Below are 51,287 nucleotides of genomic sequence, written 5' to 3' on the forward strand. Positions count from 1 at the left end.
TATTTTCACTTTAGCTGAATAAGCGGTCACAAACCAGCGCTTTGACGCATTTTATTTTCACTTTAGCTGAATAAGCGGCCTCAAACCAGCGCTTTGACGCATCTTATTTTCATTTTGGCCGAAGAAGCGGTATCTGTCACCGGCTTTGATACGGCTTGTTTTCATATAAATTAAATTTTCCATGAAAGGAGGTCATACAATGGACTTTGCACAATTCAAGCAGGAAGTGATTGAATACAGCAAAACAATTGGCATTGATAAAATCGGTTTTACGACAGCGGGCACATTTGATGAAATGAAAAATAGGCTGATTCGCCAGCAGGAGCTTCAATATCAGTCAGGATTTGAAGAGCCTGATATTGAGAAGAGGGTGAATCCCGGCCTGCTAATGGACAAGCCCCGGTCTATTATTTCCATTGCGGTTGCTTATCCTTCCAAAATGAAGGTAAGGGTTGTCAGCAAAAGAGGTGAAAGAAGGGGGATTTTCTGCCGGGCTTCATGGGGGAAGGATTATCATCATATCCTGAGGGAACGTCTTCAGAAGCTTGAGGAATTCATTCAGTCAAGAATTCCTGAGGCGATATGCAAATCCATGGTGGATACAGGTGAGCTGGTAGATCGGGCCGTTGCCCAGCGTGCCGGAATCGGCTGGAGCGGAAAAAACTGTTCCATCATCACACCGGAATTCGGATCGTATGTTTATCTTGGAGAAATGATAACAAATCTGCCTTTTGAGCCTGATAAGCCAATGGAAGACAAATGCGGAAGCTGCAATAAATGTGTTGAGGTCTGCCCGACAGGGGCTTTAATTCAGGGAGGTCAGCTTGATGCACAGAAATGCATTGCCTTTTTGACACAGACAAAGGGTTTTCTCGCAGAGCCGTATAGAGAAAAACTGGGGAATAGGCTTTATGGCTGCGACACCTGTCAAACTGTATGTCCTGAAAATAAAGGCAAGGATTTTCATCTGCATGATGAAATGGAGCCGGATCCGGAAGTGGCAAAGCCGCTTTTAAGGCCGCTTCTTTTTATCAGCAACCGTGAATTCAAAGAAAAATATGGCCCGGTCTCAGGTTCCTGGAGAGGGAAAAAGCCGATCCAGCGAAATGCCATCATCGCCCTGGCTCACTACAAAGATGAGACAGCGGCAGAAGACCTGATTAAAGTTATGAAAGAGGATCCGAGGCCGGTAATACGGGGAACGGCCGCATGGGCGCTCGGGAAAATAGGCGGGGAAAAATCACTCCTTGCACTAAAACAGGCATTGCAGCAGGAGAAAGACGGAGAAGTCATTGCTGAAATAGAAAAAGGTTTGAGTTTTTTTGAACAATGAGGGGGAGAAATCCCCCCTTTTTTTATAGCTTTTTTTCTGTATGACCGCAGAAGCTGGTCAGCTCGGCTGATTTACTGCAGGATTGCGCGAAAAATTAAGCAAAGTCCTTTGCTTCCTCTCATATGTATTGAATAGGAGAGGAGTGAGGTGCGTGAGGGACCAGCTTCATGAGCTGTTAAAGAAAAGAGTGCAGCAGTGCGTTTCCCATTCAAGAAGTTCAATTCATACATGCCCTAAGATTGAGAAAAAGAAAGAATCTCTTTCCGGCCGCTCCGGTGAGATTGTGAAAGCACAGGCAACCGGAAATGTGATCAGGGTCGGCGAGGAGAAGGAAGATGTGACTCCGGTCGAATATAGAGTTCACTTCAAATATCTAATTAAACAAAAAGGCATATTTTATTTGGAAGAAGAGATTGAAGAGCGGATAGCCGACTTCTATAAAGGAGTATTTGTTGAAGACCGGGAGAAAAATCCTTTTAAAGATAGTAAAAAAGAAGAAGTATCTTCAGACCGGGTATTTGAAGAAGAAGAAAGGTATGAGTATGAATATGACCGCATGAAGGCTGTACAGTATGCAGAAAAATGGTGGAACACTTATAATCCGGCCTATAAGAAATTTGATGTGGATTGCACCAATTATATTTCCCAGTGCCTTCATGCAGGCGGCGGCCCAATGAGGGGATACCCCAACCGCGGTAAAGGCTGGTGGATGAGAAGCGGGAATTGGAGCTACAGCTGGACAGTAGCGAATTCAATGCGGTGGTATTTGCCCAGTTCAAATTCAGGGTTGAGGGCTGAGGAAGTCTCCAGTGCGGATCAGCTCTTAATAGGAGATGTTATTTGCTACGATTTTCAGGGAGACGGGCGCTTTGACCATACAACAATCGTGACGGGCAAAGATGCATCAGGAATGCCCCTCGTCAATGCCCACACCTATAACAGCCGAATGCGCTATTGGGCTTACGAAGATTCAACAGCTTATACACCAAATATTAAATATAAATTTTTGACAATTACCGATGATCAGTAATTTGTATGGTGATTTCAACGTGATATAATAACACATGCAGATTTAATTTAGAGGTGAAAAAAGTGGGATTGCATGTAGTATTATATCAGCCGGAAATTCCGGCCAACACAGGCAATATAGCCCGTACCTGCGCGGCTACTGATACGACATTGCATCTGATCCGGCCGCTCGGCTTTTCAACAGATGATAAAATGCTGAAGCGGGCTGGCCTGGATTACTGGCAATTTGTAAAAATTGTTTATCATGATTCATTGGATGATTTCTTTAAAAGCACTGAACAAGGTGAATACTTCTATTTAACGAAGGATGGCACCAAGCCATATTCCACTTTTGACTATAGCAAAGTCGAGAAGGATTATTATTTTATTTTCGGCAAGGAAACGACCGGTCTTCCCAATGATGTTATTGAAAGAAACAAAGAGCGCTTGTTAAAGGTACCAATCAACAATAATATCCGTTCGCTTAACTTATCCAACACAGCTGCCATTCTTGTCTATGAAGCACTGCGCCAGCAGGAATACTTACATTTATCATAGGAAAACACAGGGCCTGAAAGATTATCAGGCCTTTTTCTTTGGAGAAAACTTTCTTCTCTGGGTAAAATGAAAAAGTACATATGGAAAGGATGAGATGTGATGAATGAAGTTACCAACTTGCTGATGGACCATCGTTCCGTCCGGAATTTTGAGGACAGGCCTCTGTCTAAAGAGCAGATTGAAACAATTGTACTATCTGCTCAAGCTGCTTCCACTTCAAGTTTTGTCCAGGCCTATTCAATAATCGGAGTGACAGATAAAGAAAAGAAAGCGAAACTTGCTGAAATGGCAGGCAATCAGAATTATGTAGCTGATAATGGCCATTTTTTCGTGTTTTGTGCTGATCTGCATCGTCATGAAGTCATCGGACAAATGGAAAATAAAAATGTAATCCCATCAATCGAAAGCACAGAGAAGTTTATGGTGGCTGTCATTGATGCTGCTTTGGCTGCGCAGAATGCTGCCATTGCTGCAGAATCGCTGGGACTTGGACTCTGCTATATTGGCGGAATAAGAAATAATCTGGAGGGAGTGGCTGAGCTATTAAAAACACCAGATCGTGTGATTCCTTTGTTTGGACTGGCTGTTGGCTACCCTTCCAAAAAGAACGACAAAAAACCGCGGCTCCCTTTTCAGCACATTTATCATGAAAATGAGTATAATCAGGATGAAACAGCATACCGCCAAGAGCTGGAAGTGTATAATAAAATCATTTCCGAGTATTATGATGAGCGTACAGGCGGCAAGCGGAAGGACACTTGGACCAGTCAAATTGCCGGCATGCTCGAAAAGCAGACACGCATGTATATGAAGGATTTTGTTCAGAAAAACAAGATGGATTTAAGCTAGGAGAATATTGAAATAAGAAAAAAGCTGCTGAATAGATCAGCAGCTTATTTTTTGCTTACGCCTGGCTTGTCATCATAGCCGGCAGTGAAAATAGCAGCAAGGAAAGCAACCATTACACCGATAATAATAATTGTACCCATGTATATGTAATCCTCCTTTAGCGGTATCTCAATAGGCAAGCATGTAAATATAAGCTTATTATAGCCCAAAAATGTATAACTGTGAATGAAAAGTATGGAGTTTTTTTTACAGTTAGATTCCTGCAGCAAAGTATTCCTAATAATTAATCCCCGTAAAAAGTACAAACCAAACTCTTAATAGTTTACGCATGTTCGATTGCCGGTGCGCATAGAGTATATTAATCGTCTCTGATAATGCGACAGGGGGAGGTCCTTATGGATATTCTAAAAAAAATTGAGATGTACAGACACGAGGAAGAAAAGCTTAAATGGGAAGGGACTTTTGGAGAGTATTTAGAAATTGTCAAAGAGAAGCCATGGGTTGCCCAGTCAGCACATTCGCGGGTATATAATATGATTAAGGATGCCGGTGTCGAAGAAGTGAAAGGGCAAAAACGATACCAATTTTTCAGCAATCAGCTCTTTGGATTAGAAGAAGCATTGGAAAGGCTGGTAGAAGAGTATTTTCACCCTGCTGCCAAACGCCTTGATGTCCGTAAAAGGATCCTTTTATTAATGGGTCCTGTCAGCGGCGGTAAATCAACATTAGTGACAATGCTAAAGAGAGGCTTGGAGCAATATTCCCACGCTGAAAGGGGCGCGGTCTATGCTATTAAGGGCTGCCCAATGCATGAAGATCCGCTTCATTTAATTCCGCATCACCTCCGCAAGGATTTTTATGATGAGTATGGAATAAGAATTGAAGGAAACCTATCGCCATTGAATAGTATGCGTCTTGAACAGGAGTATGGCGGCCGCATAGAAGATGTTTTAATTGAACGAATCATTTTCTCCGAAGACCGCAGGGTGGGGATTGGAACTTTCAGCCCTTCAGATCCGAAATCCCAGGATATTGCTGATCTGACTGGAAGCATTGACTTTTCAACTATTGCTGAATATGGTTCAGAATCCGATCCTCGTGCCTACCGTTTCGACGGGGAACTGAATAAAGCAAACCGCGGTATGATGGAATTCCAGGAAATGCTGAAGTGTGACGAGAAGTTTTTATGGCATTTATTATCCCTGACTCAGGAAGGCAACTTTAAAGCCGGACGCTTTGCCCTGATTTCGGCAGATGAGCTAATTGTCGCTCACACGAATGAAACAGAGTATCGTTCATTCATTTCCAATAAAAAGAATGAAGCTTTGCATTCCAGGATAATCGTTATGCCAATCCCATATAATTTAAAGGTTTCAGAGGAAGAGAAGATTTACGATAAAATGATCCGTGAAAGCGATGTTTCCAATGTGCACATTGCACCGCATACTTTAAGAGTGGCAGCGATGTTTACGATTTTAACCCGCATGAAGGATCCGAAAAAAGGCGATATTGATTTAGTTAAGAAAATGCGTTTGTATGATGGAGAGAGTGTTGAAGGCTATAATAGAGCAGATGTGGAAGAATTGAAAAAAGAGCATGCAGATGAGGGCATGAGCGGCATTGACCCGCGTTATGTCATCAACAGGATCTCTTCGACAATCATCCGCAAAAATATCACAAGCATCAATGCGCTGGATGTATTGCGATCGCTAAAAGAAGGATTGGATCAGCATCCATCCATTACTCCAGAGCTTAAGGAAAGATATCTGAACTTTATTTCTCTGGCCCGCAAAGAGTATGATGATATCGCTAAGAAAGAAGTCCAAAAGGCATTTGTTTACTCCTATGAAGAATCTGCGAAAACGCTTATGGAAAACTATCTTGATAATGTTGAAGCATACTGCAATAAAGCGAAACTGCGCGACCCATTAACCGGTGAGGAAATCAGTCCGGATGAAAAGCTGATGCGCTCAATCGAAGAGCAGATTGGCATCTCCGAAAATGCGAAGAAAGCATTCAGGGAGGAAATCCTCATCCGCATCTCCGCTTATGCCAGGAAAGGCAAGCGCTTTGATTATAATTCGCATGACCGTCTGCGCGAAGCCATTCAGAAGAAACTCTTTGCCGACCTGAAGGATGTCGTGAAAATCACAACATCTTCAAAAACGCCGGATGAGCAGCAGCTGAAGAAGGTGAATGAGGTAGTAGCACGTCTGATCGACGAACATGGATATAACTCCACATCAGCAAACGAACTGCTCCGCTATGTGGGAAGCTTGCTGAATCGATAAATGGAGGGCCTGGCAGTATTGCTGCCAGGCTTATTTTTTAGTATGTAATTAATAGATTTAATACATATAAAAAAAGAGGCTTCGAAAAGCCTCTTCATCCATTTTTGTCGATTTTTAATGCGGGTTCTTTCTTTTTTTTCTGGCATTCCGGACAGATTGGCTTATTTTCAAGGTAAACGGTCCGCTCAAATATCGATAATTCACCGCACCAGCTGCAGCAAAGGATTTCACTCATAAAATCCCCCCCTTTTGTATAATCCTATTTACACTTGGCCATAATTATGCCTGCAGAATCAGTATAAAAGTTTAGATTAGCCCGTTTAGGGGTATATATACAGCAGAGGTGATATTCATGAAAAAGAAAGAATTAGATAAGGATTATACACCGAGAAACAGCTCAATGGCAGAAAATATTGAGGAAATGGAAAACCTGGGCAAGCAGATGGAAAATCTCCGGACCAATAAAGAATTAAAAGAGGATTACGATAAATATCCGGATCCTATTCAGAATAAAAACAAGGACAAGAACCTTCGCTAACCGCGGAGGTTTATTTTGTATAAAAAATGGGCTTGTCCAAAAGATGCTTCGAATGTCTTATTGTCAAAATTATTTGTAAATTATTTTGTCTTCCCGCATATGATAGAGTAATAAACATTTCTTTGTATTGGTGCATGAATATCAAAATCACTGCCGGGAAATGAATCTATGAAATGAAGGCAGACTGCTGAAATGGGGATGTTTCATCTTTTTTGACACTCGCGATATTGTATGTTGGAAAGCTGTAATGTGTGAAATTTAATTTAAAAGGAGGGGTTAACATGACGAATGTCAATAACCATCAGTTTGTGATTTCCCAAGAAGATTGGTCCCTCCATCGCAAAGGCTATGATGACCAGCAGCGTCATCAGGATAAAGTCCAGGAAGCAATCCGCAACAATTTGCCTGATTTAATAACGGAAGAAAACATTGTAATGTCGAATGGGCGGGAAGTGGTAAAGATTCCGATTCGCTCATTGGATGAATACAAAATCCGTTATAACTATGATAAAAACAAACATGTCGGCCAAGGCGATGGAGATAGCCAGATTGGAGATGTAGTGGCCCGTGACGGATCCGGCAGCAAGAAAGGACCCGGAAAGGGGCAAGGAGCAGGCGACCAGGCAGGCGAGGATTATTTTGAAGCAGAAGTATCACTGATGGAAATTGAAGAAGCTTTATTTAAACAATTGGAATTACCTAATTTAAAGAGAAAAGAACAGGATGAAAATGTGATAGAGGATATTGAATTTAATGACATCAGAAAGACAGGGTTAATGGGCAATATTGATAAGAAAAGGACCATGATGTCGGCATTTAAGCGCAACGCAATGAAGGGAAAGGCAGCGTTCCACCCGATTTATAAGGAAGATTTGAAGTTTAAGACCTGGAACGAAATTGTAAAGCCTGATTCAAAGGCTGTCGTGCTTGCGATGATGGATACGAGCGGATCGATGGGGATATGGGAAAAGTATATGGCCAGAAGCTTTTTCTTCTGGATGACGCGGTTCCTGAGAACCAAATATGAGACAGTTGAAATTGAATTTATTGCCCACCATACAGAAGCAAAAGTGGTTTCAGAAGAGGACTTTTTTTCAAAAGGAGAAAGCGGTGGAACGATTTGTTCATCTGCCTACCGAAAAGCACTTGAGCTGATAGATGCCAAGTACGATCCGCGTAAATTTAATATTTACCCTTTCCACTTCTCAGACGGTGATAACCTGACCTCTGATAATGCCCGCTGTGTCAAGCTGGTGGAAGACCTGATGAAGGTGTCCAATATGTTTGGATACGGTGAGGTCAACCAGTACAACCGCCACTCGACCCTGATGTCCGCCTATAAAAATATCAAAAATGATGATTTCCGATATTTTATTCTTAAGCAAAAAGCAGATGTATTCCATGCGATGAAAAGCTTTTTCAAACAGGAAGAGGATAAGAAGAAATATGCCTAAAGAGAGGGAAACCTCTCTTTTTGTTTCAGCAAAAAGCCCCCATTTTCAGGGGGCTGCTGCTATTTAAGCCTGTCCTTTGTAAGCACTTCTTCCCGATTTACTTCACCACTGGTTTTCACCTCTGCTGAAGTATGTGAATGCTGTACACGACTGGAATTATCGTTGACACAGCATGTATCAGCGGATTTATCTGCCAGTGTTTTGATATCCGATTCATGGACAACCTCCCGGGCTGAAGCACTCTCCATATATCCTTCAGAGTTTTCGGCAGTGATTCTCTGGTTGTCCTGAGTGGAGTTTGGATATTTCCCATAATAGTCAGCGATTAAAACATACTTTCCGTCAAAAACCATGCCTGCGTATTGATCCAGGTCATGTTCATCAAACCGTGTACCATCTTTTTTATCGGGATCAATTCCTGAACTTGTGGCAGGGTCTTCTCCCATGAAAAGAGCTTTAACAGAATCAAGAAAGCGCTGATTGCCCAGCTCCTGGGAACCGACTATTCGCAAGTTCACTCCGTAATTGTCTGCAAAGCTCTCAAGATTTGCGCCATCCTTTGAGACGATCACGAGATTTTCCTTCTGATATCCATTTGACCCTGCACCTTCAATGGCTTCTTTAAGCTCTTGCTGTGTATCGTATCCGCCTATTAATATATTCTTCTTCATATTTTTCACTCCCAGTGTATTATGATATTTTTTTATTTTCCCTGATTTGCAGGCGGAGAAACGTTCTTTTACTTTTGAAGTCAGGATGCAATAGCATATAGTCCGTATTTGGCACAAGCCATAAAAATTAATAAAACTCAAAGAATACAGTATGATAAAGAGATAATAACTGAATTGAATTGCTGCTGGAGGTGGGCAGATATGGAGATTGAGAAACTGACTAAAAGGTTAAGGAACAGAACCCCAATCATTTTGGGGAGTGAGCGATTTTCGAAGTTCGCTATTTTGCTTCCGCTGGTTGAAATCAATAATGAGGTACATGTCCTATTTGAAGTACGTTCACTAAAAATGAGAAGGCAGCCTGGGGAGGTATGTTTCCCCGGCGGAAGGATAGATCCGGAAGATAGGGATGAAGAGCATACGGCCATCCGTGAAACCTCTGAGGAACTCGGTGTGGGCGATGACAGCATCACAAATGTTTCCCCGCTGGATTACATGATTTCCTTCGGTCAAATTATTTACCCTTATGCAGGCATTATCCAAAACCCAGACAAGATTGTGCCGAACCCTGATGAAGTAGAAGAGGTTTTTACTGTGCCTCTGTCATTTCTGAAAAAAGTAAAACCGGAAACGTATCACGTGAATTTTAAGGTAGAGCCAGAAGAAAATTTCCCTTTTGATTTGATTGCCGGAGGTGAAAATTACAATTGGCAGACAAGAAGAGCGGAAGAGGTATTTTACTATTTCCAGGATAAGGTCATCTGGGGGCTGACTGCCAGAATTCTTAAGCATTTTCTTGAGATCATAACGGAAGATTTCAATGAAAGTGAAAGCGTCTGAAGAAAATAATTTTTCAAAAAAGGTTGACGCAGACCTGATAAATGTTTATGATTCATATAAATTGAATACTTAGAAACTTCTTATCAAGAGAGGCGGAGGGACTGACCCTATGAAGCCTCGGCAACCAGCATTCATGCACGGTGCCAAATTCAGAGGAATACATTTTCCGAAGATAAGAAGGCGGAATGAACGGAATATTAATTCAAACCCCTTCTTGTCTGTAATGGACGGAAGGGGTTTTTTGTTTTTACGGCGGCTTTATAAATTTTATCAAGGGGGAATAAATAATGTCAGCGATAACGATCGGGCTATTGGGGTTTGGAACTGTAGGAAAAGGAGTGTATGAAACAATCAGAAAGCATCAGGAAAGGCTTCAGGCGATACTTGGGAAAGAAGTGAAGGTTTCAGCTATCCTGGTCAAAAATGTGAATAAACATTCTTTGCCTGATGAAGAGGTGCTTTTAACAGATGACTTTCAGGATATTATTGAGCTTCCAAAGCTTGATGTCGTAATTGATGCCATTGTTGGCAGGGAGCCGGGCTATACGTATCTGCGCCAGGCCATATCGAGAGGATGCCACGTCATTACAGCGAATAAAGAGATGTTTGCATTTCATGGAAGTGAGCTTGCGAGGCTGGCAAAAGAAAAGAATGTATCACTGGGATTTGAAGCAACAGTCGGCGGCGGAATCCCCATCATTCAGACCATCAGGCAGCTGCTGAATGCCAACAGGATCGAACGGATTGAAGGAATTTTAAATGGCACATCCAATTTCATTTTGACAAGTATGCGCGAGGAGAACGTATCATTTGAAGAAGCATTGAAAATCGCTCAGGAAAAAGGCTATGCAGAAGCCGATCCTAAAAACGATATCGAAGGATATGACGCCTTTTACAAAGCAGTTGTTCTGAGCGAGCTTGTATTCGGGAAAGCGCCGGAACAGGAATACTCTGTAAGAGAAGGCATTACTGATATTACGATTGAACAAATCCGTTTGGCTGATTCGCTGGGGCTGAAATTTAAACATATAGCATCAATTCAGAAGGAAAAAGATTCTGTCCGCTGTACAGTAAAGCCGGTCCTGACAGGAGAATCTCATCCTTTATACAGAGTAGAAGGCGTGCAGAATGCCGTTTCAATCGATGCGGATATTGTCGGAAATATCAGTTTGCAGGGACCTGGAGCAGGCATGTTCCCGACAGCGAGTGCGATTATTGAAGATCTGATTCATGTGGGCAAAGCCGATTTACCTTCAGTATTTGAGGAAGCTGGATCGGAAGAAAATGTTCCTGAACAGCCGCTCTGGGTTATATTGGGTGATGCTGAAGGATATGAATTCCCTGAGGGAGTTGAAATCGCCAGCAAAGTGTCAGAACAGGCCCTGATCGTTAAGGGAGCTGCAGAAGCTGTGTCATTATTAGACAAATCCGGTTTGAAGGCTTATCAAGTGCTTGGAGATTATGCAGTCACGGCAGGGAAGTATAAGCAGGTACAGCCGGTCTAAAAAACAGAAGGGGCAAGCCTTTGAGCTGCCCCTCCTGAAGTATGTTTAGAGATGGTGGATACTAAGCCTGCTGTTTATTAAATAAAGGATTATTTAATCCGGAATACAGGTCTTTAACATGAACTGTTACTATCTTAGCGCCAATCTGGACATGGACCATATTATCAAAAACAGCTGTTACCAGGCCGTTTAATGAAACATTCGCACCAATATTTAGATCTTTGCCGGGAGATTTAACATTTTTCTTGTTTGCCATCGTAACACCATCCCATTCCAATTTATTGAAACTTATACATAGAATATTGCCTTTTTATAGTAAAATAAACGCTTTAATAAAAAAAGTCCAGTAAAATAGCTTGTTTTTTTATCGACAAATTGCAATGAAATTAGACACTTATCTAAAAACAGCAGATGGTACGTTGAACTGCCTCCATAGGAAGAGGATGAAAAGAATGGACAGTCCCCATGCGGCAGCTGGCCGCTTGTGGTGCACCCAAAGGATGGTAAACATAACAGCATTGAAAAGAATCGACCATTTTAAACTCCAGCCATTATCGTACTTTATCAAATTTAATTTGATGTCAACAACCTCATTTACAGTATAGAGAAGGACCCAGCCTAAAATATAAAGCAGTTTCTTAATAAGTTTGCCACCAGGAAATCTGTATAAATAGATCAAAATGGTTACCGGATACTTTACAGCCATTATGGAAAAACTGACATGGGTATTTGTAAGATTCACCTTCTCATCGACCCCCTGTGGATCATATGTCCACATCGGATAAAAGTCTGAGAGCAGATATAAATATAAAAAGTCCCCTAATATGTAAAAAAGGATGGTGGGATAATACATTTTCCAATTTCTCCAGTCACCCCACTTCCATAGAGCGAAAATCCACAAAAAAGCATAAAGAGCATTCATCCATTCACCTCTTCCCAGAGCGCACAGTTATTCCTATCCTATCCAATTTAAGAAAAAATAAAAAAACTAAGCAGGTTAAGACAAATAAATAACCGGAAAACCCAATCAGAAGGGGGCTTTCCGGTTGCTTTTTTACATAGCTGTTATTTTCTGTTCCGTGATACATAAGGACTATCCGCCATCCAGAATCTCCAGGGATAATCCCGTGCTTCACCGGAATTATCAATGCCTATTCGTTTTCCCCGTTTGATTTCCCCGGGAGGGATTCCTTTAGCAATCATTAGAGGAGGGCTGGTAAAATGGCGGCCATAATCATCTATTGTTATATCAAGGGCTTTAGTTAATTTACCGGGACCATTAGTGAGGTTTTTAAGATCTTCCATCTTACGTCTTTTCTTCATTAACTCAAGTCCTTCGACAGGTTCAATCCCTCTGATCAATACAGCTTCCGGCTTTTCTTTTGGGCCGCTTACCACATTAACAAGGCAATGGGTATGCATCACATAAGTGTAGACAAAACCGGGTTCATTGAACATGATCTCGGTCCTTTTTGTTCTCCTGTTTCCAAAGCTGTGTGCTGCTCTGTCTTCCGGGCCCATATAAGCTTCTGTCTCAACAATATAGCCTGATGCCATTCCTTCTTCAGTTTCTTTGATCAATAAGCAGCCCAGAAGTGCTTCAGCCAGCTGAAGCGTCGGCTGCCGGTAAAAACTTTCTGGAAGAGGAGCATATTGTGTTATTTCCTTCATAGTCAATCTCTCCAATAGTATTTTATGAGGTTCAGTCTTATGTTTTTACCCTGTGCTATTTTTTCATAACCATACCCAGTATAATAGCAAAAGGAATACAAGACAGGATGTGTGGATTAATGAATAAAAATATCGGTTTTATCGGATGCGGAAAAATGGCTCAGGCAATAATCGGGGGTATATTAAAATCTGATCTGGTGAATGCAAGGCAGATTATTGCTTCAGCGAAAACGGAGAAGACGCTTGTTGACGTTAAAAGCAGGTGGGATATACAAACACGCTTTTCTAATAGTGAGGCAGCTGAGGTAGCAGATATACTGTTTCTGGCTATTAAGCCTGATGCGCATGCTGCGGTTATTGAAGAAATTAAAGATAGCATTACTTCCCATACAATTATCATAACGATTGCAGCAGGCATAAGTCTTTCTTTTATGGAAAAGTCATTTGGCAGAAAGATTAAAGCAGTCCGTTCCATGCCTAATACCCCATCATTGGTAGGTGAAGGCATGTGTGTTCTTTCAGCGAATGAATCGCTATCTCCTGAGGAGATGGAAGATGTAATCAAAATATTTTCATGTATTGGCAGAGCAGCGGTTATGGAAGAAAAGATGATGGACGCAATTCCGGCTATCAGCGGTTCTTCGCCCGCTTATGCCTATATCTTCATTGAAGCATTGGCAGATGGAGGTGTAAAAGCCGGATTGCCCCGTGATCAGTCTTATGAGCTTGCAGCACAGGCTATTTTGGGGGCAGCCAGGATGGTGCTGGAAACAGGCAAGCATCCTGCGGAATTGAAGGATGAGGTCTGTACTCCAGGAGGTGCAACAATAGAAGCTGTTGCCGAACTGGAGAGAAAAGGGTTCCGTTCAGCGGTCCTGAGTGCGATGGAACAATGCTTTGAAAAGACAAAGGCACTTTCCCGGAAAAATAATTAGCCAAGAATTATCTATCTGGACCCGGCACTTTTTATACTGCCGGGTTTTTCAATGGTTTTAGGCACAAATAAAAAGAAAAACAAGAACATTCCACAGCTAAATGGAATATATAATAAGAAAATTTAAATTTTAATTCCGACTTGACTCATAGGAATACATGTATTATAGTAAGTCATTATGATAACATCTTTTGGGGAGGATTCAGTCCGATGAGTACAGGACTTTTAGTTTTAAATATTATCGTAATGCTGCTTCTTTTAGGCGCATTATTCTTTATGCAGAAAAAGCATATCTCATTCTCAAAGCGTGTGTTTACAGCGCTTGGTTTAGGGATCCTGTTTGGCTTCGCACTTCAGCTGATATATGGACCGGGTGCTGAGGTTATTGCCAAATCAGCAGACTGGTTTAATTTAGTTGGCGGAGGTTATGTGAAGTTCCTGCAAATGATCGTCATGCCGCTTGTCTTCATTTCGATTTTAGGTGCTTTTACTAAACTGAAATTAACAAATAATATTGGAAAAATAAGTGTCCTTATCCTTGGACTGCTTGTAGGTACCACTGCAGTTGCTGCTGCTGTCGGAATTGCAACAGCTGTCGGTTTTGACCTGGAGGCTGTCCAAATCAGCGGAGGGGATGCTGAGACTGCCCGCGGCCAACAGCTTGAAGAAACCTATCAGGGCATTGAAGGAAGAACGTTCCCGCAGCAAATGCTTGATTTGCTTCCGGCCAACCCATTCCTTGATTTTACAGGGGCAAGACCAACATCTACGATTTCAGTCGTTATCTTTGCAGCCTTTTTAGGGATCGCTTATCTTGGTGTGAGAAGGAAATCACCAGAGCAGGCTGAACTCTTTGCGAAAATTGTGGATGCATTCTATGCAATCATCATGCGAGTTGTTACATTAATTTTACGCTTGACACCATATGGAGTTTTGGCAATCATGACGAAAACAGTCGCCATGAGTGATTTTGACTCCATTTTGAATTTAGGAAAATTTGTTATTGCTTCTTATGTGGCACTAGCCATTATGTTCCTGATTCACCTGCTGCTTTTAACATTAAGCGGATTAAATCCAATCACATACTTGAAAAAAGCATTCCCGGTATTGACCTTTGCTTTTACGTCAAGAACAAGTGCGGGTGCATTGCCTTTGAATATTAAAACGCAAAAGTCACTCGGTGTTCCTGAAGGAATTGCCAACTTTGCAGGATCATTCGGCCTTTCCATTGGCCAAAATGGATGTGCGGGAATCTATCCGGCCATGCTTGCTGTAATGATTGCTCCGACTGTGGGCATTAACCCGCTGTCACCGGGATTTATCTTTACTCTCATTCTCATTGTAGCGATCAGCTCCTTTGGTGTGGCAGGGGTCGGCGGCGGTGCGACATTCGCAGCGATCCTGGTACTATCTGCCCTTGATCTGCCTATTGCACTGGCTGGTTTGCTGATCTCCATTGAGCCGCTAATCGACATGGGACGCACAGCCCTTAACGTCAGCGGATCTATGACTTCCGGTATCCTAACGAGCCGAATCACAGGTGAAATGGATGGAAACCTTTATAACGATATAAATGAAAAAATTGAAGCAGAAGCATAAGAAAAATCGACAGGTGCCTGGCACCTGTCGATTTTTTTCATTTGACCGTCTTTTTTATAACCGTTAAGGACGTCATGGCGCCCACGAATAGTATGGTTATAAACGAGTACAGGAATTTTTCAATACCGACTATCTTTAATCCGCTTAAAATAACCAATCCATCAATTGCGAATATCAAAGCGCCGATATTAATAGGAAGGAGCTTTGTCATCAGCTGTGCCAGCAGGTCTGTACCCCCTGTGCTGGTTTCATAACGGAGCATAAGGCCGATCCCAAAACCCACCAGGCATCCCCCTAAAATGGAGCTGGGCAATATGGAAAGCTCAAAATTCCCCCGTATTTCCGAGAGCAAATCAATAATAAAGGATGAAATCAGAAGGCCATGCAGGCTATAGAAGAAGTATTTTTTCTCGTAAAACCAGGCAAGTACATATAATGGAATGCTCAGGACAATCATGCTCAATCCAGTGGGAAATTCGTAGTAATAATGAAGGATCAGCCCTATGCCAATAATGCCCCCGTCAAGTAAATGGTGGGGGACAAGGAAGCCGTTAATGCCAATGCCTAATAATAAACTTCCTATTAAAGTTACAAGCAGCTTTTCAAACATAAGCCCATCACCCTAACTTGTCCATTCTTTACTTCTAGAATATGAAGGTTCAGGGATGAAATAGAAGCGGTTCCATGCAAAAAAAAGCTTGTCCGGATTGGACAAGCTTTTGATCTTATTCAGCTGGCGCTTCCGGTTAGTGAGGCAGGAACGCAAGCTGGTAAAAGAATAATACTGCAAATAAATATACAAGGGGATGAACGTCTCTCCATTTCCCTTTTACCACTTTCATAAGCGGATAAGCGATAAATCCAAGTGCAATACCTGTAGCAATACTGGATGTCAGCGGCATGCTTAAGATAATCAGGAATGCAGGGAATGCTTCATCAAGTTCATTCCATTTAATATGAGAAATACTGCCCATCATCAGACTTCCAACGATAATCAGGGCAGGTGCAGTAATGGCAGCAAGACCTGATACCGCACTGACAAGAGGTCCGAAGAAAGCTGAAAGCAGGAACAAACCTGCAACAGTCAAGGTTGTTAATCCTGTTCTTCCGCCGACTGATACACCTGTTGAAGATTCAATATAGGCTGAAGTCGGACTTGTACCGAACATGGCACCGATAGAAGTAGCGATGGAATCCGACAAAAGGGCCTCACGTGCTCTGGGCATCGTTTTGCCTTTCATTAATCCGGCCTGCTGGGCAACACCAATCATCGTTCCGGTTGTATCAAAAATCGTTACAAGCAGGAAGGAGAAAACAACGGCGTATAAACTGTGCTGGATAACATCTCCGATTGCTTCGAATGGATTTAAAATGATGATCCCATCCGGAAGCGAAGGCAATGAAACAAATCCCTGGTCAAAAGAAAGCTGTCCTGTAAAGAAGGCAATCAGGGCAGTGATAATCATGCCGAAAAATAAAGCCCCGTTAATCCCGAGCGTCATGAGAATTAATGTTACAGCAAGGCCGACAAGAGCAAGAATGGATTGAGGAGAATGCAAGTCTCCGAGTGCAACAAGATTTGTTGGGTGGCTTGTAATCAGCCCGGTTAAGCGCAACCCGATAAAGGCGATAAACAACCCGATTCCGGCAGTAATTCCGTGCTTTAAATTATCCGGTATTGCAATAATCAGCTTTTCCCGGAAAGGGGTAAGTGACAATATAATAAAGATAATACCAGCAATAAATACTGCTGAGAATGCAGTCATGTAATCTATATTTCCGTGGGTGCCGACAACAGAGTAAGCAAAATAGGCGTTCAGGCCCATTCCCGGTGCGATGGCAATTGGATAATTGGCGAACAGTGCCATCCATAGAGTACCTGCGACAGTTGCAATAATGGTTGCAGAAAAGACTTGCTCAAAAGGTACACCTGCATCAGATAAGATGACAGGGTTTACGACCACAATATAAACCATTGTTAAGAAAGTTGTGATGCCTGCCAAGACCTCAGTCTTTACGTTTGTTTGATTTTCTTTTAATTTGAACATAAAAAGTCCCCCATAAACTATAACTTCTTTCAGGTTATATGTGTTATTGATAAATACGAACGTTTAGAAAGCACAAATTATATAATATTCGTTTTTAATGTAAATTTCAAGACCTTATTGTTATTATTCTATATATTGGCTGTTTCATCCTAATATATAGAAAAAAGCTACTCTAATGCAATTTTGCTTCCCCCTGAAATAAAAAAGTGTTGATTCTCAATAGAGGATGCTTATAAACTAAGGTCAAACGACAACGAAATGGGGTTGGCCTATGTTTGCAAATCTTAAAACCATGAATCTTAGTCAGCAGGCCGAATATTTAACAAAGGCCCTTGTGCAGATGGAGAGCTATAACCATTCAGATGGAGAAGGGCATAAAGCTGAATTTCTAAAGGAAGTAATCTGTTCGTATCCATCTTTTCAGGATAATGATCATTTAGTATGGACCCAGGAAATCCCCGGAGATGAATTGGGACGCAAGAATGTGTTTGCCTTCCTCAAGGGGAGGGAGATGAGCAAAAAGACCATTATATATCTGGCCCATTTGGACACGGTCGGCACAGAGGATTTTGGTCCCATTCAGGGCATGGCCCATAATCCAGATAAACTTCAGGAGTTTTTTAAACAATACGACTCTGATCCGGAAGTGCAGGAAGATGCCCGGTCCAATGAGTGGCTTTTTGGAAGAGGGGCATTGGATATGCAGAGCGGAATTGCTGTCCATCTGGCCAATCTCCTGTATTTCTCGGAAAATCCCGGTGAGCTGGAAGGCAATTTGCTGGTTATGTTCAACGCTGATGAGGAGGGTGAGCATAAAGGAAGCAGAGCAGCGCTTTCCGAATTGCTGAGACTGAAAGAAAAGATGGGCCTGGAATATATGACTGCCATAAATAATGATTTTATCTCGCCATTGTATGACGGAGATACCACTAAGTATATCTACACGGGTACAGCAGGCAAGATTTTGCCGTGTTTCTCCATTTTCGGAAGGGAGACCCACGCTGGTGAAAGTCTTGCAGGAATTGATCCTACATTAATTGCTGCAGAGCTGACTGCGCGCATCAGCCAGAATTTTCAGCTGACTGAGAAGCTGGAAGGAGAACTGGTGCTTCCGCCAAGCTGTTTATATATGAGGGATGATAAAAAACGATATGACGTTCAGACGGCAGTGGGCTGCAGGGTTTATTTCAATTATTTTTTCTATGAGAAACCTCTGAAGCAGCTATCGAAAGAACTGAAAATGATTGCAGAAGATGCGGCCATCGCTGTTGAGCACCGCCTGGAAGGTGCCTATAAGGATTTTCGGACCGTCAATAAGCTGCCGGAAAGACAGCTGGACTGGGGAACAGAAGTGACGGCTTTAGATGAGTTTCTTGTCTATCTTGAAGAAAAGGGCATCGATACTGTAAGTGTTATGGAAGAAGCAAGGAATAAGAGCTCACTTCATGAAACTGATGCCAGAATGATTGCTTTTGATATTGTAGAAGCTCTTCACAAATCAGACCCTGAGAAAAAACCCAGATTGATTCTTTTTTATGGAACACCCTTTCTTCCTGCCAACACGATTGATGTGACTGCAGAAAGAGGCATCTTTTTAAAAAGTTGTCTGGAGGAAGTGCTTGCTGAAGAGGCTAAGAAAACAGCCGAAACATTCAAAGTCCGCAAATATTTCCCTTATTTATCAGATGGAAGCTTTTTATCTTTTGATGGCTCGGATGAGGACATACAATCTCTTAAAAAGAATTTTCCCGCATTGAACAACCTGTTTCCGATTCCATTAAAGGCGATGAGGGATTTGAATATACCTGTAATTAACCTTGGTGTTTATGGCAAAGCTGGCCACAAGTGGACTGAGCGGGTCTATAAACCCTATACATTTGACATTTTGCCTGAGGTTATCCGAAAGCTTACAAAAAGAATACTTGAAAAGCAGGTAAATTAAATCTCTCGCCTTTCGAGGCAGAAGTAACTTTAACTGGAAAAAAGCGTCTAATGTAAGGAGAGAATTTCGGGAGGTGACAAAATGATAAAGGCTGTAATTTTTGATTTTGATGGAACCATTGTAGACACAGAATCTTTGTGGTATAAGGTCTTTAAGCAAATTCTGTTTGAAGATTACGGATTTGATCTTGGGCTGGAGGATTTTGCGAAGGGCATTGGCACTACAGATGATATTCTTTTTAATTACATTGATGATAAATTAGGTATTAAAGTTAATCGCAAATCTATACAGGAAAAAACAGAAAGAGCGTTCCAGAGCCAAAGGGATATTTTAATTCTTAGAGAAGGGGTTCAGGAACTGATAGGAAAATGCAGTGAAAAAGGCCTAAAGCTTGGAGTTGCATCCAGCTCAGGAAGAGAGTGGGTTAAGCATTATTTAAAACACTTTGGAATCGAGTCTCTATTTCAAACGGTCAAAACAAAAGAAGATGTTGAAAAGGTAAAACCTGATCCTGCTCTTTACATAAAGGCACTTGAAGAAATGGGCGTTGAACCGGAAGAAAGTTTGGCCATCGAAGATTCTGTAAATGGATCAATTGCTGCTGTTCAGGCAGGAATGCACTGTGTGGCCGTTCCTAATGATGTAACCCATTTTCTTTCCTTTCATGAGAAGGTTAATCGGTACAAGGCTTTTTCTGAAATACCCATTGATGAACTGATAATGGGGCAAAGCAGCAGATAAAAAAAGGAGCAGGCTAAGCCCGCTCCTTTTAAAATTAAAAAATCGCATTCAAGATGAGGTAAACAATACCCGCTAATGTTGCTGATATCGGCAATGTGATTACCCATGTAATAAGCATTCTCTGTGCAGTTCCCCATTTAACACCTTTAAGTCTGTGGGCAGATCCTACACCCAGGATAGAAGAGGAGATAACATGAGTAGTACTGACTGGCAAATGAATATATGTAGCGCCGAAGATGATCATTGCACCTGTTAAGTCAGCAGCCACTCCATTAATCGGGCGGATCTTCATGATTTTTCCGCCGACTGTCTTAATGATTTTCCAGCCGCCGATGGAAGTCCCGAGACCCATTGCTAATGCACAGGAAAACTGTACCCAAAATGGTATATCAGTTGAAGTGACATAGTTGTTTGCTATAAGTGCCATTGTAATAATACCCATGGCTTTCTGTGCGTCATTTGTTCCATGTGTATAAGATTGCAGAGCTGCTGTGAAAATCTGGAACAGCCTGAAGTTCCGATTTGTTTTAGTCAGGTTGTTGTTTTTGAAAACAATCTTAAAGATGCTGTAAACAATAAAACCGGCTGCAAATGCAATTAACGGCGAAAAGATAAGTGCTTGAAGGATTTTTAAAAACCCCTGATAGTTTAAAGCTGAAAATCCTGCTGCGGCAATCGCAGCACCGGCAATTGATCCTATGATTGCATGGGAAGAGCTGCTTGGGATGCCATAATACCAAGTCAGCAGATTCCAGAATATCGCAGCAACTAAAGCAGCCAGAATGACAAGAGAACCATTCTGCAAAGTGAAAGGGTCCACTATATCCTTTGTTATGGTTTTGGCAACCCCAGTAAATGTCATGGCACCAACAAAGTTCATGACGGCAGCCAATAGGATGGCATGCCTTGGTTTAAGAGCCTTCGTGGAGACAGAGGTAGCTATTGCGTTTGCCGTATCATGAAATCCATTGATAAAATCAAATGCCAGAGCTCCAATGACAATTAAGATTGTAATAATAAATACTGCATCCATTGTGATCGCCCCTTAAGCATTTTTCATGATGATGGTTTCAAGCGTATTGGCGACATTCTGGCAGCTGTCCGCAATATCTTCAAGTGTTTCATAAATTTCTTTATACTGAATGATGCGAATAGGATCTTTTTCAGTAGCAAACAGATGCTTGATTGACTGACGGCGGACTCCATCACACTTGGATTCGTAATCTTTGATTTTGATTGCATGATCTCTTATTTGCAGTAATTTCTTAGTTGAAAGAAGTTCAACAGATTTTTCAATTTCAATTGCACAGTTCTTAATCGCATCCACGAACTTCAGCATAAATTCATCAGCCTGTGTCATGGAATACATTTCAAATAAATCAGCACATTCCTCAAATCCATCCAGCACATCATCCATGCTCATGGCGAGGTGAAGAATATCTTCTCTTTCAATCGGCGTAATAAAAGCGTTATTTAACTCCTTAATGACTTCATGTACATAGGAATCGCCTTTTGTTTCATAGTCCTTCATCGTTTTTGAAAAGGTTTTTAAATCACTGACATTGTTGATCTTATAGTCGGCAAAATAAATTGCACTATCCTTTAGATTCATGGAAATATTGCTTAACAGCGTGTTAAACTTGTCCTTTTTCTTAAAAACCATTTTTTTACCCCCAATATTTTAGGAAAACTTCAATCAAACGTAATTATTTTATACGAAATCGACAAAATATGATAGTTTTTTTTATTACAGTAATATTCCCTAGTTTAATAAGAATAAACGAAGTGACTATTTTCAGCTGAAAAAAAACACCGCCAAATTTGGCGGTGTCTTAATTATGGGGAAATGACAATCTACCCTTTCAGCCTTCCAATAAAATCATGCAAGTTTTCAAGTGAAATCAAATTTTCATTGCATTTCCGGCTGTCCTGGCAAATGTAATTCCCTTTTTTGGTATAGGTGCCTAACTGAGAACCTTTAATTTCAGTTAAGAACATGCCTGTTTCTTCCAGTTTGTTGCAGATGGCACAGATTCCTTTTTTGCCAAGCGGTTTAAATGTTCCATATATGCCAGTCAGCTTGCCATCCAGCAGGCTGATCATATATTTCCTGTTTGTACCTTTGTCGTCCCATCCCAAGTAACTTATTTCCCTGAAATCGATATTTTCAGGTGCTGGCATTTTTAGTTTTTTTGCCTTGGGAAACAGTTTTTTGATCGATTGTTCAGTTATAGACGGAAAGGGTATTACATATTCCTTAATATGCGCTAGGAAGGCATCAGCCTGATCTCTTTCTTTTATATCACTGACTGAGGAAAGAAGCTGGTTTTGTTCCTCACTCAGCTCTGCAAAAAGGCCCATTACCTTTTCTGCAGAAAGAGACTTCAGTGCATTCAGCACCCCTGTATCATTGACAGATGCATGGCCATTAATCAGCACTTGGGTCTGATATTTAATAAAATTATATTGATCATTCCTGATAAAAGGTTCCATTATACACACTCCTATACCTTCAGCACCTCTGTATATCAACTTCACTTTATAAGAATTACATAAAGATGTAAATGTATAAAATGATTTGGAAACGAACTTGGCATATGAAAAAGCACTGAACAAAGTTCAGTGCGAAAAATTCATTTTTTATAAACTATTTTTTTAATTGTCTCAGCGGAAAGAAAATATTCCTCCGCCAATTGGGTGATGGTGTTGCCGTTCTGAAAGGCGACTTTTATAGAATGGTTCCGATCATCCAGAGCTTTTCTTGCTCCAGAGCGGGAACCCCATTTTCGGTAGTCCTTTTCCGGTTTGGGGATATAAATAGCCTCACCCTGAACGTATTTTTGAATCTCTGCGATCAGATTCTCCGGTAAAACAGCATGTGCTTTTACATAACTCATTTCTGCCAGCTCCTTATTTATTTTGATAATAAAAAATGAATAAGGTGCAAAGCCGATATCAGAAATGGTTTTAGCTGAATGGGCGATAATTTAGTCCATTACCGCCTCATGCAAAGTATCGCCACCAATATCAGGCTTTGCATGAGACGCTGCATTATCAGGCATTGCAGCTGCAATGGCCATTCCCATCACCTCCTAAAATGAATGTATTTTTTCATATTATAAATTAAAATGATTGCTGATGTATATATCTGTTCAATTCGACAAATTTGGGGCGGTGCCTGTCACCACTTGATTATTGCAGACTTTTCTGATAATATATTTTTCTGCCCACGCGTACGCTCATATGTATTTCTCCATTGCGGCTGAAAAATATTTGAAAGGAGAAACATATGTCATCTGATTTTGAACACCCCGATTTTCAAAAGGAAGTCCAGCGGCTTGAATTCACGAAACGTTATGTTGATGTCGTGATTAAAACATCCGAATCCAGCAAAGACAAATTTCAGGAAAATATGAAAGAAGCTTTCGAGGACGTTGACTGGCTTGAATCCAGTTTAAGTTACTCTTCGCTCCTGACTAATGCCCGTTTTTTTGAAATGTCCAAAGATGAATTAATGCAGCTGAAAAAAGCCCGGAAAAAGCCTTACTTTGCCAGAATTGATTTCTTACGGCAGGATTTAAACCAAGAAGAGATACTGTACATAGGCAAAACTTCATTGTATTCAAGGGAAAATCAGGAGCAGATTATAGTTGACTGGCGTTCTCCGATAGCCAATTTATACTATGAAGGCAGGCTGGGAGAAGTTCAATACCATTCCTATGAAGAAAGCTTTACGGGACATTTATCGTTGAAAAGGCAATATATGATTGAAGATGGGATTCTGGATGAAATACGGGATATTGACCTCACGACCACAGACGAATTGCTTCAGGAATCACTTTCAAAAAGCTCAAGCAACCGCCTTACTGAAATTATTTCAACCATACAGGAAGAACAGAACAAAATAATACGTGCTGATTTGAATAAGCCCATCATTGTTCAAGGGGCGGCAGGCAGCGGCAAGACAACCATTGCTTTGCATAGAATAAGTTATTTCATTTACCAGTACAAAGAAAATTTTGCCCCTGAACAGCTGATGATACTGGCACCGAGCAGGCTTTTCATTGATTATATTTCAGAGGCGCTCCCTGAACTTGGGGTAGAGAGAGTCCGTCAGACAACCTACCAGGAATATGTCCTGGCATGTCTTGGCGAAAACCTGAAATTGGCGGAAGACAATAAATTAGTGAATCTGCTTGAAGACCATGGCAGTGAGGAAGTAAAACTTGCAGCCTGGGCATCATCCATTAAAGGTTCACCGGTATTTCAAACCATTCTCACTAATTACCTCAGAGAAATATATAATAGCTTCTGCCCGAGTGATGATTTTATGGTAGATAAGTTCAGGCTTTTTGGCCGCAAGAAATTCTTCCAGCTTTTTTTAGAGGACTACAATTATCTCCCTCTTTACCGCAGGCTGGAAAAATTGAAGGCTGTGCTTCAAAACAATCTTGCAAAGAAAAAGAAAAATATCATTAAGAAAATCGAAACGTATTATGACGAAAGAATCGAAAGGGCCCTCTATAGAGGCAGGGACCCTGAGAAAAGAAGACAATATGTTTCAGATGCTCTTGATAAAAAAGCATCCAGACTGGAAGAACTAAAGAGAAGCTTCAGGACAGCTGTGCCTAAATACATGAAGCAATTCCCGAAAAAAAGCCTGGTCCGGTATTACAAAGACCTATTCGAAGACCCTGTACGTCTTTCAAGATTATCAGGCGGAAAATTGCCTGTTGACGATGCACATAAACTTTGTGAATATTGCCGGGAGCTGTTCAGAAAAAAAGTTTATGAGAGGGAAGACTTAGCTTTAATGCTTTATCTGCAGGAAAGCTTATTTGGCATTCCCAAAGAGCTGAAGGCGAAAAATATTGTCATTGATGAAGCCCAGGACTACAGCTTTATGGAGCTTCTCTCATTAAAAAAGTCACTTGATACAGATATGTTTACACTAGTGGGGGACCTTGCCCAGGGAATTCACTCCTACAGGGGGCTCATAAGCTGGCAGGAGGTCCTGGATTTTATTTTTCCCCGTGCAACATATACAGAGCTTCAGAAAAGCTATCGTACTACAGTGGAAATTATGGAAAAAGCAAATGAATTACTTAAACTTCTTCCTTACTCATTCCCCGAGGTGGAGCCGGTCGTCCGCCATGGCAGAAATCCTGAGTTTATCAGGAGGGAAGATGGAAGCGAACTGGTAAAACAGCTTGAGAAACAGGTCATTTCATTGAAAGAAGAAGAGTATAAAACATTTGCGGTGATCGGGAAAACGATGAAAGACTGTCAGCTCATTCACAGCCTTTTTGAAAAGCATGCCAGGCTCCCTTTTAAACTGCTGCAGGAACAGGAAAGCATACCGAAGGATGAAATCGTTATCGTGCCATCTTACTTGGCCAAGGGACTTGAATTTGATGCTGTTATGATTCTGTCCATGGAAGAGGAGTTTTCCAGAAATTCTGAACTGGACATTAAATTGCTTTATGTCGCTATGACACGGCCTCTTCACCGATTATATTTTTATGGATTGAAACAAGGCAATTTCATAGTAGTTTAAAACTTCAGCAGCTGATTTGTCAGCTGCTTATTCTTTTTTGAAAAATGATTCTGTCCCTTGTTTAGGACAAAATTTCACCGGGAAAATCATTTTTACATGAGAAAAACTGGTAAAGAATGCGGAAATATAAAATCCCGGCATCTGCCGTTTATATAGATGGGCGATTGCATTTCTAAGGCAATCGCTTTTGTTTTGGAGTGTAAACAGTAGGTCTCCTTTTCCTGGAAATGATAAAATGAAATAAAACAAGTAAGGAGATGATTCCATCTTATGAAGGATATCAGTGGCACTTTAACCTTAAATAATGGAGTTGAAATGCCTCAATTCGGGCTCGGAGTATATAAAGTCGAAAAGGGATTGCAGATTGAAAACACAGTAAAAGATGCCATTAACATAGGATACAGGCTGATTGATACTGCGGCTTTTTATGAAAATGAAGAGGGTGTAGGCAAGGCAATAAAAGAAAGCGGAGTGCCCAGAGAAGAGATGTTCATTACGACAAAAGTATGGAATACGGATCAGGGATATGATCAGACCCTTAATGCTTTTGATAATAGTTTAAAAAAGATGGGATTGGATTACATAGATTTATACCTTATCCATTGGCCTGTTAAGGAGAAATACCTCGAAACCTGGAAGGCGCTTGAAAAGCTTTATAAGGATGGCAAGGCAAGAGCCATAGGGGTGAGCAATTTTCAAATTCATCATTTAAAGGACATTCTGAAGAATTCTTCTGAAAAGCCTGCAGTCAATCAGGTTGAGCTTCACCCTCTTCTTTCTCAGAAAGAATTGAGGGAATTTTGCAGTGAACACAATATAAAAGTACAGGCCTGGTCTCCAATTGCCAGGGGAAGAGTGCTCGAGGACAGTGACATAAAGGAAATTGCAAAAAGGCACAACAAATCAGCAGCCCAGATTATTCTAAGATGGCATCTCCAAAACGGCATAATGGTCATTCCTAAATCTGTGAAAAAAGATAGACTAAGGGAAAATGCAGATATATTTGATTTTGAATTAACTGAAGATGAAATGAGACAAATGAATGCATTAAATAATAACCATCGCTTTGGAGCAGATCCGGACAACTTTGATTTCTAAAATCATATAGCAAAAAACATCCTGACGGGTGTTTTTTTATTTTATAAAATTTTTCCAATAGAATAGTTTTTAAATTTTTGGTTTTAGATAATGAATCCTGGGTAATTTAATTGTACAAGCAGATAAGATCACCAAAAGCTGCGCAGCTGAATGAAATTCTTTATCTGATCAAAAGCTAAATTAAATTAAAACGAGGAGTGATTTTCAATGTTGAGCTTTTTATGGGCATTAATTATAGGTGGTATCATTGGTTGGTTAGCAGGTATGATTTTGGGAAGAGATATTCCAGGCGGAATTATCGGTAACATCATCGCTGGTTTCATTGGTGCATGGTTAGGTTCATTAATTCTTGGTGATTGGGGTCCAGTCGTAGCTGACTTTGCTATTATTCCTGCTTTAATTGGTGCTATCGTGCTTGTATTCATCGTAGGCTTCATCATGAAGGCTATGCGTAAATCTCATGACTAATTGAATTAATCAAAAGAAGTCCCGTTTGGGGCTTCTTTTTTTGCATCAATCCCTCTGCTTTTTAGCAGAAAACTAAAGCTGCCTTAAGATAGGGCAGCTCTAAGTTAAAAACGATATGGATCAATTCCCTTGAAGATCCCGGGATCATCCAGGAAAGGCGCATGACAGACTATAGCCTCCTCTAAGAATGGGTGCGGAATCTCAAGCTTTACTGCGTGCAGTGCCTGCCGTGCAAAAACAGGTTTTCCGCCATATAATGTATCCCCCGCAAGAGAATGTCCAATATGGCTTAGATGAACACGGATCTGATGTGTTCTGCCTGTATCCAAACGGCACTTAATAAGTGAAAGATTTTGTTTAGGATAGTACTCAATTAATTCATAGTTTGTTGAAGCAGGCTGACCGCCGGGGGATACCCTTCTCCTGGTTGGATGATGCCTGTCCCGCCCAATTGGTTCCCTTATGGTCCCTCTATTCTTTGACATTTTGCCATGGACTAAAGCTAAATATGTGCGCTTAATTCTTCTTTCTTCCAGCTCTTTATCCAGAATTGCACCAGCTAATGCATGTTTCGCAAATAAAATGGCTCCGGTTGTGTCACGATCCAGGCGATGTATATGTTTTATGCCTCTATACTCCCCCTGCATTTGTATATGAAAAGCTGCAGCGTTTGCGAGGGTATTCGTTTGATCCGGTAAGTTAGGATGCGTGTCCATACCGGCCGGTTTATTCAAAACAAGCATATGGTCATCTTCAAAAAGAACATCAATCTCATAATATGATGGGATAACGCCTGGATCTTCATCCTCGAAAAATTGAAATTTTAATTTGTCTCCTGCATTCACAGGTTTTGTCCAATTGGCAGGTTCATCATTGGATAATACCTGTTTTTTCATTCTCATATTGTGTGTTTGTTTCTTTGGTGCTCCCCATAATGTCCTGACAATATATTCGATTGAATATCCCTCCCAGTGGGCAGGTACTTCTATTTCACACCATTCACCAAACCTTTGTAGTTTTACCATAAATTACTCCTTATCCTGATTGAATAATCTGACCTTTATTACATATAAATTAATGACAATAATATTTTAGCCTTTAAAGACAGCTGATAAAAGGAATAGTGGTCCTCAAAAATTATTGTAATATTTAAAATCACCTTTTTTTTTGCTGAAAATGGGGTTATTATAGATCTTTAGAACTAATTATTTAGCATTATACCTGTGCCATCTATTTCCGGAGGAGGAATAAATACCAACAAATCCCTGCTCCATGGGTATAATTACCACCCTAAAGGGCTTTTAGAATATGATATTCTTATGTATATATTACGAACTGATTACAAGGATTACAAAGGTGGGTTATCAGTGAAGGTTGTATTTGCATCAACTCCTGATCAGGAACTAAAAATTCAAGAATTAATAGGAAAATTCTATTCAAATGTGTTTCCTCTTTATTTCACAGACGATGATATAAGAGAATTTGAACAGCAGAAGATTTTACATACTTCTACCAGACACTTTGAATACTTTGGAACATTAAAGGAGGCTTACCAGGTTATAGCAGGGCTGCAGACGCTCATGGCTATCCTGGAATCCCGCCCAATCAGCGGCAAATATGAAACGATATTCTTCAAAAATGTTCAAATACTTCAAGAATTCGGCTTATCATTTCCGTTTGATTACAGTCATTTTTGCGGAGAGAGAATGCCCCGGAATGATTTATTCAGTGTTTATGCTAAAGCCGCAAATGAAATGCTTGTATGAAAAAACGCCTGCTGCAGCAGGCGTTTTTGGGTTATTTGGAATTCTCATTAAACCACTGTTCAAAAACTTCTTTTTCCTGTGAACCGGTAATTCTGTTAACCTCTTTGCCGTCCTTGTATTGAACGATTGTTGGAGTTTCCTCTATTCCGTAATTGTCCCAGCCGTCTTCAAATTCAAGCAGGTTGAATTGCACCAGATCAATTCCCATATCTTCTGTAAGCGGAGCCACCACTGGAGTAGTCTTTTGGCAATGAGGGCATGTCGGGCTATAAAAATAAACCGTTACATTTTCTTTTTCATCTAACTTTCTGTCCAATTCTTCGGGAAGGATCAGGTTTTGATAATTCGGGTCTTCAAGCTGTTTGACTGTTTCAGGATGAAGTGAATCCTTTTCATATGGATTTTTCTCAGACACTTTTTCTTCGTTTTGCATTTTAGTTAACATGCCAACTGCTGCAAATAATGCAACGATAATGGCAAGAAATATAATGACCTTTTTCATTATTCTGCTGCCTCCTTCGTTTTCTTCCAGACAAGATAACTGCAAATAAAAATAATAATAAAAGCTGTTAATGCTAAAAATGGAATTGTAACAAATCCCAGCCAATTAATATACTGCCCCGTACAGGGAACTCTCCCGCATGCTGCTGCATGATCAGCCATAAATGAAATCTTTTGAATGGAGTAGTGGTAGATGGAAATGCCGGCTCCAACAGCAGATAACACCATTGTATATAAGCTGATGCGATAATCCTTCTTAACCACACCCAAGCCTAGTATGACAGCAAAGGGATACATGACAATCCTCTGATACCAGCAAAGCTCGCATGGTTCATATTGCCTGATTTCCGAAAAATAAAGGCTGCCGAACATAGCAAGAATCGAAGCTGCCCAGGCAATAAACAGCAAATTCTCCCGCCGGTCTGTTTGTGTTTTCTCCATAATAATCTCCTTATTAATATGTACTCTAAAATTATAAAGCTATTGGACATCCCTTGTAAATCAACATGTGCAGACAATCAGCAGAAATAGGGCTTTTGTGGCAAAGATATTAACGGGTTACAAATAAAAAGAAGACATTTAACACCTTTATAGAAATATATACAAAGGAAAAGAAGCAAGATAATTAAGAGGGAATTTACTTAAGAAGTTACGAATGCAGCAAAAAAGGGAAAAGATTTGTATATCACTGGAGAGGCTAAGGGCTTTTAGCTCCCATGATAATTATTATTTCCGAAGGAGTGCACCACCATTGACAAAGCTTGATTTAACGAAATTTGAGAAGAAAATGATTATCAGGAATACCCGGCATACAGATATAGATCATATCATTGCTCTTCAGGAGTTATGTTTTCCCGGCATGGTTCCCTGGAAGAAGGATCAGCTTGAAAGCCATCTGGAAATTTTCCCTGAAGGCCAGTTTGTTGCAGAATATGATGGGGAAATCATTGGGTCCTGTTCAAGCCTTATTATAAATTTTGATGAGTATGATGACCGTCATTCCTGGGATGATGTGACAGACAAAGGATACATAACGAACCATAATCCGGAAGGCTATAACCTTTATGGAATAGAAGTAATGGTTCATCCTGATTACCGCAGAATGAAAATCGGCCATCGCCTGTATGAAGAAAGGAAGGAGCTTGTCAGGTCTTTAAATTTAAAAAGCATCATCATAGGCGGACGAATTCCAAACTATCATAAATACTCCAATGAAATGAACCCGCGAGAATATGTTAACGAGGTGTCGCTTCATAAAATCTATGACCCGGTTTTATCATTTCAGCTCCTGAATGGATTTACCCTGATGAGGATTAATCCCAACTATTTGCCTGACGATGTGCAGTCAAATAAATATGCAACCCTGATGGAATGGAATAATGTCGACTACAGACCAATGAGCAAACGCTTTTATAAAACGAGCTACCCGCTACGTATATGCGTGGTTCAATATTTAATGCGGCAGATAAAATCCTTCGATGAATTTGCCCACCAGGTGGAATATTTTACAGATGTAGCTTCTGACTCAGGGTCCGACTTTGCGGTTTTTCCCGAGTTATTTACTACCCAGCTGATGTCCTTTTTGGAAGAACGTTCACCAAGCCTAGCGGTCAGAAAGCTGACAGAATACACTGAGCAATACATCGAGTTATTTACGGATTTGGCAGTCAGGTATAATATCAATATTATTGGCGGCTCTCATTTTGTTAAAGAAGATGATGATGAGATATATAATATTGCTTACCTTTTCCGCCGGGATGGAACGATTGAAAAGCAATATAAGCTCCATATTACGCCAAATGAGCGCAAATGGTGGGGAATCAGCCGCGGAGATGAAGTAAAGGTATTTGATACGGACTGCGGAAAAATAGCCATTCAAATCTGCTATGACATCGAATTTCCTGAGCTGGCGAGAATTGCGACTGAGAAAGGGGCAAAAATAATATTTACCCCTTTCTGTACCGAAGATCGCCAGGGATATTTAAGGGTACGTTATTGTGCTCAGGCGCGCGCTGTTGAAAATCAAATATACACGGTTATTTCAGGTACGGTCGGCAATCTTCCGCAAACAGAGAATATGGATATTCAGTATGCACAATCTGCCATTTTTGCCCCATCCGATTTTGAGTTTGCGAGGGATGGCATAGTGGGGGAAACTAATCCGAATATCGAAATGGTCCTGATAGGTGATGTTGATCTGGAAATCCTCCGCCGCCAGAGGCAGGATGGCACAGTGCGCCAGCTAAAAGACCGCCGGCATGATATTTACAGCATTAAATATAAAAAGTAATATATAGTTGCAGCTTGAGCGCCTTTCACCTGGCGCTCAAATGCTTTTTCATGGAAGAATACATAATCTCAGGGTGGAATTTTGTCAAAATAACTCGGATATTATTAAAAGGAATATCCATCTGAAACTCGAAAAGGATATGCAGAAGCTTTTTTTAGGAGGTTATACAATGGAATGGAAAACAGCAGCAGAACGATGGATAAACCATGAGGATCTGGACAATGAATTATTAGAACAGCTAAAAGGTCTGCAGGGAAATGAAAAGCTCCTTGAAGAAGCATTTTATAAGGGACTGGAATTCGGAACAGGAGGCATGCGCGGGGAAATTGGCCCGGGAACAAACCGCATGAATATCTATACTGTCCGGAAGGCATCTGCAGGATTAGCGGCATACATAGAGGAAAAAGGATTGGAAGCAAAAAATAGGGGAGTGGCTATTGCTTATGATTCACGCCGGATGTCTCCGGAATTTGCAATGGAAGCGGCTAAAACACTTGCCAGCAGGGGGATACAGACGTATGTATTTGACGAGCTTCGTCCAACTCCCGAACTTTCATTCGCAGTCCGGTACCTGCATGCGTATGCAGGTATAGTCATTACAGCCAGCCATAATCCTCCGGAATACAATGGTTATAAGGTGTATGGATCTGATGGGGCTCAGCTGACTCCCGCGGAAGCTGACATTGTTATAAGCAAAGTAAATGAATTAGAAAACGAGTTGCTGATAGAAGTAATGGATGAAGATGTGTTAAAGGAAAAAGGGCTTATTACCATGATCGGCAAAACAGTTGATCAGGCCTATCAGAAGCAGCTCCTTACCATTTCCGAAAATCCCGGTGCCGCGAACGAAGCGGATGTGCGTGTAGTATTTACGCCTCTTCATGGTACGGCCAACAAGCCTGTCAGAGAGGCATTGGCAGCGCTGGGCTATGTAAATGTGCATGTGGTAAAGGAACAGGAGCTCCCGGATCCTGAGTTCTCAACAGTAAAGAGCCCTAATCCAGAGGAAAAAGATGCTTTTGAGCTGGCAATGAGAGATGGAAGAGAAACCAATGCAGATTTATTAATTGCTACAGACCCGGACGCCGATCGGCTTGGAATCGCTGCGAAGAACAAAGAAGGTGAGTATGTTCTTTTGACAGGGAATCAGACAGGGGCGCTGCTGCTTCACTACATACTTTCTCAGAAAAAAGAAAAGAATACATTGCCTGACAATGGCATCATGCTAAAAACGATCGTTACATCTGAATTTGGCCGCAGGGTTGCCTCTTCTTTTGGAGTAGAAACCATTGATGTTTTAACTGGCTTCAAATTCATTGCAGAAAAAATCAAGGAATATGAAGAGTCGGGTGAATACAGCTTCCTGTTCGGATATGAGGAAAGCTATGGATATCTTATCGGCGACTTTGCAAGGGACAAGGACGCTATCCAGGCAGCCCTGCTTGCGACAGAAATGGCTGCTTATTATAAAAAGAAAGGCATGTCCCTATATGAAGCATTGCTCAGCTTATTTGATGAGTTTGGCTATTTCCTTGAAGGATTAAATTCAATGACACTCAAAGGAATTGAAGGAGCTGAAAAAATCCAGCAGACACTGGCATCTTTCCGTGCTAATCCGATAAAGGAACTTGAAGGCATGAAAGTTCAGGCTGTAGAAGATTACTTAACAGGAATCAGAACGGAAGCAGATGGAACAGAGGAGAATATCGGCCTGCCAAAGTCCAATGTTATTAAGTATTTCTTCGAAGAAGGTAACTGGATCTGCCTAAGGCCATCAGGTACAGAACCGAAAATTAAATTTTACTTTGGAATCAATGACTCTTCATTAGCCGGCAGCAAGGAGAAACTGGAATCCGTTCAAAAAGCATTTATGGGCATCGTCGAAGAAAGAATGGGTATTTCACTATCAAAATAAATTTCACACCCAGAAGTGTCAAAAGAAAGGAAGATTCGATGTTAAAGGGACAAACGGCAATTGTAACAGGTGCATCCAGAGGGATCGGCAAGGAAATCGCTGTTAAGCTGGCTCAGCAGGGCATGAAGCTAACCCTGATTGGAAGTTCAGAGGAAATACATCAATCTGCAGAAGACCTCAATAAAATGGGATTTTCAGATGTAATGCCCATTCAGGCGGATATCTCAAATGAAGCACAAGTAAAGGCAGCAGTTGAAAAAACTCTTCAGACATACGTGCAGCTTGACCTTCTTGTGAACAATGCAGGTATGGGCTTTTTTAAACAGGTTGATGAAACGACACTGGAAGAGTGGAAAAAAGTCTTTGAAGTCAATGTGCAGGGAGTTTTTCTCGGAAGCAGGGCAGTACTGCCGCATATGAAAGAGCGGAAATCAGGTACAATCATTACCATTTCTTCAGATGTAGCCAGGTATACTATCCCGAATGGATCAGCCTATACGGCAACAAAATATGCAGTTCAAGGCTTCTCGGGATCTTTAGCTCAGGAAGTCAGAGAATACGGTATCCGCGTCGGAACGATAAATCCTGGAATGGTTGATACGTTCTTTGCAGAATCCAAGCAGGGACTCGAAGAGAAAAAAGATTGGCTGAAAGTCGAAGATATCGCAAATGCTGTTGTTTACATGGCATCAGCACCGAAACACATGATGATAGACGAAATCGTTCTTCATCCATTTGTTCAAAATTATCCAATAGCATAAAGTGAAACTTCAATCAGTGGGGGTTTTCCTTATCCCCACTGATTGTTAGTTGAACCAATCGGGCCTTTACGGGCAGTTTGAACCCCACCTATCATCCTCCTTTGATTCCTCTAAGTCTTGAAGTGGGGGTCTTACTGCCCGTTAGACTGCGATAGAAAATCTGCACCGAAGAGAATTGCTCTTCGGTGTTTTTAATGATGGGCTTCTTGGGTCTACATCTTTAGTCGCAGGCTGCTTCCTCCCAAATGCCAAGGAAGTAAGGGAAAATAAGTTATATAATATAAGTACATATATGACAAGGACCAAGGGGGATTTGGGTGTTGGGGAAAAAAAGACAATCAGAAATCGGAATATTAAAAGAAATAGCAGAGCTATTGAATGAGGGAACAGAAATAGATTCGCTTCTTAAAGAGGTGCTGCAAAAATTGCTTCACATCACGGGTCTGGAAACGGGCTGGGTATTTTTGATCGACAGCCAGGGGGACTTCCGCCTGGCAGCAGAAGAGAAACTGCCCCCTGCCCTTTCCGCGGATAACTGCAGGCCGATGTGCAAGGGAGATTGCTGGTGTATTGACCGCTATAATGACGGCAGATTAAACAAAGCTTCAAATATAATTGAATGCAAAAGAATAGAAGATGCGATTGCAGAGCAAAGAAAGGAAACCAACGGGCTAACCCATCATGCCTCCGTACCGCTGAGAGCGGGAGAGGAAAAGTTTGGTGTTCTTAATATTGGCTCACCTGCTAAAACCCATTTTTCACCGGAAGAATTGGCTTTGCTGGAATCTGTTGCTTTCCAAATCGGAACGGCTATAAAACGGATCAAGCTGACACAGCTCGAACATGAGACGGCACTTGCTGCGGAAAGAAACCGGCTGGCAAGGGACCTGCATGATTCTGTCAACCAGCTTTTGTTCTCTTTAAGCTTGACGGCGAGAGGAGGAGCGGAAATGACTGATAACACGGAAATGAAAGAAACCTTTTCCTACATGCAGGATCTCGCTCAGGAAGCCTTAAGCGAGATGAGAGCGCTTATCTGGCAGCTCAAACCGCGCGGACTGGAAAATGGAATTATATGTGCTATGCAGACTTACAGTCAAATGCTTGGCCTAAAGCTAAACTCAAAAGTTAAGGGTGTAATCTGCCTCCCGGGGAAAGTTGAAGAAACACTTTGGAGAATTGGCCAGGAAGCTCTGGCTAATTGCAAGAAACACTCCGGTGGATCAACAGCTGATGTAGTACTGACTGTGGATGAAAGAACAGTTACCATGGTGATTTCCGATTGCGGCAGAGGGTTTCACTACCGTGAAAACGACATCCCTTCTCTCGGCCTCAAAAGCATGAAGAAAAGGACGGAAGCACTGAATGGTTTATTCAAATTAATAACAGAGCCAAATAAAGGAACGAATATTGAAGTTGTCATTCCTTTGGAAAAGGGAGGGAAATAAATGGCCATCAAGGTTTTAATAGCGGATGATCATCATGTTGTTAGAAGGGGACTTGTATTTTTTCTCAAAACTCAGCCGGAAATCGAAATTATCGGGGAGGCAAAAAACGGCCTTGAAGCTGTTGAGATGATGCAAACACACAAGCCTGATGTTGTATTAATGGACCTGGATATGCCTGTAATGAATGGGATTGAAGCCACAAGGCAGATTAAACTGAATTATCCTGATGTAAAAATCATGATACTCACAAGTTTTTCAGACCAGGATCATGTAATACCCGCCATTGAGGCAGGAGCATCAGGATATCAGCTGAAGGATATTGAGCCGGATATTCTTGTTCAGGCAATAACCCAGCTGATGAAAGGGGAGCATCAGCTTCATCCAAAAGCCACCTCCCATTTGCTTACACATTTAACGAATAAAAACAATACGGAAAGACAGCCGCTTGAAGAGCTGACAAAGAGAGAGCTCGAAGTACTGAGAGAGATCGCAAAAGGAAAAAGCAATAAAGAAATAGCTTCATCTCTTTTTATCACAGAAAAGACAGTCAAAACCCATGTTTCCAACCTGCTTTCCAAGTTAGAGCTCGCAGACAGGACACAGGCAGCACTTTATGCCGTGCGTCATGGGATTGCCGAGACAAAATAAAAACTCATCCAAAAGTCTGAGGAAATATTTACTGAATTAGTACTAAAACAAGCTTTATAAAACTCAGCCATCCTGACGATGTGTAAAAGCGCATGTTTCTATATACTAAATAATATAGGATCTTAAAGGAGAGTTTATAATGAAGCTTACAATTATTAATGGAAGTCCGCGAATGAAGGGACGCACGGGAATAGCCTCCCGTTATATTGCAAGAAAATATAATGCTGAACTGATCGACTTAAGCCTTGGAGAAATTCCTTTATACAATGGAACAGAAGAACAATATGGGCTGCCTGCTGTTAAAAAACTGCGCCAGCAGATTGCTGACTCTGATGGAGTTATTCTGGCATCCCCTGAGTACCACAGTGCCATGAGCGGAGCATTAAAGAATGCGCTGGATTTCCTGGGGAGTGAGCAATTTGCCCATAAGCCAGTCGGCCTGCTGGTTGTGGCAGGCGGCGGAAAAGGCGGCATTAATGCACTGAATAATTTAAGAATTGCCGGCAGAGGCGTATATGCCAATGTTATACCTAAACAGCTTGTTCTGGACCCGCATTGTTTTGATTATGAAAATGATGGCCTTTTTGAGGAACCAGCCAAACTGGTAGAGGGTTTAATGAAGGAACTTCAGGTATATATGAAGGCATATGGTCAAATTAAGCAGGAATTAAAACAATAAAAAACAAAAACACGGACCAAAAAATCCGTGTTTTATTATTGGTGGAATTCTTTTGTCAGGTTAGTTCATAAAATACAGTGTTTGGCAGCTGTTTTTCCGATAATTCATTGGCGTGGTCAATATATCTAAGCAGTGAGTATAAATGTTTCTCAATGACAGAATAGTCTTTTTCGAAATTGTAGGCATGAAGAAAATGTTCGATTTTCTTCGAAAGAAATTGGTCTTCTGTCCTGACCATCAGGATCAGCAGGTTATCCCATTCAGACCGGTGTGTATAATATAACGCACGGTCATAATCCACTTTATTCATTTGTCCTCTCCTCCTCTTCCAGGAGTTGATTATAGTTTATGATGATGCGGCATTTTATTTCAAAGTAAATCTTGGACTTGTTGATATACATGGGTTTTCATCATTTACCTGTATATATTGGCCACATTTATTTATAGGAAATTCGGTTACATAAAATCAAAGCCTGGGTCAAAAATATAAGTAACGACATATGCTTTGGAGGGAAAAATGAAAAATTATTTATCCATCTTTATGCTGATTTGTTTATTAGCCGGGGGAGGTTCATTGGCAGGAGCTGTACAGAAACCGGATTATGAAAAGTATGGGAGAATCGCCATTGCAGTTGTAAAAGAAGACTACCCTGGGGAAGAAGTAGTGGATTATCAGTATGGAGGAAGAAAGAAAGTTACTGAAACAGATGTAACAGACACCTTCACTTTTACCGTAAAAGAAGATGGGAATCCGGTAACCGTATTGGTGATGGTCACGCATAACCTCAAGGATAACAAAGCGGTTAGCCTATCTGTAGAGAGAAAAACTCAGTAAGCTCCTTCGGGGGCTTTTTTCATTTCCTTATTCAAAATAATGATAAAAACAAATCTTTCTGATAATCTTGGAATATGAATAAAACTGTCAAATTGGGGAGTGAGTTTTTTGAAGGAATCAATTCTTGTTGCGGAGGATGAAGCTAAAATTGCCAGGCTTCTGGAAATTGAGCTTGAATTCGAGGGCTATCGAGTAACAAAGGCAATGGATGGTTTTCAGGCAATGGAGTTATACAGGACTGGAAGCTGGGACCTAATCATCCTGGATATCATGCTTCCAGGATTTAGCGGAATTGAAATTCTGCGAAGAATTCGCAGCAAGGATAAACAGACCCCCATTTTGCTGCTGACGGCAAAAAGCTCAGTGGAAGATAAAGTATCTGGTTTAGATCTGGGGGCGAACGATTACATAACAAAACCTTTTCAGATTGAGGAACTGCTTGCGAGGATTCGGGCGGCACTAAGGGTTAAAACAGCAGCTGCAGAAAAAACTCCGGCTATTGACTGTCTTGAAGTGTCAGATTTAAAGCTCAATGAGAAAACAAGGGAAGTCAGCAGGGGAGATCAATCCATAGAACTGACGCCCAGAGAATTTGATTTACTGGTTTATTTAATGACAAATAAAAAACAGGTCCTAAACAGGGAACAGATTTTGGAGGCTGTCTGGGGATATGACTTTTTGGGGGACACAAATGTTGTTGATGTCTACATCAGGTATTTGCGCAAAAAAATAGACTTGCCTGAGATGCCTTCTCTTATTCACACTATCCGCGGAGTAGGGTATGTATTAAAGGAGACGAAATGAATCTTAGGAAGAAAATTTATTTGTATACAACCGTTCTTTTTGCAGTCCTTCTGCTTATAATGAATTTCGCTGTTTATGCTGTTTTCAGCAAATTGGTATATGAAAATGAGCGGGCCGCTATATCGAATGAAATGGCAAATATGATAAAGATTGCCCAAAGATCCATCGGGAATGTTCCGGAAACTGAACTGCTTAGGGCCTTTGTTCCTTCAAATGGAATGGTAAGACTTGTTCAGCCAGATAAAAAGGCAGTAACCTCCACATCCCCTGACGAAAAGGGGCTCAGTGAAATCCCTGCAGAGTACATCAGCAGTGAATTAATAAAAACAATGGAACGTAATAATAGGGTCTATATGTTTGCGTCTGCACCTGTGATTCTGCCGGATGGTGAAATAGGAAGTTTTCAGCTGACCAGAAGCATGGAAAGTGCGGAAAAAATATTAAAGACTCTTCGCTTCGTTCTGGGGATTGTCACAGTCGTGGCAATGATTCCGGTTTTGATTTCCAGTGCGATCCTTAGCAAGTTTATTACAAGGCCTGTAGCGACTATGACAGCCACAATGAAAGAAATTAGAAAAAGCGGACAATTCAAGCGTCTTAAGCTGGAAGGGAAGTCTCATGATGAGCTGCAGCAAATGGGTGAAACCTTCAACCATATGATAGATCTTCTTGAATCCAATTATGAGAAGCAAAAACTTTTTATTTCAAATGCTTCCCATGAATTAAAAACTCCATTAACTGTTATAGAAAGTTATTCCAGCCTGCTTAAGAGAAGGGGGCTGAAAAAACCTGAATTATTTAATGAATCCATAGAAGCCATTCACTCAGAGGCGCTAAGAATGAAGGAGATGACAGATCAGCTTCTTTTGCTTGCACGGCATGATGACCACTGGATGATTGATTTGAAAATGGTGGAACTAAACAGTTTTTTAACCCAAGTCACTCGGACATATGAAGATGCTTTTAATAGGACTGTGCATTTGGATTCGGATTTGTCTGAAAATACACTTATTCAAACTGATGAAAATAAATTAAAGCAGCTCCTGTTTATATTTCTGGATAATGCCAGGAAATACAGTGATGATGTCATAAAGGTTACTGCTGGAGCAGAGAAACAAGAAGTCTATATCCGGATTGAAGATCGCGGCATGGGTATACCTATGAAGGATCTGCCAAGAGTATTTGATCGTTTTTACCGGGTTGATGAGGCTAGAAACAGAAAAACAGGGGGATCAGGACTGGGACTGTCCCTTGCCAAAGAAATAGCAGATGCGCTAGGAGTTGAAATAAGGCTCGAAAGTACTGAAGGAGTAGGAACTGCAGCATCCGTCATATTCAAAGTGACATAACCATTCTCATCTATTTCTCATTTTATTAATAGATAATGGAGAAATAAGCTAAGTGGGAGGTGTAAGGAATGAAGCAAAAACTTATAATTGCAGCTTCGGGGCTTCTGCTGGCTGCGCTCCTTGTATTTGCTGCAATACAATTCACTGATGTCTCTGCTTCTGAATCAATTACTGAAGGTGAAGCCAGAGAATTAATAAAAGACCGATATCAGGGAGAAATTCTGAATGTGAAAAAAGTAAACAGCACTTATTTGATTGAAATGAAAAAAGACGAAGCGTTTTATCAAATAAAGCTAAGTGAAAACGGAGGAGAAATTCTTTCTTTTGAAAAAAAGGAACAGACTCCTAACGGTGAACAGAAGCAGCTTGATGAAGAAAAAATAAAGGAAATTATTCGGGTAGAAGAATCTGGTGAATTACTCTCCATGAAAAAGATGACTTATAAAGAAAAACCAGCCTTTGAGGCAATCGTTCAGAAAGATGAAACGAAGATAAAGATTACTGTTGATGCCCTGACTGGAGAAGTTCTATCCCGTTTTGCCGAGGAAACAAAGGTCCCTGTTAAAAATCTAACCGAAGAGGAAGCTATTCAAATTGCTCTAAAAAATGAACCTGGAGAGGTGGATGATATCAGCTTTGAGAAAACAGACAGCGGATCTTATTATCTTGTTGAGATAGAAAAGGATGACGGCAGGGAGGCCGCTGTCCAAATCCATGCTATTACAGGAACAGTAATGTCGGTTACATGGGATGATTAATTCCTTTCTCATCAAATTTTAATTTTCTTATCCTTTTTCTCTCATTTTCACCGGTTATATTGAACATGTAGAAAAGAAAAAGGAGGAAAAGTAAAATGAACAAACAATTTGCAGTTATTTCGTTGGCAGGAGCCTTATTGTTGGGTGGTGCTGTTGCAGCTGGTGCCGCAGATACAAATGAAAAAGGAAGTACTGGGAGTAAGACAGAAGCTGAGCAGGATTTGATTACTGTTGAAGAGGCGAAGAAGATTGCTCTTTCTGAAGCAGAGGGAAGCGTTGAGAGCATTGAATTGGAAAGAGTAAAAGGCAAACAGTATTATGAAATTGATATTGATAATGGGGAAGAAGATTTCGATATTAAAATTAACGCTTTAGATGGTAAAGTCATTTCAATTAATAAAGAGCGGGATGACAATGATGACAATGATCAGGCCGAAAAAGAGATAAATGGGGAAAAAATAATTTCCGAACAAAATGCTATTGAAATAGCTGAAAAAGAAGTTAATGGAATGATGAAAGAAATTGAAATAGATGAAGACGATGGACAAATCCTATATGAAGTTGAACTGCAGACAAAAAAAGGCGAAGCAGATGTTGATATTGACGCTGAAACAGGTAAAGTAGTAAAAGTCGAATTGGATGACTAATGCCATATGGAAAGCGGGGCAAAATGCTCCGCTTTTTGCTGTAATTTGTTACAAGCTTATGAAGAGACTACTCATCAATCCTCTTGTTGGTTCATAGATTATGGTAAGGACTAAAAGGGGGAGTGGCAATGCGGGAGGAAGATAATAAATCATTGGAATATGCCATTCAGGAAATTACTGAAATTGCAAATGGGTTTGGCTTGGACTATTACCCTATGAGGTATGAAATTTGCCCTGCAGAAATCATTTATACATTTGGCGCTTATGGCATGCCGACCAGGTTTTCGCATTGGAGTTTTGGAAAACAGTTTCATAAAATGAAGCTGCATTATGATTTAGGTTTATCAAAAATTTATGAGCTTGTAATCAACTCGGATCCCTGCTATGCGTTTCTGCTTGATTCCAATACCCTTATCCAAAATAAATTAATTGTGGCGCATGTTTTAGCACACTGCGATTTCTTTAAAAATAATGTCCGTTTTCAAAACACAAAGAGGGACATGGTAGAGAGCATGGCTGCCACCGCTGAAAGAATAAGGCGGTATGAAATTGAGTTTGGGAAAAAGGAAGTGGAAACTTTCCTTGATGCCGTGCTGGCAATTGAAGAACATATTGATCCGTCTCTAATGAGGCCGAAGCTAGCCTGGAGTACAGATGATGAATATGAAAGCAGCGGTGATACAGCAGCGGCCAGCCCTTATGATGATTTATGGGATTTGGATGAAAGAAACAAGAAGCATGTACCAAAGAAGAAAAATAAGAAATTCCCTCCGAAACCAGAAAAAGATTTACTGCTGTTTATAGAGAGCTACAGCAGGGAGCTAACCGACTGGCAGCGGGATATATTAACGATGATGCGGGAAGAAATGCTCTATTTTTGGCCGCAGCTGGAAACTAAAATTATGAACGAAGGCTGGGCATCGTATTGGCATCAGCGCATCTTAAGGGAAATGGATTTGACATCTGCTGAAGCGCTGGAATTTGCAAAGTTGAATGCAGGGGTTGTGCAGCCGTCCAGAACCGGAATCAATCCATATTATCTGGGTCTGAAGATTTTTGAAGATATTGAAGAACGATATAACAATCCGACTGAGGAAATGAAGAGGCGCGGTGCAGTGCCAAATTCAGGCAGGGAAAAAATGTTCGAGGTTCGTGAAATCGAGTCAGATATATCATTTTTAAGAAATTATTTAACAAAAGACCTTGTTATGAGAGAAGATATGTATCTGTTCCAAAAACAGGGTAAGGATTATAAAGTAGTGGATAAACAGTGGGAGCATGTGCGCGATCAGCTTGTCAGCATGCGTGTAAATGGAGGATTCCCATATTTGACGGTTAATGACGGAGATTATATGAAGAATGGTGAACTATACTTAAAGCACTGGTTTGAAGGTGTAGAGCTTGATCTTAAATATCTTGAAAAAGTACTCCCATATGTACACCAGCTTTGGGGCAGAGGCGTCCATATGGAAACCATTGTTGAAGGGAAGAACATGCTTTTCACTTACGATGGAAAGAGCATCCACAGAAAATATTTATAAAAATGACGGACGAACCAAAGTATGTTTTGGTTCGTCTTTTTTTGGCTGGGCTGCAAACATGTTTTTTTAAAATGGGCAGAATAAAACTAAATACTTTCCTTCTCAAGGAGTATTGAAGTAATATTAACGTGTACAGGCGGGGGTATAGAAAGGTAACTAAATGCCTCCCTGATATTAATATTTTCTTTACAGCCATTGATAAACTGAGGAAAGGATGATGATCATGAAAATTACGGATTCAGCTCGGGATCTATTGAAAAAGATTCTTCAAGAGAAAAATACTGGCGGCATTAGAATTTATTTTGCAGGCTTTGGCTGAGGAGGCCCTCAAATTGGACTGGCTCTGGATGAGCCGGAACCAGATGATATAATCGAAACTATAAATGAAATACAGGTGGCGATCGACCCGGAAATCAAGCCGCATACGGAAAGTATGATTCTTGATCATGATCAGGATAATGAAAGACTGGTCCTGTTAGGCAATGACAGTGACTGCTGCTAATGAAAAACACCCACGCGGGTGTTTTTCTATTTGTAAAAAAGGTATTGACTATATACCCAATAGGGTATATTATATGAATTGTAATTGAATTATTTACGCAGAGGAGAGAAATATGCTGCTGATTTTTTTAACCTTGCTGCTAGTTAGCTTCCCATTATTTAAAAGGTATTATCCTATTAAAAATATACCTTGTTATCATTTGGATCAATGCCTGCCCAAGGAAGGCATAGCCCTGCTGGATGTCAGGGATTATAATGATTCCTGTCATTGTGAAATACCCGGAGCGATCAATCTGCCCATTCCATATATCAATAGGCATATAAACGATATACCTTATAACCAAATCCATTTAGTTGCCTCCAGCTCATTAGAGAAAAATGTTGGAGTAAGGCTGCTGCGAAAAAAAGGGTTTAAGATAGTTGGTTTTTCAATGCCTAATTGTCACTGTGTAAAATAAAACTAAAATGGGGTGAAGCGTGTGTTATACGATGCAAAAACTAAAAATCGAATCAAAAGGGCGGAGGGCCAGCTTAGAGGGATTTTAAAAATGATGGAGGATGAAAAAGATTGCAAATCTGTCATTACCCAGCTAACAGCTTCAAGATCAGCAATTGATAAAGCAATTGCAGTTATTGTCAGTTCCAATCTTGAACAATGTATTGTTGAAAACGCTGAAAAGGGAATTGAGAGTTCCATCATGATTGAAGAGGCTGTCAACTTACTTGTTAAAAGCAGATGATGGTCAGTTGACTTCCTTTTTTTATTTAGCTATAATATACCCCATAAGGTATAAAGCAAAAGCGTTATCACATAAATTTGGAGGTAAGCAAATGACTATTGCAAATGGAATCATTATCGCCTTGCTAATTATTTTTCTCGTTCAAAAGCTGATTCCAGTAAAGGGCCTAAAGCAGATGACAACTGCTCAGCTGAAGAATGAAATGAAGGATAAAACAAAGCAATACATTGATGTGAGAACAACAGCTGAATTTAAAAGCTTCCATATTCCAGGATTTAAGAACATGCCTCTTCATCAGCTACACCAGAATATGGGACATCTATCAAGAGATAAGGAAGTTGTTGTTATCTGTCAAAGCGGAATGAGAAGCAGCAAAGCAAGTAAAATTCTAAAAAAAGCCGGATATAAGAACATTACAAACATCAAAGGCGGAGTAAGCGCCTGGAGATAAAAGGGAGAATATTAAATGAAAACAATGACTGTTAATGAAGTAGAGCAGCAGCTTGCTGCCGGAGTAAAGTTAAATATCATTGATGTGCGCGAAGTTGATGAAGTAAAAGAAGGAAAGATAGCTTCAGCTATTCATATTCCGCTTGGACTAATTGAATTTCGTATGCATGAGCTGGATAAGAATCAGGAATATGTTATGGTTTGCCGATCAGGCAACCGCAGCGGATTAGCTGCACGATTTCTTGAAGGACAGGGGTTTAGTGTCATTAACATGCTTGGCGGTATGATGAACTGGGAAGGACCATTAGAGTATTGATCTGCAAACGGCCAAGAACAGGTGTTGACAGAAAGTCAAATTTACTCTAGTATATACCCTGTAAGGTATTTTGAATCGTTTTAAAGCTTATAACAAATAAATAAATTTTTTTGATTATAAAAATACCCAATAGGGTAAAGGGAGGATAAAAGATTGGAAAAGAAAAAAACAACAATCGTTCTATTCAGCGGAGATTATGACAAGGTGATGGCGGCTTATATCATTGCAAACGGTGCAGCTGCTTACGATCATGAGGTAACCATCTTTCACACATTCTGGGGACTGAATGCTCTTAGAAAAGATGAGCCAATTCAAGTCAAAAAAACTTTTATGGAAAAAATGTTTGGCAAAATGATGCCAAGAGGTCCGGAAAAAATGGGATTATCGAAGATGAATATGGCTGGAATGGGTCCTAAGATGATCAAAGATATTATGAAAAAGCACAACACTATGCCAGTTAAAGATTTGATTGAATTGGCAAAAGAACAGGATGTTAAGCTGGTAGCCTGTCAAATGACTGTCGATCTTCTTGGATTTAAACAGGAAGAAATCATTGATGGTGTGGAATATGCCGGTGTAGCTGCATATCTTGCAGATGCAGAAGACGGCAATGTCAACTTATTTATCTAAATTTATAAGGAGGAATATTAAATGGAAACGTTAAAAACAAACTCTTCAGTAGATGCAAAGGGGCTTGCCTGCCCAATGCCGATTGTAAGAACGAAAAAGGCAATCACTAATCTGAATCCGGGGGAAGTACTTGAGGTCCTTGCAACAGATAAAGGTTCAAAAGCAGATATTCAGGCTTGGGCAAAAAGCTCTGGACATCAATATCTTGGCACAATGGAAGAAGGCGAAGTGCTTAAGCATTATATACGAAAAGCAGGTGAAAATGAAGAGCGCGAAGCTGCAACTTTTGAGCCTGTTGCCTCTAACGATGATCTTTTAAAAGAGATGGATTCTAATGATGATCTTGTTGTTCTCGATGTCAGGGAACCTGCTGAATATGCATTCGGCCATATTCCCAATGCTATTTCGATTCCCTTCGGAGAATTGGAAGAGAGAATTAGCGAGCTGAACCAGGATAAAAAGATTTTTGTAGTATGCCGTACAGGGAGCCGAAGTGATATGGCATCCCAGGTATTAGCTGAAAAAGGCTTCTCAAATGTAATTAATGTAGTTCCGGGAATGTCCGAATGGAATGGACCGACAGAAACGAAGCTTAACTAAAATTTTTTAAACTAAATTATACATCAGGGGGTATTTAAACGATGAAAGCAATGACTGCTAGTGAAGTAACAAAAAAGGTTATTCATAATGAAGAATTATTTATACTTGATGTACGTAATGAAACCGACTTTAACGATTGGAAGATTGAAGGCAAAAACTTTGAATACTTGAATGTTCCATACTTCGACCTTCTTGATGGAGTGGAACCTATTCTTGATAAAATTCCGGCTGATAAAGGGCTTTTAGTAGTGTGTGCAAAAGAAGGTTCTTCTGTCATGGTCGCAGAAATGCTTGAAGAAGCAGGACGAGATGCTTCCTACCTCGCAGGAGGGATGAAATCATGGAGTGAACACCTTGAGCCTGTTAAAGTGGGAGATTTAAAGGATGGCGGAGAAATGTATCAATTCGTCCGCATTGGAAAAGGCTGCCTTTCCTACATGGTGATTTCAAACGGTGAAGCTGCAATCGTCGATGCCACAAGAATGACAGGCGTATTTACTGATTTTGCTGCTGAAAAGAATGCAGAGATCAAGCATGTCTTTGACACACATCTCCATGCAGATCATATTTCTGGCGGACGCAAAATTGCTGAAAAAACGGGTGCTTCCTACTGGCTTCCTCCTAAAGATGCTGAAGAAGTAACATTTGAATACAGCCGTCTTGAAGATGGAAACGAAGTCATGATTGGTTCTACTAAAATCAGCATTCAAGCTATTTACTCACCAGGCCATACAATAGGTTCAACATCTTTTGTAGTGGACGATCAATACCTTCTTTCAGGTGATATCCTATTCATCGATTCTATCGGACGTCCTGACCTCGCCGGTAAAGCCGGGGATTGGGCTGGAGATTTAAGAGAAACACTTTATAAACGCTATAAAGACCTATCAGGCGAATTAGTTGTTATGCCTGCACACTTCATGATTATTGAAGAATTAAATGAGGATGGCAGCGTATCCGAAAAACTTGGCACATTATTTGCTAAAAATCACGGATTAAACATTGAAGACGAAGGTGAGTTCAGAAAGTTAGTTTCTGAGAATCTTCCTCCTCAGCCTAATGCTTATCAGGAAATCCGCGAGACAAATATGGGAAAAATCAGCCCGGACGAAGAAAAACAGCGTGAGATGGAAATCGGTCCAAATCGCTGTGCTGTAAGATAATCTTTATGAAGGATTTATCAAAAACTAATAATAAAAATTGGAGGAATGAAATATGAACGCAGCAAAAGTACTGGATGCAAAAGGTTTAGCTTGCCCAATGCCAATCGTAAAAACGAAGAAAGCAATAGGTGAAATCGAATCAGGGCAAGTTCTTGAAGTTCATACAACAGACAAAGGAGCAGTTAAAGATTTGGCTGCCTGGACAGAGTCAACAGGACATGAGCTTTTAAAACATGAGGATGACAATGGAGTGTTAAAGTTCTGGATAAAAAAAGGCTGATCTATTGAAAAGATAAAAGGGGGTTTGCGCTCCCTTTTATTGCTTAAAAGGAGGGGATGGCCACATGGATTTTACTTTTTTGATCGTTATATTTTTAATTGGTTTTATCGGGTCTTATATTTCCGGAATGGTGGGAATTGGCGGCTCAATCATTAAATACCCAATGCTATTATACATTCCGCCGTTATTTGGATTAGCTGCTTTTTCTGCTCATGAAGTTTCCGGAATCAGTGCAGTACAGGTCTTCTTTGCTACAATAGGAGGTGTATGGGCCTACAGGAAAGGCGGATATCTGAATAAGACACTAATTATTTATATGGGTTCAGCCATACTGGCCGGAAGTTTAATCGGAAGCTATGGTTCAAGGTTTATGACTGAAGGCGGCATTAACCTTGTTTATGGTGTTTTAGCTTTAATTGCTGCCATCATGATGTTTGTGCCGAAAAAAGGCTTGGATGATATCCCTTTGGATCAAGTCAAGTTCAATAAATGGCTTGCAGCCTTCTTTGCTTTGATTGTCGGCATCGGGGCTGGTATCGTCGGTGCAGCAGGTGCCTTTTTACTGGTTCCTATTATGCTGGTTGTATTGAAGATTCCTACAAGAATGACGATTGCGACATCACTGGCAATCACTTTTATTTCATCGATTGGATCTACAGCTGGTAAATTGGCAACCGGACAGGTAGACTATGTTCCTGCAGCCGTTATGATTATTGCCAGCTTAATTGCTTCTCCATTAGGAGCTTCTTCAGGAAAGAAAGTAAATACAAAAATTCTTCAAATTATTTTGGCTGTACTAATACTGGCTACATCCATTAAAATCTGGATGGATATATTATAATTCTGGGGAGGGGGCAGCGGGTGCTGTTCCCTTTAATGTTTAACCTGTGGTTAAGCGGTAAGAATAATCGTATACTTCAGATAAGGGAGAGCTGTTTCTGATGGAAGAATCGAAAGAGTCGAAATACATACAGCAGCATCTGGCAAATGAAAGAACCTTCCTGGCATGGGTAAGAACATCGATCGCTGTAATTGGAATAGGTGTACTTGCTTCCACGCTGCATTTTAATAATGTGCAGAGAGTAAATAAGTTTGCAGACAGCATTGCCATTTCATTAAGTCTGTTTTCTCTGGTTACCTGCCTGACAATCCTGGTTTACTCTACCTTGAATTATTTTCAGGTCAGAAAAAGAATTAACCTGCAGACCTACTCATCATCCCGTTCACTGATATACTTAATAACAGCTGTAATCTTTTTGATATTTATCTTATTGCTAATATATTTATTTGTTATTTTGATTTAACTGGTGCATCCATGTTTATAAATTATTAATTAATGAATGGCTTTCTTTTTAAACCTTCCGCCCCTGACTTCCGCAATATCAGCCACTGCTAAAAAAGCACTGGGATCTATTTCTTCCACGATGGCTTTTAATTTTGCCTCTTCCAGTCTGGTGATGACACAAAAGATTACTTTTTTATCATCCCCTGTGTAAGCACCTTCCCCATTTAAGTAGGTAACTCCTCTTCCCAGCCGTGCCAGAATCGCTTCGCCGATTACCTTATGCTGGTCACTGATAATCCAGGCTGATTTTGATTCATCCAGCCCGCTGATCACCACATCAATTGTTTTAAAAGCAATGAAATAAGCGAGGATGGAATACATTGCCCTGTTCCAGCCGAAAACAAAGCCTGCCGTAGCAAAAATGAAGATATTGAAAAACATAATAATTTCCCCGACAGAGAATGGAAGTTTTTTATTTACCAGAATGGCCAGAATCTCTGTTCCATCTAAGGATCCTCCATACCTTATCACCATTCCGACCCCAACACCAAGAACAATGCCGCCAAATACCGTGGCTAACAGCAAGTCCTCAGTAAAAACAGGAACGTCATGCAAAAGGAGAGTGGTTGCTGATAAAACGGCAATCCCGAGCAGCGTAGACAACGCAAAGGTTTTCCCAATCTGTTTGTATCCTATGTAAAAAAATGGAATATTAAGGATGAAAATAAACCAGCCCAGTTTCCAGCCGGACAGGTGAGAGAGGATAATGGAGATGCCTACTATTCCGCCATCCAGAATTTTATTGGGCACAAGAAACTCTTCGATCCCTACGCCCATAAGTATGGCTCCAACTATGATAAAGAAAATTCTTTTTGCAAGCTTTCCTTTAGTCAATCCTTTATGTACATTTGCTTCAACAGCAGTTTCGAGTGAAACGTTCATAAATGACCCCCATTTTTATATGATACCCGAGTATCTGTATAAGCTAGTAATATAATATGATAGCTTGTGCATTTTTAGCTCAAACTAATTATTCGGCAAGTCTGATAATCACTATATCTAATTATAACATTTCTTATTTTAGATGAGGGATTCCCGGGTTAAATAATACGCTTAGTTCTGTACTCCTTTGTAAGGATCATACAATGATATCTTTTTTTCGAGCCTGATTGAATATTTTATGAAAATACGATTAGTTCAAAGCTCTTCGGGGAAATAAACACATACAAGCAAATTAGCTGTATAAGGGAGGGGCAGTTACATGCATAAGGTTATTCAATTTGGCAAGAAGCTTGGAAAGGAGTTTAAGAATGATCGGGCAACCGGGCTTGCAGCCGAACAAGCCTATTATTATATGCTCTCCATTTTTCCTTTATTAATCCTGCTTATCTCCATTGTTCCATATCTATCTCTGGATCCTCAAAAAGCATTAACATATCTGCAGAGTGTAATGCCATCTGATTCGTTTAGTGTGATCGAGGATAATGTGGTAGATATCATTACCAAGCCAAACGGCGGTCTGCTGACTTTTGGTATTATCGGTACATTATGGTCGGCTTCTAATGGAATGCAGGCTTTCATAAGGGCTATGAATGATGCGTTTGATGTAAAGGAATCGAGATCATTTATAAAATCAAGACTGGTTTCCATAGGCTTAACACTTGGACTGCTTGCAGCATTCATTGTTGCCATGGTTCTTCCTGTATTCGGGAAAGTTATCTTGAATTTTATTGGTAATTTTATAAATATATCTGATGGGATGCAAATTTTGATCAATGTATTGAGGTGGGCTATTGCTTTTGTGATCATGGTTACAGTCCTGGCTATTCTTTATAAGGTAGCGCCGAATAAACATTTTCCTTTCAAACAGGTATTGCCGGGTGCAATAGCCGCAACGGTTATGTGGCAGATCATATCTTTTGGCTTATCCTTTTACGTAAGCAATTTTGGAAATTATTCAGCCACATATGGCAGTCTTGGCGGAGTTATTGTATTAATGCTTTGGTTCTTTTTAACCGGCCTTGCACTTGTTATTGGCGGAGAAATAAGTGCCCTCTATCACAGAAATAATACATTCAAACCGGGCAGCGGGAAGAAAAATGATAAAAAAGATCCCAAAGTACAATCCGATGGAGAAGCGTATCGTACACTTTCAATCAAATAGGGCAAAATAAAACGAGGGCTCAGCCCTCGTTTTATTTTATCGCAGTCTAACGGGCAGTAAGACCCCCACTTCAAGACTCAGAGGAATCAAAGGAGGATAAGTGGGGGTCAA

At 40.6% G+C, this 51,287-nt stretch carries 56 protein-coding genes and 1 riboswitch; of the genes, 39 read left to right on the forward strand and 17 right to left on the reverse strand.

Features of this window, described 5'->3' with window-relative positions; translation table 11 throughout:
- Positions 1 to 199 precede the first annotated feature (199 nt).
- The 5 genes from queG to AC3WTL_RS20615 all read left to right on the forward strand — a co-directional run bounded on the left by queG (position 200) and on the right by AC3WTL_RS20615 (position 6,039).
- Complete coding sequence (gene queG / locus AC3WTL_RS20595; RefSeq protein WP_492369958.1) at positions 200 to 1,333, forward strand: tRNA epoxyqueuosine(34) reductase QueG; 1,134 nt, start codon at positions 200 to 202, stop codon at positions 1,331 to 1,333.
- 151 nt (positions 1,334 to 1,484) lie between these two features.
- Positions 1,485 to 2,363, forward strand: coding sequence for an amidase domain-containing protein (locus tag AC3WTL_RS20600; RefSeq protein WP_248346560.1), 879 nt, complete (start codon positions 1,485 to 1,487; stop codon positions 2,361 to 2,363).
- Positions 2,364 to 2,425: 62 nt separating this feature from the next.
- On the forward strand, positions 2,426 to 2,899 hold the full coding sequence (gene trmL, locus AC3WTL_RS20605; protein ID WP_248346561.1) for a tRNA (uridine(34)/cytosine(34)/5-carboxymethylaminomethyluridine(34)-2'-O)-methyltransferase TrmL: 474 nt from the start codon (positions 2,426 to 2,428) through the stop codon (positions 2,897 to 2,899).
- Between the two features lie 99 nt (positions 2,900 to 2,998).
- The gene (gene nfsA, locus AC3WTL_RS20610) at positions 2,999 to 3,748 is read left to right on the forward strand and encodes an oxygen-insensitive NADPH nitroreductase (protein WP_248346562.1); all 750 of its coding nucleotides are present in this window, start codon (positions 2,999 to 3,001) and stop codon (positions 3,746 to 3,748) included.
- Positions 3,749 to 4,143: 395 nt separating this feature from the next.
- Entirely contained in the window at positions 4,144 to 6,039 is a 1,896-nt protein-coding gene (locus AC3WTL_RS20615) for a PrkA family serine protein kinase (RefSeq protein WP_048011724.1), read from the forward strand.
- A gap of 94 nt (positions 6,040 to 6,133) precedes the next feature.
- On the opposite strand, the gene AC3WTL_RS20620 is transcribed toward AC3WTL_RS20615, so the two are convergent.
- Positions 6,134 to 6,274 (reverse strand): hypothetical protein, encoded by a 141-nt coding sequence (locus AC3WTL_RS20620; protein ID WP_156185216.1) that lies wholly within the window; start codon positions 6,272 to 6,274, stop codon positions 6,134 to 6,136.
- A gap of 117 nt (positions 6,275 to 6,391) precedes the next feature.
- Here AC3WTL_RS20620 and AC3WTL_RS20625 point away from each other — a divergent pair, with 117 nt between their 5' ends.
- Together AC3WTL_RS20625 and yhbH are read left to right on the forward strand one after the other, a co-directional pair.
- Positions 6,392 to 6,577: a hypothetical protein gene (locus tag AC3WTL_RS20625; protein ID WP_035326683.1), complete on the forward strand. Its 186-nt coding sequence runs from the start codon at positions 6,392 to 6,394 to the stop codon at positions 6,575 to 6,577.
- A gap of 281 nt (positions 6,578 to 6,858) precedes the next feature.
- The gene (yhbH, locus tag AC3WTL_RS20630; protein ID WP_048011725.1) at positions 6,859 to 8,031 is read left to right on the forward strand and encodes a sporulation protein YhbH; all 1,173 of its coding nucleotides are present in this window, start codon (positions 6,859 to 6,861) and stop codon (positions 8,029 to 8,031) included.
- Positions 8,032 to 8,090: 59 nt separating this feature from the next.
- Here yhbH and AC3WTL_RS20635 read toward each other — a convergent pair whose 3' ends face one another.
- Entirely contained in the window at positions 8,091 to 8,702 is a 612-nt protein-coding gene (locus tag AC3WTL_RS20635; protein WP_248346564.1) for a general stress protein, read from the reverse strand.
- 201 nt (positions 8,703 to 8,903) lie between these two features.
- Between AC3WTL_RS20635 and AC3WTL_RS20640 the strand changes: the two genes are divergently transcribed.
- Together AC3WTL_RS20640 and AC3WTL_RS20645 are read left to right on the forward strand one after the other, a co-directional pair.
- Entirely contained in the window at positions 8,904 to 9,542 is a 639-nt protein-coding gene (locus AC3WTL_RS20640; protein WP_248346565.1) for an NUDIX hydrolase, read from the forward strand.
- 77 nt (positions 9,543 to 9,619) lie between these two features.
- Positions 9,620 to 9,721, forward strand: a riboswitch (SAM riboswitch).
- Between the two features lie 108 nt (positions 9,722 to 9,829).
- Entirely contained in the window at positions 9,830 to 11,047 is a 1,218-nt protein-coding gene (locus tag AC3WTL_RS20645; protein WP_248346566.1) for a homoserine dehydrogenase, read from the forward strand.
- Positions 11,048 to 11,108: 61 nt separating this feature from the next.
- On the opposite strand, the gene AC3WTL_RS20650 is transcribed toward AC3WTL_RS20645, so the two are convergent.
- The 3 genes from AC3WTL_RS20650 to AC3WTL_RS20660 all read right to left on the reverse strand — a co-directional run bounded on the left by AC3WTL_RS20650 (position 11,109) and on the right by AC3WTL_RS20660 (position 12,718).
- Positions 11,109 to 11,303, reverse strand: a complete 195-nt coding sequence (locus AC3WTL_RS20650; protein WP_035326689.1) for a hypothetical protein — start codon at positions 11,301 to 11,303, stop codon at positions 11,109 to 11,111.
- Between the two features lie 138 nt (positions 11,304 to 11,441).
- A complete protein-coding gene (locus tag AC3WTL_RS20655; protein ID WP_197214528.1) occupies positions 11,442 to 11,969 on the reverse strand; it encodes a CBO0543 family protein in 528 nt (175 codons plus the stop codon).
- Between the two features lie 143 nt (positions 11,970 to 12,112).
- Entirely contained in the window at positions 12,113 to 12,718 is a 606-nt protein-coding gene (locus tag AC3WTL_RS20660; RefSeq protein WP_248346567.1) for a DNA-3-methyladenine glycosylase, read from the reverse strand.
- 119 nt (positions 12,719 to 12,837) lie between these two features.
- Between AC3WTL_RS20660 and proC the strand changes: the two genes are divergently transcribed.
- Together proC and AC3WTL_RS20670 are read left to right on the forward strand one after the other, a co-directional pair.
- Positions 12,838 to 13,653, forward strand: coding sequence for a pyrroline-5-carboxylate reductase (gene proC, locus AC3WTL_RS20665; protein ID WP_248346568.1), 816 nt, complete (start codon positions 12,838 to 12,840; stop codon positions 13,651 to 13,653).
- A gap of 209 nt (positions 13,654 to 13,862) precedes the next feature.
- Positions 13,863 to 15,251 (forward strand): L-cystine transporter, encoded by a 1,389-nt coding sequence (locus tag AC3WTL_RS20670; RefSeq protein WP_222500992.1) that lies wholly within the window; start codon positions 13,863 to 13,865, stop codon positions 15,249 to 15,251.
- 37 nt (positions 15,252 to 15,288) lie between these two features.
- On the opposite strand, the gene AC3WTL_RS20675 is transcribed toward AC3WTL_RS20670, so the two are convergent.
- Together AC3WTL_RS20675 and AC3WTL_RS20680 are read right to left on the reverse strand one after the other, a co-directional pair.
- Positions 15,289 to 15,861: a YitT family protein gene (locus AC3WTL_RS20675; protein ID WP_197207812.1), complete on the reverse strand. Its 573-nt coding sequence runs from the start codon at positions 15,859 to 15,861 to the stop codon at positions 15,289 to 15,291.
- Between the two features lie 136 nt (positions 15,862 to 15,997).
- On the reverse strand, positions 15,998 to 17,299 hold the full coding sequence (locus tag AC3WTL_RS20680; protein ID WP_048011735.1) for an NCS2 family permease: 1,302 nt from the start codon (positions 17,297 to 17,299) through the stop codon (positions 15,998 to 16,000).
- Positions 17,300 to 17,570: 271 nt separating this feature from the next.
- Between AC3WTL_RS20680 and AC3WTL_RS20685 the strand changes: the two genes are divergently transcribed.
- Both AC3WTL_RS20685 and AC3WTL_RS20690 read left to right on the forward strand, forming a co-directional pair.
- Positions 17,571 to 19,241, forward strand: coding sequence for a M20 family metallopeptidase (locus AC3WTL_RS20685; protein ID WP_492369959.1), 1,671 nt, complete (start codon positions 17,571 to 17,573; stop codon positions 19,239 to 19,241).
- Positions 19,242 to 19,322: 81 nt separating this feature from the next.
- Positions 19,323 to 19,982 (forward strand): HAD family hydrolase, encoded by a 660-nt coding sequence (locus tag AC3WTL_RS20690; RefSeq protein WP_222500996.1) that lies wholly within the window; start codon positions 19,323 to 19,325, stop codon positions 19,980 to 19,982.
- Positions 19,983 to 20,016: 34 nt separating this feature from the next.
- Here the strand turns inward: AC3WTL_RS20690 and AC3WTL_RS20695 are convergent, their stop codons facing one another.
- The 4 genes from AC3WTL_RS20695 to AC3WTL_RS20710 form a co-directional block, all read right to left on the reverse strand.
- Positions 20,017 to 21,015, reverse strand: a complete 999-nt coding sequence (locus AC3WTL_RS20695) for an inorganic phosphate transporter (protein WP_197207808.1) — start codon at positions 21,013 to 21,015, stop codon at positions 20,017 to 20,019.
- 12 nt (positions 21,016 to 21,027) lie between these two features.
- Entirely contained in the window at positions 21,028 to 21,645 is a 618-nt protein-coding gene (locus AC3WTL_RS20700; protein WP_048011739.1) for a DUF47 domain-containing protein, read from the reverse strand.
- A 191-nt stretch (positions 21,646 to 21,836) separates the two neighbouring features.
- Positions 21,837 to 22,475, reverse strand: coding sequence for a FusB/FusC family EF-G-binding protein (locus AC3WTL_RS20705; RefSeq protein WP_197245317.1), 639 nt, complete (start codon positions 22,473 to 22,475; stop codon positions 21,837 to 21,839).
- Positions 22,476 to 22,615: 140 nt separating this feature from the next.
- Entirely contained in the window at positions 22,616 to 22,879 is a 264-nt protein-coding gene (locus tag AC3WTL_RS20710; protein ID WP_492369960.1) for a CD3324 family protein, read from the reverse strand.
- Between the two features lie 392 nt (positions 22,880 to 23,271).
- Between AC3WTL_RS20710 and helD the strand changes: the two genes are divergently transcribed.
- The 3 genes from helD to AC3WTL_RS20725 all read left to right on the forward strand — a co-directional run bounded on the left by helD (position 23,272) and on the right by AC3WTL_RS20725 (position 27,105).
- A complete protein-coding gene (helD, locus tag AC3WTL_RS20715) occupies positions 23,272 to 25,539 on the forward strand; it encodes an RNA polymerase recycling motor HelD (RefSeq protein ID WP_492369961.1) in 2,268 nt (755 codons plus the stop codon).
- A gap of 270 nt (positions 25,540 to 25,809) precedes the next feature.
- Positions 25,810 to 26,637 carry an aldo/keto reductase gene (locus tag AC3WTL_RS20720; protein ID WP_492369962.1) on the forward strand — a complete coding sequence of 276 codons (828 nt, stop codon included), beginning with the start codon at positions 25,810 to 25,812 and terminating at the stop codon, positions 26,635 to 26,637.
- A gap of 207 nt (positions 26,638 to 26,844) precedes the next feature.
- Positions 26,845 to 27,105, forward strand: a complete 261-nt coding sequence (locus tag AC3WTL_RS20725; protein ID WP_035326710.1) for a GlsB/YeaQ/YmgE family stress response membrane protein — start codon at positions 26,845 to 26,847, stop codon at positions 27,103 to 27,105.
- Positions 27,106 to 27,209: 104 nt separating this feature from the next.
- On the opposite strand, the gene AC3WTL_RS20730 is transcribed toward AC3WTL_RS20725, so the two are convergent.
- Positions 27,210 to 28,130 (reverse strand): RluA family pseudouridine synthase, encoded by a 921-nt coding sequence (locus tag AC3WTL_RS20730; protein WP_492369963.1) that lies wholly within the window; start codon positions 28,128 to 28,130, stop codon positions 27,210 to 27,212.
- 342 nt (positions 28,131 to 28,472) lie between these two features.
- Here AC3WTL_RS20730 and AC3WTL_RS20735 point away from each other — a divergent pair, with 342 nt between their 5' ends.
- Positions 28,473 to 28,871, forward strand: coding sequence for a YhcU family protein (locus tag AC3WTL_RS20735; protein ID WP_197207802.1), 399 nt, complete (start codon positions 28,473 to 28,475; stop codon positions 28,869 to 28,871).
- 31 nt (positions 28,872 to 28,902) lie between these two features.
- On the opposite strand, the gene AC3WTL_RS20740 is transcribed toward AC3WTL_RS20735, so the two are convergent.
- A complete protein-coding gene (locus AC3WTL_RS20740; protein WP_248346574.1) occupies positions 28,903 to 29,373 on the reverse strand; it encodes a thioredoxin family protein in 471 nt (156 codons plus the stop codon).
- Positions 29,373 to 29,813, reverse strand: coding sequence for a disulfide oxidoreductase (locus AC3WTL_RS20745; RefSeq protein WP_197245322.1), 441 nt, complete (start codon positions 29,811 to 29,813; stop codon positions 29,373 to 29,375). Before AC3WTL_RS20745 ends, AC3WTL_RS20740 begins: the two co-directional genes overlap by 1 nt.
- A 346-nt stretch (positions 29,814 to 30,159) precedes the next feature.
- Here AC3WTL_RS20745 and AC3WTL_RS20750 point away from each other — a divergent pair, with 346 nt between their 5' ends.
- The 6 genes from AC3WTL_RS20750 (at position 30,160) to AC3WTL_RS20775 (ending at position 37,113) form a co-directional block, all read left to right on the forward strand.
- Positions 30,160 to 31,662, forward strand: a complete 1,503-nt coding sequence (locus tag AC3WTL_RS20750; RefSeq protein ID WP_492369975.1) for a GNAT family N-acetyltransferase — start codon at positions 30,160 to 30,162, stop codon at positions 31,660 to 31,662.
- Between the two features lie 169 nt (positions 31,663 to 31,831).
- The gene (locus tag AC3WTL_RS20755; RefSeq protein WP_222501008.1) at positions 31,832 to 33,577 is read left to right on the forward strand and encodes a phospho-sugar mutase; all 1,746 of its coding nucleotides are present in this window, start codon (positions 31,832 to 31,834) and stop codon (positions 33,575 to 33,577) included.
- A 38-nt stretch (positions 33,578 to 33,615) separates the two neighbouring features.
- Positions 33,616 to 34,338, forward strand: a complete 723-nt coding sequence (locus AC3WTL_RS20760; RefSeq protein WP_492369964.1) for an SDR family oxidoreductase — start codon at positions 33,616 to 33,618, stop codon at positions 34,336 to 34,338.
- 317 nt (positions 34,339 to 34,655) lie between these two features.
- Positions 34,656 to 35,786 (forward strand): GAF domain-containing sensor histidine kinase, encoded by a 1,131-nt coding sequence (locus AC3WTL_RS20765; RefSeq protein WP_248346575.1) that lies wholly within the window; start codon positions 34,656 to 34,658, stop codon positions 35,784 to 35,786.
- On the forward strand, positions 35,787 to 36,434 hold the full coding sequence (locus tag AC3WTL_RS20770; RefSeq protein ID WP_492369965.1) for a response regulator: 648 nt from the start codon (positions 35,787 to 35,789) through the stop codon (positions 36,432 to 36,434). It abuts the gene before it with no gap.
- Between the two features lie 139 nt (positions 36,435 to 36,573).
- Positions 36,574 to 37,113 carry an NADPH-dependent FMN reductase gene (locus AC3WTL_RS20775; RefSeq protein WP_163145256.1) on the forward strand — a complete coding sequence of 180 codons (540 nt, stop codon included), beginning with the start codon at positions 36,574 to 36,576 and terminating at the stop codon, positions 37,111 to 37,113.
- A 55-nt stretch (positions 37,114 to 37,168) separates the two neighbouring features.
- Here the strand turns inward: AC3WTL_RS20775 and AC3WTL_RS20780 are convergent, their stop codons facing one another.
- Positions 37,169 to 37,423 carry a YhdB family protein gene (locus AC3WTL_RS20780; protein WP_035326734.1) on the reverse strand — a complete coding sequence of 85 codons (255 nt, stop codon included), beginning with the start codon at positions 37,421 to 37,423 and terminating at the stop codon, positions 37,169 to 37,171.
- A gap of 207 nt (positions 37,424 to 37,630) precedes the next feature.
- On the opposite strand from AC3WTL_RS20780, the gene AC3WTL_RS20785 reads away from it, so the two are divergent.
- From AC3WTL_RS20785 to AC3WTL_RS20810, 6 genes are all read left to right on the forward strand, one after another.
- Entirely contained in the window at positions 37,631 to 37,948 is a 318-nt protein-coding gene (locus tag AC3WTL_RS20785) for a DUF3889 domain-containing protein (protein ID WP_492369966.1), read from the forward strand.
- Between the two features lie 108 nt (positions 37,949 to 38,056).
- Positions 38,057 to 38,752: a response regulator transcription factor gene (locus AC3WTL_RS20790; RefSeq protein WP_197245332.1), complete on the forward strand. Its 696-nt coding sequence runs from the start codon at positions 38,057 to 38,059 to the stop codon at positions 38,750 to 38,752.
- Positions 38,749 to 40,101: a HAMP domain-containing sensor histidine kinase gene (locus tag AC3WTL_RS20795; RefSeq protein WP_492369967.1), complete on the forward strand. Its 1,353-nt coding sequence runs from the start codon at positions 38,749 to 38,751 to the stop codon at positions 40,099 to 40,101. Before AC3WTL_RS20790 ends, AC3WTL_RS20795 begins: the two co-directional genes overlap by 4 nt.
- A 68-nt stretch (positions 40,102 to 40,169) precedes the next feature.
- Entirely contained in the window at positions 40,170 to 40,859 is a 690-nt protein-coding gene (locus AC3WTL_RS20800) for a PepSY domain-containing protein (RefSeq protein WP_492369968.1), read from the forward strand.
- A gap of 95 nt (positions 40,860 to 40,954) precedes the next feature.
- A complete protein-coding gene (locus tag AC3WTL_RS20805; protein WP_492369969.1) occupies positions 40,955 to 41,506 on the forward strand; it encodes a PepSY domain-containing protein in 552 nt (183 codons plus the stop codon).
- 128 nt (positions 41,507 to 41,634) lie between these two features.
- Positions 41,635 to 43,047, forward strand: a complete 1,413-nt coding sequence (locus AC3WTL_RS20810) for a SpoVR family protein (RefSeq protein WP_197214547.1) — start codon at positions 41,635 to 41,637, stop codon at positions 43,045 to 43,047.
- A gap of 656 nt (positions 43,048 to 43,703) precedes the next feature.
- On the opposite strand, the gene AC3WTL_RS20815 is transcribed toward AC3WTL_RS20810, so the two are convergent.
- Complete coding sequence (locus AC3WTL_RS20815; RefSeq protein WP_197245336.1) at positions 43,704 to 43,898, reverse strand: hypothetical protein; 195 nt, start codon at positions 43,896 to 43,898, stop codon at positions 43,704 to 43,706.
- A gap of 129 nt (positions 43,899 to 44,027) precedes the next feature.
- Here AC3WTL_RS20815 and AC3WTL_RS20820 point away from each other — a divergent pair, with 129 nt between their 5' ends.
- The 9 genes from AC3WTL_RS20820 (at position 44,028) to AC3WTL_RS20860 (ending at position 49,031) form a co-directional block, all read left to right on the forward strand.
- Positions 44,028 to 44,288, forward strand: coding sequence for a metal-sensitive transcriptional regulator (locus AC3WTL_RS20820; RefSeq protein ID WP_048011895.1), 261 nt, complete (start codon positions 44,028 to 44,030; stop codon positions 44,286 to 44,288).
- 91 nt (positions 44,289 to 44,379) lie between these two features.
- The gene (locus AC3WTL_RS20825) at positions 44,380 to 44,739 is read left to right on the forward strand and encodes a rhodanese-like domain-containing protein (protein WP_492369970.1); all 360 of its coding nucleotides are present in this window, start codon (positions 44,380 to 44,382) and stop codon (positions 44,737 to 44,739) included.
- Between the two features lie 15 nt (positions 44,740 to 44,754).
- A complete protein-coding gene (locus AC3WTL_RS20830; protein ID WP_048011897.1) occupies positions 44,755 to 45,054 on the forward strand; it encodes a rhodanese-like domain-containing protein in 300 nt (99 codons plus the stop codon).
- A 153-nt stretch (positions 45,055 to 45,207) separates the two neighbouring features.
- Positions 45,208 to 45,684: a DsrE/DsrF/DrsH-like family protein gene (locus AC3WTL_RS20835; RefSeq protein WP_082139053.1), complete on the forward strand. Its 477-nt coding sequence runs from the start codon at positions 45,208 to 45,210 to the stop codon at positions 45,682 to 45,684.
- Between the two features lie 21 nt (positions 45,685 to 45,705).
- Complete coding sequence (locus AC3WTL_RS20840) at positions 45,706 to 46,284, forward strand: sulfurtransferase TusA family protein (RefSeq protein WP_197214550.1); 579 nt, start codon at positions 45,706 to 45,708, stop codon at positions 46,282 to 46,284.
- Positions 46,285 to 46,325: 41 nt separating this feature from the next.
- A complete protein-coding gene (locus AC3WTL_RS20845; RefSeq protein WP_492369971.1) occupies positions 46,326 to 47,447 on the forward strand; it encodes an MBL fold metallo-hydrolase in 1,122 nt (373 codons plus the stop codon).
- Between the two features lie 52 nt (positions 47,448 to 47,499).
- Positions 47,500 to 47,727, forward strand: coding sequence for a sulfurtransferase TusA family protein (locus AC3WTL_RS20850; RefSeq protein WP_035326750.1), 228 nt, complete (start codon positions 47,500 to 47,502; stop codon positions 47,725 to 47,727).
- 64 nt (positions 47,728 to 47,791) lie between these two features.
- A complete protein-coding gene (locus AC3WTL_RS20855; protein WP_492369972.1) occupies positions 47,792 to 48,568 on the forward strand; it encodes a sulfite exporter TauE/SafE family protein in 777 nt (258 codons plus the stop codon).
- A 100-nt stretch (positions 48,569 to 48,668) separates the two neighbouring features.
- Complete coding sequence (locus AC3WTL_RS20860) at positions 48,669 to 49,031, forward strand: YidH family protein (protein ID WP_492369973.1); 363 nt, start codon at positions 48,669 to 48,671, stop codon at positions 49,029 to 49,031.
- A gap of 29 nt (positions 49,032 to 49,060) precedes the next feature.
- Here the strand turns inward: AC3WTL_RS20860 and AC3WTL_RS20865 are convergent, their stop codons facing one another.
- Positions 49,061 to 49,954, reverse strand: coding sequence for a YitT family protein (locus AC3WTL_RS20865; RefSeq protein ID WP_048011901.1), 894 nt, complete (start codon positions 49,952 to 49,954; stop codon positions 49,061 to 49,063).
- A gap of 319 nt (positions 49,955 to 50,273) precedes the next feature.
- Here AC3WTL_RS20865 and AC3WTL_RS20870 point away from each other — a divergent pair, with 319 nt between their 5' ends.
- On the forward strand, positions 50,274 to 51,176 hold the full coding sequence (locus tag AC3WTL_RS20870) for a YihY/virulence factor BrkB family protein (protein WP_492369974.1): 903 nt from the start codon (positions 50,274 to 50,276) through the stop codon (positions 51,174 to 51,176).
- Positions 51,177 to 51,287: the final 111 nt, after the last annotated feature.

This window comes from Cytobacillus sp. EB106-05-05-XG126 (genome assembly GCF_058791715.1).

Excerpts from the sequence above, each read along its gene's own strand:
- queG (WP_492369958.1), top strand. The coding sequence starts at position 200 with ATGGACTTTGCACAATTCAAGCAGGAAGTGATTGAATACAGCAAAACA.
- nfsA (WP_248346562.1), top strand. The coding sequence starts at position 2,999 with ATGAATGAAGTTACCAACTTGCTGATGGACCATCGTTCCGTCCGGAAT.
- AC3WTL_RS20615 (WP_048011724.1), top strand. The coding sequence starts at position 4,144 with ATGGATATTCTAAAAAAAATTGAGATGTACAGACACGAGGAAGAAAAG.
- AC3WTL_RS20620 (WP_156185216.1), bottom strand. The coding sequence starts at position 6,274 with ATGAGTGAAATCCTTTGCTGCAGCTGGTGCGGTGAATTATCGATATTT.
- AC3WTL_RS20625 (WP_035326683.1), top strand. The coding sequence starts at position 6,392 with ATGAAAAAGAAAGAATTAGATAAGGATTATACACCGAGAAACAGCTCA.
- yhbH (WP_048011725.1), top strand. The coding sequence starts at position 6,859 with ATGACGAATGTCAATAACCATCAGTTTGTGATTTCCCAAGAAGATTGG.
- AC3WTL_RS20635 (WP_248346564.1), bottom strand. The coding sequence starts at position 8,702 with ATGAAGAAGAATATATTAATAGGCGGATACGATACACAGCAAGAGCTT.
- AC3WTL_RS20640 (WP_248346565.1), top strand. The coding sequence starts at position 8,904 with ATGGAGATTGAGAAACTGACTAAAAGGTTAAGGAACAGAACCCCAATC.
- AC3WTL_RS20645 (WP_248346566.1), top strand. The coding sequence starts at position 9,830 with ATGTCAGCGATAACGATCGGGCTATTGGGGTTTGGAACTGTAGGAAAA.
- AC3WTL_RS20650 (WP_035326689.1), bottom strand. The coding sequence starts at position 11,303 with ATGGCAAACAAGAAAAATGTTAAATCTCCCGGCAAAGATCTAAATATT.
- AC3WTL_RS20655 (WP_197214528.1), bottom strand. The coding sequence starts at position 11,969 with ATGAATGCTCTTTATGCTTTTTTGTGGATTTTCGCTCTATGGAAGTGG.
- AC3WTL_RS20660 (WP_248346567.1), bottom strand. The coding sequence starts at position 12,718 with ATGAAGGAAATAACACAATATGCTCCTCTTCCAGAAAGTTTTTACCGG.
- proC (WP_248346568.1), top strand. The coding sequence starts at position 12,838 with ATGAATAAAAATATCGGTTTTATCGGATGCGGAAAAATGGCTCAGGCA.
- AC3WTL_RS20670 (WP_222500992.1), top strand. The coding sequence starts at position 13,863 with ATGAGTACAGGACTTTTAGTTTTAAATATTATCGTAATGCTGCTTCTT.
- AC3WTL_RS20675 (WP_197207812.1), bottom strand. The coding sequence starts at position 15,861 with ATGTTTGAAAAGCTGCTTGTAACTTTAATAGGAAGTTTATTATTAGGC.
- AC3WTL_RS20680 (WP_048011735.1), bottom strand. The coding sequence starts at position 17,299 with ATGTTCAAATTAAAAGAAAATCAAACAAACGTAAAGACTGAGGTCTTG.
- AC3WTL_RS20685 (WP_492369959.1), top strand. The coding sequence starts at position 17,571 with ATGTTTGCAAATCTTAAAACCATGAATCTTAGTCAGCAGGCCGAATAT.
- AC3WTL_RS20690 (WP_222500996.1), top strand. The coding sequence starts at position 19,323 with ATGATAAAGGCTGTAATTTTTGATTTTGATGGAACCATTGTAGACACA.
- AC3WTL_RS20695 (WP_197207808.1), bottom strand. The coding sequence starts at position 21,015 with ATGGATGCAGTATTTATTATTACAATCTTAATTGTCATTGGAGCTCTG.
- AC3WTL_RS20700 (WP_048011739.1), bottom strand. The coding sequence starts at position 21,645 with ATGGTTTTTAAGAAAAAGGACAAGTTTAACACGCTGTTAAGCAATATT.
- AC3WTL_RS20705 (WP_197245317.1), bottom strand. The coding sequence starts at position 22,475 with ATGGAACCTTTTATCAGGAATGATCAATATAATTTTATTAAATATCAG.
- AC3WTL_RS20710 (WP_492369960.1), bottom strand. The coding sequence starts at position 22,879 with ATGAGTTATGTAAAAGCACATGCTGTTTTACCGGAGAATCTGATCGCA.
- helD (WP_492369961.1), top strand. The coding sequence starts at position 23,272 with ATGTCATCTGATTTTGAACACCCCGATTTTCAAAAGGAAGTCCAGCGG.
- AC3WTL_RS20720 (WP_492369962.1), top strand. The coding sequence starts at position 25,810 with ATGAAGGATATCAGTGGCACTTTAACCTTAAATAATGGAGTTGAAATG.
- AC3WTL_RS20725 (WP_035326710.1), top strand. The coding sequence starts at position 26,845 with ATGTTGAGCTTTTTATGGGCATTAATTATAGGTGGTATCATTGGTTGG.
- AC3WTL_RS20730 (WP_492369963.1), bottom strand. The coding sequence starts at position 28,130 with ATGGTAAAACTACAAAGGTTTGGTGAATGGTGTGAAATAGAAGTACCT.
- AC3WTL_RS20740 (WP_248346574.1), bottom strand. The coding sequence starts at position 29,373 with ATGAAAAAGGTCATTATATTTCTTGCCATTATCGTTGCATTATTTGCA.
- AC3WTL_RS20745 (WP_197245322.1), bottom strand. The coding sequence starts at position 29,813 with ATGGAGAAAACACAAACAGACCGGCGGGAGAATTTGCTGTTTATTGCC.
- AC3WTL_RS20750 (WP_492369975.1), top strand. The coding sequence starts at position 30,160 with ATGATTATCAGGAATACCCGGCATACAGATATAGATCATATCATTGCT.
- AC3WTL_RS20755 (WP_222501008.1), top strand. The coding sequence starts at position 31,832 with ATGGAATGGAAAACAGCAGCAGAACGATGGATAAACCATGAGGATCTG.
- AC3WTL_RS20760 (WP_492369964.1), top strand. The coding sequence starts at position 33,616 with ATGTTAAAGGGACAAACGGCAATTGTAACAGGTGCATCCAGAGGGATC.
- AC3WTL_RS20770 (WP_492369965.1), top strand. The coding sequence starts at position 35,787 with ATGGCCATCAAGGTTTTAATAGCGGATGATCATCATGTTGTTAGAAGG.
- AC3WTL_RS20775 (WP_163145256.1), top strand. The coding sequence starts at position 36,574 with ATGAAGCTTACAATTATTAATGGAAGTCCGCGAATGAAGGGACGCACG.
- AC3WTL_RS20780 (WP_035326734.1), bottom strand. The coding sequence starts at position 37,423 with ATGAATAAAGTGGATTATGACCGTGCGTTATATTATACACACCGGTCT.
- AC3WTL_RS20785 (WP_492369966.1), top strand. The coding sequence starts at position 37,631 with ATGAAAAATTATTTATCCATCTTTATGCTGATTTGTTTATTAGCCGGG.
- AC3WTL_RS20795 (WP_492369967.1), top strand. The coding sequence starts at position 38,749 with ATGAATCTTAGGAAGAAAATTTATTTGTATACAACCGTTCTTTTTGCA.
- AC3WTL_RS20800 (WP_492369968.1), top strand. The coding sequence starts at position 40,170 with ATGAAGCAAAAACTTATAATTGCAGCTTCGGGGCTTCTGCTGGCTGCG.
- AC3WTL_RS20805 (WP_492369969.1), top strand. The coding sequence starts at position 40,955 with ATGAACAAACAATTTGCAGTTATTTCGTTGGCAGGAGCCTTATTGTTG.
- AC3WTL_RS20810 (WP_197214547.1), top strand. The coding sequence starts at position 41,635 with ATGCGGGAGGAAGATAATAAATCATTGGAATATGCCATTCAGGAAATT.
- AC3WTL_RS20815 (WP_197245336.1), bottom strand. The coding sequence starts at position 43,898 with ATGGATTTGGTTATAAGGTATATCGTTTATATGCCTATTGATATATGG.
- AC3WTL_RS20825 (WP_492369970.1), top strand. The coding sequence starts at position 44,380 with ATGACTATTGCAAATGGAATCATTATCGCCTTGCTAATTATTTTTCTC.
- AC3WTL_RS20830 (WP_048011897.1), top strand. The coding sequence starts at position 44,755 with ATGAAAACAATGACTGTTAATGAAGTAGAGCAGCAGCTTGCTGCCGGA.
- AC3WTL_RS20840 (WP_197214550.1), top strand. The coding sequence starts at position 45,706 with ATGGAAACGTTAAAAACAAACTCTTCAGTAGATGCAAAGGGGCTTGCC.
- AC3WTL_RS20845 (WP_492369971.1), top strand. The coding sequence starts at position 46,326 with ATGAAAGCAATGACTGCTAGTGAAGTAACAAAAAAGGTTATTCATAAT.
- AC3WTL_RS20850 (WP_035326750.1), top strand. The coding sequence starts at position 47,500 with ATGAACGCAGCAAAAGTACTGGATGCAAAAGGTTTAGCTTGCCCAATG.
- AC3WTL_RS20855 (WP_492369972.1), top strand. The coding sequence starts at position 47,792 with ATGGATTTTACTTTTTTGATCGTTATATTTTTAATTGGTTTTATCGGG.
- AC3WTL_RS20860 (WP_492369973.1), top strand. The coding sequence starts at position 48,669 with ATGGAAGAATCGAAAGAGTCGAAATACATACAGCAGCATCTGGCAAAT.
- AC3WTL_RS20865 (WP_048011901.1), bottom strand. The coding sequence starts at position 49,954 with ATGAACGTTTCACTCGAAACTGCTGTTGAAGCAAATGTACATAAAGGA.
- AC3WTL_RS20870 (WP_492369974.1), top strand. The coding sequence starts at position 50,274 with ATGCATAAGGTTATTCAATTTGGCAAGAAGCTTGGAAAGGAGTTTAAG.